The organism is Sphingomonas corticis, from assembly GCF_012035195.1.
In the GTDB taxonomy this organism is placed as follows: Bacteria; Pseudomonadota; Alphaproteobacteria; order Sphingomonadales; family Sphingomonadaceae; genus Sphingomonas; species Sphingomonas corticis.
In genome coordinates, this window is sequence record NZ_JAAVJH010000005.1 from 166,727 (window position 1) to 223,480 (window position 56,754).

Below are 56,754 nucleotides of genomic sequence, written 5' to 3' on the forward strand. Positions count from 1 at the left end.
CGCAGTGCGACCCCGCGCTGCCCGCCGGGCTCGCCGACAAGGCGCGCGCCTTCCGCTTGCGCTCGTTCCGCCGCATCGACGTCGGCGCGGCGCCCGGCTTTCCCCGCGCGCTGAACGTCGACGACATCAAGGGCGCGCTGTATCAGCAGAAGCCGGTCGTCTTCATCATGGCGGCGCCGCAGGACTTCATGGATCTGACCGGCGACGTCACCTACCGGCACCTCGAACCCAGCGCGGTGAACCGCCACGCCATGGCCATCGTCGGCTACGACGACCGGCGACAGGCGTTCCGCATCATCAACAGCTGGGACGAGCATTGGGGCGACCGGGGCTACGCCTGGGTCGGCTACGACACGTTCCGCACGCTCGCGACCGAGGCCTATGTGCTGGAGGGTCCGGGGAACGGCGGCCTGACCGCGACCGTGGCGCTGAGCCCCGCCGCCGCGCTCGACGGGCTGGTGGCCAATGCGGGCGCGAAGTGCGGCGCGATCCGCATGACGCGCGAGAAGGGCCGGCTGACGCTGCGCGGCTTCATCGGCGACGCGGCCGCGCTGGCGCAGGTGAGGGAGGCGGCGCTGGCGGTCGATCCGCAGGCGCTGGTCGCGGTGGAGCATCACCCGTTCCCCCAATGCGAGGCCGAATTGACGCTGGCCCGCGCGACCGAAGCGACGCCGCTGCGCCTGTCCGCCACCGACGCGCAAGGCCGGCCGCGCGCGGGCGCATCGGTGGAGATGCGGCGGGGCGAGCTGTTCGGCCTGACCGTGGCGGCCCCCGCGGACCTTCCCTACGTCAGCGTCGTCTACGTCCAGGCAGACGGCAGCGCGGTGGAATTGTACCGCGGCACGCCGCAGCTGCACGCCGGCGGCCGGCTGCGCAGCGTGACCATCGGCACCGGCGGGCCGAAGGAGACGCGCTTCCAGGTCGGCGCGCCGTTCGGCGACGAGCTGGTCGTCGCGCTCGCCAGCAGGCAGCCGCTGTTCGGCGCCGAGCTGGACGACTACCGCACCGAGCGGCAGTTCCTCACCGGGCTGCGCGCGCGCATGGTCCGCGTCGCGCCGGGGCAGGCCGCGGCCGCCGTGCTGCGGCTGCGCACCACCGGCTGATCGTGCCCGCGCTGCGCCGCGCCGCGCTGTCGCCGCGCGTGGCGATCGCCGCGCTCGCCGTGGCGCTGCTGTTCGGCATCATCGGTATCTGCGAAGTCGATGGCCGGTCGGTAGCCGCGACGCGCCCGATCCTGCGCGCGGCGCTGCCGGTGCTCGTGCTATGGGTGGTGGCGGCGCTCGCATGGCGGATCGGGCGCCGGCACGTCCGGCTGTGGCGCATCGCCACGCGGGGCGGGCATCTGATCGTCGCCGGCGACGCCGGCCTCGCCGTGCAGGTGGCCGCCGCGGAGCTGGCGCGCGGGGGGCGGGTGCTGCTCTACGACGGGGATCCGCGCGCGCGGTGGATGTTGCCGCTCGTCGATGGCGGGGCGACATCCACCGGCGCACCCGACCGGCTGGCTCTGGGCAAGGCCCGCGCCGTGCTCCTGCTCGGGACGGACGATGCCGCCAACGCCGCGCTGGCGCGCGCGCTGGTGGACGCCGCCCAGGGCACGCGCGAGGTCGGCGACCCGCTCGACGTCATCGTTCGCGTCGACGACCTGGACCGGCGCCGCGTCCTGGAGCGGCAGTTCGACGGCGATCGCGGCGACGCGCGGGTGCGCTTCGCCTGCCTGCCCGATCTCGCTGCGCGCGAGCTGTTCGTCGAGGCGCCGCTGGACCGCTTCCATCGCGACGGCCAGGCGGCACGCGTGGTCTTCCTGCTCGGCGTCACGCCCGCGATCGAGCGCTACGTTCGCCGCCTGCTGGCCGGAGGGCATTTTCGCGACGGTGTCCGCCCGCGCCTCGTCGCGGTGGCGCGCGACCCCGCGGCGGCGGCGGCGGGCTTTGCCGCGCGCAATCCCGGCGCCGACCTGCCCAACCCGATCACATGGGAAACGGGGACGATCGATCCGCCATCCGCCGTGCCGGCGCTGGTGGCGGATCTCGCCGCGCGGCACGGCGCCCCCGTGGCGATCGTGATCGACGGCGACGACGACGAGCGTACCGTGGCTGCGGGCAGCGCCATTGCGGACGATCTCGCCGCGCGGGACGAGGTCGCGCCGCCGATCCATTTGCGGCTGTCCGGCGGACACCACGCCCCCGCCGACCCCGGCCTCCGCGCGTTCGGCACGGCGAAGCGCTTCGCCGATCCCGAACAGCTGCTCCAGGAGGATCACGACGCGCTCGCCCGCTCCATCCACGACTTCTATCTCGAGGGCCGCTTCGACGACGGCGAGGCGCTGGGCGGGCGTGCCTCGCTGAACGAATGGGAGGACCTGCCCGAGAGCTTCCGCGACGACAATCGGCTGGTGGCCGACTGCTACGCGCTGAAGCTGCGCGACATCGGCGCGCGGGTGGTGACCGGCACCGGCGTGCCGATGCGGATCGACGCCGACGAGCTGGAGGAGCTGTCGCGCGCGGAGCACGACCGCTGGATGGGATCGAAGCTGGCCGACGGCTGGACGCACGGCGCGACGCGCGACGATGCTGCGCGCCGCCATCCCGACATCGTCCCCTATGACGCGCTGTCCGAGCGCATCAAGGATCTGGACCGCGAGCAGGTGCGCGCCATCACCCGCCTGCTCTCGCACGCGGGGCGTCGCGCGCTACGCACCCTGATCGTCGGCGTCGCCGCCGGCGTCGAGGCGCGCGACGCCGACCCGCTGATCGCTGCGCTGGCGGCCCATTATCCCGATCGCGTGCCGCTGTTCGCGGGCGATCCCGCGGGCGGGGCGGCCGGCCTCCTTGAGTCCGCGCAGCGCGCCGGTGCGCCGGTGCTGCTGACGCTCGCCGGCAATGCGGCGCGGCTGGGGGCGGACGCGTCGCTCGCGGCGCTGCTGCGCGATGCCGACACGATCGTCGCCACTGCCGATCCGGCAGGCTGGATCGCGCGCCATGCCGCGCTGACGGTGGGCGGCGACATCCGCCTCGACGCGCGCGGTGGGATCGTCGCGGCTCCGTGGCGATGATGGCGGTGCTGCGCGGGGCGGGCAGCGGCGCCTGGCTGGTGGCGCGCGCGGCGCGCGGCACCTGGACGCGCTGGAACACGGGCGACGCGCTGCTCGCCCCCGCGCTTGCGCGCGACCTCGCGCGGTTCCTGTGGACGCCGGTGCCGACGGTGGTGGCGCTGTCGCTGCTCACCGGCGTGATCGCCGGGCTGTCCGCCGCGCGCGTGCTGGCGCTCTACCATGCCGAGCTGCTCGTCCTGCGCGCGCTGGTCGACGCGCTGCTGCGCCAGGTGCTGCCGCTGGTCGTCGGCATCTTCGCCGCGTCGGGGGTGGCGGTGGCGGTGGCGAACCGATTGGGCGCGATGAGCCTCCAGCGCGAGATCGACGCGCTGGAGACGATGGGGCACGATCCCGTGCCGTTCGCGCTCGGCACCCCGGTGATCGCGGTGGCGGCAGCGGTGCCCGTGCACATGGTGCTGGCGAGCGTCGCCGCGCTGCTCGGCGCGGGGCTGCTGCTGGCGGCGGGCGCGAACGTGCCGTGGCGCATGATCGTGGGCATCGCCACCGCGCAGCCCGCCGTCGCCGCGCTGGCGACGGGCATGGCGAAGGTGGCGCTGTTCTCGCTGTTGGCGCTGATGGCCGGCGCCGCGACCGGTGCCCGCCGCGTCGCCACGCCGGCGGAACTCAGCGCGGCGGGGGCGCGCGCCTTCACGCGCGGGCTGCTGTGCGTCTTCGGCGCCGCGGCGATGTGGACGGCGCTCGCGTGAGCGTGCTGGCGCTGGAGGGGGTGTCGAGCGTGGCCGGGGGCGTGCGCGTGCTCGACCGGCTCGACCTCGCCGTCGCCGCCGCGGAGCGGGTCGCGATCGTGGCGGGAAGCGGGGAAGGCAAGTCGCTGCTGTCGGCGATTGCCATCGGCCTCGTGCCCCCGCTGGCGGGCATCGCGCGGCTGTTCGGCACCGACCTCGCCCGCGCCGATGCGGCCGCGGTGCGCCGGCTGCGCGCGCGCTGCGGCGTGACGGTGCAGGGCGGCTCGCTGCTGGGCGAGTGGAGCGTGGAGGACAATCTGCGGCTGGGTGCCGGGAGTGCCGCGCGAGTCGGGCGCCGCATCGACCGGCTGATGCTCGACTTCGCGGTGGAGCGCAGCGGCACCGCGGCGGTGCAGTCGCTGTCGCGCGGCGAGCGGCGGCGCGTCGAGCTGGTCCGCGCCTTCGCGCGCGATCCCGAGCTGGTGATCCTGGACGAGCCGCTCGACGGCGCGCACGCGGGCCGCGACGCGCTGGAACGCGCCATCCTGCGACAGATCGCCCCGCGCGGGCGCGCGCTGCTGCTGCTGACGCAGGACGAGGCGTTCGCGGCCCGAGCGTGCCAGCGGGTGCTGCGACTGGAGCGGGGGCGGCTGGTGTAGCGCGGACGCTCAGCAGCCCTTCGCGCGTTCCGCGACGAAGGCGGAGACTGCCGCGCCCAGCGCCGTCTCGAATGCGCGCGCGCGGGTCGTGCCGCTGGCGTCGGCGATCGGCGCAGTGGCGCACCAGCGGCCCGTCCGCTCGATCCGCCCGCCGCGCGTCACCACCGCGTCGAAGGCGACGACCGCGCGCGACGCGGCGCCCGCATCGGCCTCCTCGAACCGGATCAGCGTCGCGACGACGCGGCGGTCGGCGGGCAGCGGCGTGGCAGTGGCGTAGACCTGCGCGTAGCGGGTCGCCAGCGCTTCCGCGAGCGCGCGTTCCAGCAGGCGCGGCGGCGGCTCTTCCCAGAACAGTCGCGCCGCCTGGCGCAACTCGCCCGGGGCGGCGGCGGCCACGTAGGTGTAGCGCCGGTGCCCGGCCAACCCGCGAGCCAGCACCGGCGCCACCGCGATCGATCCCGCGGCCGGCGTCCCCGCGGCGAAGCCGGGATCCACGCGCATCGTCACCGGCGCGTCGCCGCCACGCACCGCGGCGCAGCCGGCGAGCAGCAGCGTCAGCAGCGGCGCGGCCCTCACTTCACCGCTCCCGGCGCGGGTGGATCGGCGAAGCGCGAGCCGCGGATCGCGAAGGTCGGGTCGCCCGACAGCCGCTCGGTCAGCGTGCCCAGGTCGTCGCTGACGGTGGCGAGGTTCGCGCTCGCCTGGACCATGGAGGCGCTCAGCCCTTCCAGCATCGTGCGTGTCTGCTGCGTCGCCCCGCGGGTGTCGGCCAACATGGCGGCGACCGTCTCCTGGTTGCGCGCGATCATCGCGTTGGTGTCGCGCAGGATGCCGTTGACCGCGGCGACGTCCAGCGTGGCGGCGGTGCCCGACAGGCGGCGGACGTTGGCAAGGGTCAGCGCGATATCGCCGCGCCCCGGCGCCAGGCTGCGGCCCAGTTCGGAGGAGACGCTGTTCAGCGCCGCCACCGTCCCCGTCGCGTCGCGCGCCAGCCGCGCCATGTCCACCGGCGAGGCGCCGCCACCGGCGGACCCGTTGAGCATCGTCGCGAGTCGAGTGGCCATTGCATTCGCGGTGCGCGCCACGCCCGCCGCCTGCGCCACCGCGGCGGCGGCGGACTGGATCAGATCGGGTGCGCGACGGCACGCCCTGATGGCCGCGCCGTCCGACGCCACGGGGGCGATCGTGCTGCAACCCGCCTGCGCCAGCGCGGCACCGCACGTTCGCGCCGGGCCGTCCAGCGTCACCAGTTCGATGCGCGGGGCGGTAAGCGGGTTGGCGGCGCCCACAATTACGTAGTCGCAGGCGGACGGACGCCACGATTTGACGATGCTGAGGTCGACGCCGAACCGCCGCGATGCGGGATCCAGCGCCACCTTCGTCACTTCGCCCACCGGCGCGCCGCGAAAGAACACCGGCGTTCCGGGCGTCACGCCGCCGACGTCGTCGAGCGCCGTCGCGTAGCAGCGATGGCGGAAGAACGGGTCGGGCACGAGCGCGAGCACCGCCACCACCACGATCGCCGCGGCGCTGACGCCCAGTCCCCACCTGATCTGGCTCTGCGGATTCGGCCCCACTCTTCCCCCCCGGGGCCGATTGTGCGGCAGCGCCGGGCGGGGGGGAAGGCACGGTTACGTACAATGCCGCGGAAAGGCGCGAGTCCGCGACGTGACTACCCGAACCGGTTCCGCGATCTTGTTTCGCATTCGAAATGGTCCCCGGCCAACGCGGCGTCGGGCGAGGGGTGGGAAGCGGTCGCCCCGCCGGAGTGGCAGGCCGGCGGCGGCCTCGCCGTGACGCTGTCGCGTCCGCTCAGCCTGACCCTCGACTATCGCCACTGCCAGCTGACCGGCGTGACCTTCGACCACGGGGGCGAGAGCATCCGGGTGGGCAAGGTGAAGACGAACCTGTTCACCGCCGGCCTGCGCTACCTGTTCTGAGCGGTCGCGGACCCGGCGGGCGCGACGTGCCGCCCGCCGGGTCCGCCGTCCTGCATCAGCGGAAGGCGGTGGCCTCGAAGCGAAACGGTTCGCCGACGGGCGCGTCGCCCAGCTGATCCTCGAACATCGCCACATGACCGCGGATAATCGTGGCGACGGGCTTCCCCGTCAGCGTCATGCCGGTGAACGGCGACCAGCCGGACCGGCTCTTCAGCCAGTCGTCGGTGACCGTCCACTTCTTCTTCAGGTCGACGATCGTGAAGTCGGCGTCGTAGCCCGCGCAGATCCGGCCCTTCCCCACAAGGCCGAAGATGCGCTGCGCCCCCGCGCTGGTCAGCTCGATCACGCGCTGCAGCGTCAGGCGGCCGTGCGCGGCATGGTCCAGCAGCAGCGGCAACAGCGTCTGCACGCCGGGCATCCCGCTCGGCGAGGCAGGATAGGGTTTCGCCTTCTCCTCCAGCGTGTGCGGCGCGTGGTCGGATCCGATCACGTCGGGCACGCCCTGGTTCAGCCAGTGCCACAGCCCGTCGCGGTGCGCGCCGGAACGGATCGGCGGATTCATCTGCGCCAGCGTGCCCAGCCGTGGATAAGCCTCCTCGCCCGCCAGCGTCAGGTGCTGCGGCGTCACCTCGCACGTCGCCACGTCCTTGTTGCGGCCCAGCAGCTCCAGTTCCGCCGGCGTCGTCACGTGCAGCACGTGGACGCGCCGCCGCGCCTCGCGCGCCAGCTTCAATATCCGGCGGGTGGCCAGAATCGCGCTCTCGTCGTCGCGCCAGACGGGGTGCGAGGCGGCATCGCCGTCGATCCGCTCCGCCACCCGCGCGTTCATCCGGTCCTCGTCCTCGGCGTGGATCGCGACGCGGCGGGTGCCGTGGCGCAGCACCTGCGCCAGGGTCTCGTCATCGCTGACGAGGAGGTCGCCGGTGGAAGCGCCCATGAAGATCTTCACCCCTGCGGTGCCCGGCATCCGCTCCAGCTCCGCCAGCGCCGCGGGATTGTGGTGCGTCGCGCCGACGTAGAAGGCGTGCTCGCACCACATGCGGCCCTTGGCGCGGTCCAGCTTGTCCTGGATCGCCTCCGCGCTGTCGGTGTTGGGCTTGGTGTTCGGCATTTCGAACACCCCCGTCACCCCGCCCATCACCGCGGCGATGCTGCCGGTGGCCAAGTCCTCCTTGTGCTCCAGCCCCGGTTCGCGGAAGTGGACCTGCGTGTCGATGACGCCGGGCAGGATGTCGAGGCCGGTGCAGTCGATCGTCCGCCCGGCATCGCCCGGCTCGCCGATGGCGACGATGCGGCCGTTGACGACGCCGACATCGGCCTTCGCCGGCCCGCCGGGCAGGTGGACGGTGCCGCCGGTGAGGGTGAGGTCGTAGGTGGGCATGGCGTCGGCTCTCCATCCAAATAGCCGTTCGTGCTGAGTAGAGGCTGAGCTTGTCGGAGCCTCGTCTCGAAACATAGGTCCTTCGAGACGCCGCTTCGACTTCGCTCAGCGGCTCCTCAGGACGAACGGAAGGTGTTCGTGCTGTAGAGTTTGGAGAGGCATCCCGACAAGCCGATGACGAGAGTGGACTGGCTCACTATCTCTCTTCCATGGCCACCACCCTCTCCGATCGCGCCGTCATCCGCCTGGCCGGGGAGGACGTGCGCGGCTTCCTGCAGGGCCTCGTCACCAATGACGTCGCGCAGCTGCCGTGCTGGGCCGCGCTGCTGTCGCCGCAGGGCAAGGCGCTGTTCGACTTCATCCTGTGGCCCGACGGGGAGGACGTGCTGATCGATTGCGAGGCGGCGCAGGCCGATGCCCTGGTGCGGCGCCTGTCGATGTACCGCCTGCGCCGCCCGATCGCGATCGCGCCCGATCCGTCGCTCGCGGTCCACTGGTCGTGCGGGGGCGGGGAGGGGGTGCCCGACCCGCGCCTTCCCGCGCTCGGCCGACGCTGGATCGCTCCCGCGGACGAGCCGGCGGAAGGCTGGCGCGCGCACCGCCTGTCGCTGGGCGTGGCGGAGGGGGTGGCCGAGCTCGGCAGCGGCGAGACGCTGTGGCTGGAGGCGAACGCGCGCGAGCTGAACGGCGTCAGCTTCGGCAAGGGCTGCTACGTCGGCCAGGAGAATACCGCGCGGATGCACCACCGCGACAGGGTGAACCGCCGGCTGGTCGTGGCGCCGCTCGCGGCGGGCGAGGCGAAGATGCGCGCGGGCCATGCCGATCTCGGGCTGATGGTCACGCTGCGCCGCGTCGACGCGCTGGGCGACGCGATCGTGCCCGCCTGGCTTGCCGAAGCGTTATAGCGAAACAACACAGATCGCGCTTGACGAGGCCGTGGCGGCCGATACGTTCGCTCCATCCAAAGGGTTGGGGGAGCGACAAGTGCTTCGACGTGATTTTCTGGCCGCCACCGGCAAGGTGGGCGCGGCCGGTCTGCTGCTATCCGCGTTTCCGGGCCGCGCCATCGCCGAACAGGAGCTTCAGTCCGCCGTGGACGCCTCGCTGAAGAAGCGGCTGGCCGATGCGGCGCTGGGCGCCGCGCGCTCCGCCGGGGCGACCTATACCGACGTGCGCGTCGGGCGGTACCTGCGCCAGTTCGTCATCACGCGCGAGGCGAACGTGCAGAATATCGTCAACACCGAGTCCACCGGGGTCGGCATCCGCGTGATCGCCGGCGGTGCCTGGGGCTTCGCCGCGACGAACGCGCTGACCGACGACGCCGTCGCCGCCGCCGCGCGACAGGCGGTGGCGATCGCCAAGGCCAATGCGAAGAACCAGTCCGCGCCGGTGCAGCTGGCGCCCACGCCGGGCGTCGGCGAGGTCAGCTGGAAGACGCCGATCGTCAAGAACAGCATGGCCGTGCCGATCAAGGACAAGGTCGACCTGCTGCTGGGCGTCAACGCCGCCGCGATCGGCGCGGGCGCGAACTTCGTCAACTCGATGCTGTTCCTCGTGAACGAGCAGAAGTATTTCGCCTCGACCGACGGGTCGTACATCGACCAGGACGTGCACCGCATCTGGGCGCCGATGACGGCGACGGTCATCGACAAGGCGACCGGCAAGTTCCGCAGCCGCGAGGGTCTGTCGGCCCCGATGGGCATGGGCTTCGAATATCTCGACGGCGCACCTGCGGAGAAGACCGTGACGCCCGCGGGCGTCACGACGTACAAGCGCTCGTACGACATGAAGGAGGACGCGATCGCCGCCGCGAAGAACGCGCGCGCAAAGCTGACCGCGCCCTCGGTGAAGCCGGGCAAGTACGACCTGGTGCTCGATCCCAACCACCTCGGCCTCACGATCCACGAGAGCGTCGGCCACCCGCTCGAGCTCGACCGCGTGCTCGGCTACGAGGCGAATTACGCCGGCACCAGCTTTGCCACGCTCGACAAGCAGAAGGCGGCGTACCAGTACGGCAGCGACAAGGTGACGATCGTCGCCGACAAGACGCAGCCCGGCTCGCTCGGCGCCGTCGCCTACGACGACGAGGGCGTGAAGACGAAGAAGTGGGACCTGATCAAGGACGGCACGCTGGTCGATTATCAGACGATCCGCGACCAGGCGCATATTCTCGGCAAGAAGGAGTCGGACGGCTGCTGCTACGCCGACAGCTGGTCCAGCGTGCAGTTCCAGCGCATGGCGAACGTCTCGCTCCAGCCCGGCAAGGCCAAGATGTCGCCCGCGCAGATGATCGCGGGGGTGGAGAACGGCATCTACATCATCGGCGACGGTTCGTTCTCGATCGACCAGCAGCGCTACAACGCGCAGTTCGGCGGGCAATTGTTCTACGAGATCAAGAACGGCAAGATCACGCAGCAGATCGAGGACGTCGCCTATCAGATGCGCACGCCGGAATTCTGGTCCGCCTGCGCGGGAAGCTGCGACGAGAGCGACTATCGCCTGTTCGGCAGCTTCTTTGACGGCAAGGGCCAGCCCTCGCAGGTCTCCGCGGTCAGCCACGGATCGTCGACCACGCGCTTCAACGGCATCAACGTCATCAACACCGCGCGCTCGCTCGGCTGAGCTCGAGCGCAGGGGAGAGTAGAGAATGGCTCTGTTTACCGAAGCTGAGGCCCGCGCGATCTGCGCCAAGGCCGTGAAGATGTCGAAGGCGGACGAATGCTCCGCGACGCTGACCGGCTCGATCAAGGGCAACGTCCGCTTCGCGCGCAACGACGTGTCTACCGCGGGCCTCGTCGAAGACACCGACCTTGCCGTGCAGGTCGCGTTCGGCAAGCGCACCGGCGTCGCGACGATCAACCAGTTCGACGACGCCTCGATCGAGCGCTGCGTGCGTCGCGCCGAGGATCTCGCGCGGCTGGCGCCGGAGAATGCCGAGTACATGCCCGTGCTCGACAAGCAGGCCTATCGCGCGACGCCCACCTTCTCCGCGGCGACCGCAGCGCTCACGCCGGAGGCCCGCGCGCAGGTGGCGGCGCAGTCGATCGCGCCATGCCGCGCGGCGAAGCTGGTCGCCGCCGGCTTCCTGGAGGACGGGCAGAGCTTCTATGCCTTCGCCAACTCCAAGGGGAATTCGGGCTACCAGCGTTCGACCGGCATGGATTACACCTGCACGGTGCGGACCGAGGACGGGCGCGGTTCCGGCTGGGTCGGCCGCAACCTGCAGGATTCCGCCGCTTTCAGCGCGGACACGGAGATCCGCACCGCGATGCGCAAGGCGAGCGCCTCCGTCGACGCCAAGGCGATCGAGCCGGGCAAGTACACCGTCATCCTGGAGCCGGCGGCGGCGGCCGGTCTCGTCAGCTTCATGCTGAACTTCTTCGACGCGCGCTCCGCCGACGAGGGGCGCAGCTTCCTGTCGAAGAAGGGCGGCGGCAACAAGCTGGGCGAGCAGGTGTTCGGTCCGCAGGTGAACATCACCAGCGATCCGTGGGATCCGCAGGCCGCGGTGCTGCCGTGGGACGACGATTACGTCCCGCGCGAGAAGATGCCGATCGTGCAGAACGGCAAGGTGATGAACCTCGACTATTCGCGCTTCTGGGCGGCGAAGCAGGGGAAGAAGGCGATCGGCACGCCGGGCAACATCATCATGGCGGGCGGCACGAAGTCGACCGCGGACCTGGTCCGCACGACGCAGCGCGGCATCCTCGTCAGCCGCACGTGGTACATCCGCATGGTCGATCCGCAGACCGTGCTGCTGACCGGATTGACCCGCGACGGCACCTTCTACATCGAGAACGGCGAGATCAAATATCCGATCAAGAACCTGCGTTTCAACGAATCGCCGGTCATCATGCTCAACAACATCGACGAGCTGGGCAAGCCGGTGCGCGTGGCCGGTGATGAGAGTTCGCTGACGATGGTCCTGCCCCCGATGCGGCTGCGCGACTTCACCTTCACCTCGCTGTCGGACGCGGTGTGAGGAACGCCGTGGGAGGCGAGCCGCAATCGGTTCGCCTCCCCGGCGACGGCCGGGGTCCAGTTGGGCGAACGGACATGACGACGCGCAACCTGTATCACTTCGGCCTTCCCAACCGGACCCCGGCTTTCGCCGAGGTGGTAGGATAGCCTGATGAATCGTCAGCAATTCCTCCGCACTGCCATCGGCGCGGCGGCGGCGACGGTTCTGCCGCGATCTGCCCACGCCGCGGGTGCCTACGATTTCTGGTTCACGCGCCTGCGCTACGACAGCGGCGACTGGGACGTGGACGCGCGGATGCCGTCCAACGTCATCACGTCGCTGATCGACTACACCACGCTGCGGGTCGATCCCAAGGAGCGGGTGGTCGCGCTCGCCGATCCGAAGATGCTGACCGCGCCCTTCTGCTACCTGGCGGGGCACAAGCTGGTAGAATTCTCGCCCGCGGAACGGCGCAATTTCGAGCACTACGTGAGGAACGGCGGCTTCGTGCTGGTGGACGATTGCAACCACGACATCGACGGCCTGTTCGCCAAATCCTTCGAACGGCAGATGGCGTCGATCTTCGGCGCTGCGGCGCTGAAGAAGCTGCCGAACACGCACCCGATCTACCGCCGCTTCTTCAAGTTCGACGGACCCCCGCCGACCGCGCTGGAGCTGAACGGCTGGGGCGACGACCTGGTCCACGACTACCTCAAGGGCATCGCGGTGAACGGCCGCCTCGGCCTCCTCTATTCGAACAAGGATTACGGGTGCGAATGGGACTACGATTGGCGCAACAAGCGCTTTCTGGCGGTCGACAACACGCGCTTCGCGGTGAACATCGTGCTGTACGCGCTGACGGCGTGAGGGCGTCGTTCCCCGGCGAAGGCGGGGGTCCAGTCGGGAAGACCGTCATGATGATGCGCAGCATCCGCCAACGATCGTCGCCCAACGGGACCCCGGCCTTCGCCGGGGAACGAGGTGCCGCATGACCGAGGCCGACATCCAGGCGCAGCTGGCGAAGCTCACCGACCTGCGCGCCGCCATCGCGCAGGCGATCGTCGGGCAGCAGGACGTGGTGGAGCAATTGCTGATCGGCCTCTTCGCCGGCGGGCACTGCCTGCTGGAAGGCGTGCCGGGGCTGGGCAAGACCTTGCTCGTCAAGTCGCTGGGCGAGGCGCTGGAGCTGCCGTTCCGCCGCGTGCAATTCACGCCGGACCTGATGCCCAGCGACATTTTGGGCACCGAGCTGCTGGAGGAGGACCACGGCACCGGCAAGCGCCATTTTCGCTTCCAGCAGGGGCCCGTCTTCACCAGCCTGCTGCTCGCCGACGAGCTGAACCGCACCCCGCCCAAGACGCAGGCCGCGCTGCTGGAGGCGATGCAGGAGCGCACGGTCAGCTACGCCGGGGTCACGCACGAACTGCCGCGCCCGTTCTTCGTGCTGGCGACGCAGAACCCGTTGGAACAGGCCGGCACCTATCCGCTGCCCGAGGCGCAGCTCGACCGCTTCCTGCTGCTGGTCCGCGTCGGCTATCCGACTGCGGCGGAGGAGGCGGCCATCCTGCGGCTGACGACGGGTGCGGCGCAGGCCGCGGTGCCCAAAGTGATGGACGCCGACGAGGTGGTGGCGGTCCAGCGGCTGGTGCGCGACGTCCACGTGTCCGAAGGGCTGGTCGACTGGATCACGCGGATCGTGCGCGCCACCCGGCCGGGCGACGCGGCGGCGGAGGTGGTCCCGCGCTACGTCCGCTGGGGCGCGGGGCCGCGTGCGGGGCAGTCGCTGGTGCTGGCGTCGAAGGCGCGCGCGCTGCTCCACGGGCGGCTGGCCGCCACGCGAGAGGACGTCGCCGCGCTCGCCGCGCCCGTGCTGCGCCACCGCCTGCTGCTGTCCTTCGCCGCGGAAGCGGACGGGAAGAGCGCGGACGACGTGGTCGCGGGCGTGTTGGCGCAGGTGCCGGCGCCGTGACACTGTGGGTTCCCGTCCCTTGCACCCTCCGTTCGGCCTGAGCGCAGTCGAAGGCCAAGCGATGGCGGCTGTGCTTCGACTTCGCTCGGCACGAACGGTGGCGGCGCGCCCGTGACGGCCGATCCGCTCCCCCCCGGCACGCGCGCGCGGCTCGCCGGGCTGCGCCTCGTCACCCGCCGCGCCAGCGGGGCGGGGGGCATTGGCCTGCATGCCAGCCGCAGCCGCGGCGCGGGGCTCGAATTCGCGCAATACCGCCCCTACGAGCCCGGCGACGAGCCGCGCCAGATCGACTGGAAGCTGTACGCGCGCGCCGACCGCTTCTTCGTGCGCGAGGCGGAGCGGGAAAGCCCGGTCGCGCTGTGGACGCTGGTGGACGCCACCGCGTCCATGGCACAGGCCGATGCGCGCGCGCCGGACTGGACGCGCTGGGCCGCGGCGCGCGCGATGGCGGCGGCGTTGGGCGAGCTGGCGCTGGCGGGCGGCGACCGCTTCGGCTGGGTGGTGCTGGCGCAGGAGGGGCTGGAGCTCGCGCAGCCCGCGGCCGGCGTGCGCCAGCGCGACCGGCTGCGGCGCGAGCTCGCCGCCCTGCGCGGGGCGGGGCGCTTCCCCGCGCCCGACCGGCTGGCGCCGGTGTTCGAGCGGATCGCCGCGCGTGACCTCGTCGTGATGCTCAGCGACTTCTTCGATCCCGCGGCGGTCGCCACCGCGACGCGGCTGGCCGATGCCGGACGCGAGGTGGTCGCGATCCAGCTGCTGACCGTCGCCGAGCGCGACTTCGACTTCGCCGGCGGCCACCGCTTCCGCGATCCGGAGACCGGCGAGGAACTGCTGGGCGACGCCGACGCGCTGCGCGCCGACTATCTCGCGCGCTTCGCCGACGCGCGCGCCGCGTTGACGGCGGAATGGGAGGCGCACGGCGTCCGCCACGCCACCTACGTGCTCGACGAGCCGCTCGACGCGCCGCTGCGGCGGCTGTTCGCGTGACGGCGGCGCTGCTCCTTCCCGCGGGGCTGGCGGTGCTGGCGGCGGTGGCGATCCCGCTGCTGGTCCACCTGGCGCGGCGCACCCAGGCGGTGCCGACGGACTTCGCCGCGCTCCGCTGGCTGCGGCAGCGGCCCCGGCCGCGGCAGCGTCCGCGCTTCGACGAGTGGCCGCTGCTCGTCGCGCGACTGCTGCTGGTGGCGCTGCTCGCGCTGTTCTTCGCGCGCCCGGTGCTGATCGGGGAGGCCCAGCCGCGCGCGATCGTGGCCGCGGTCCCCGGCGCCGACACGCGCGGCCTCGGCGAGCGGGCCGTGTGGCTCGCCCCCGGCTTCCCCCCGGTCACCGACCCCGCGCCCGCGGGATACGTGCCCGTCGCCAGCCTGCTGCGCGAGCTGGACGCGACCTTGCCCCCCGGCGCGCGGCTGACCGTGCGCGTGCCCGCGACCATCGAGGGCGCGGATGCCGAGCGGCCGGTGCTTTCGCGCGCGGTCGACTGGCAGGTGGTGACCGGCCGCATGGCGCCGCCGCGCGCGACCACGCCGGTCGCGGTGCGGCTGGCGGTGCGCGACGGCGGCGTGGCGGGGGCGGCGTACCTCCGCGCCGCCGCCGTCGCGCTCGGCCATCGCGACGCGGGGAGCGCCGCCGCGCCGCTGCCGCACGCCGGGGCGCTCGCCTGGTTCGTGCCCGGCGCGGTGCCGGACAAGGTGCGCGACTTCGCGGCGCGTGGCAACGTGGTGCTGCTGCCGGTCACCGCCTCGCTGCCCGGCGCGGAGACGGTCTGGCGCGACCGGCTGGGCGCATCGGTTGCCGAGGGCACGGCGGTAGGGCGCGGGCGCATGCTGCGCTTCGTGCGCCCGCTGGTCCCCGCCGCGCTGCCCGCGCTCGTGGAGCCGGATTTCCCCGATCGCCTCGCCGAGGCGATCGCGCCGCCTCGCGCTCGACCGTCGCGCGCGACGGCGCGCGACCTCGCGCCGGTCATCGGCGACCGCGCTGCGGGAGAGGGGCTCGCGACCACGGACCTGCGCCCGTGGCTGGCACTCGCCGTCGCGCTGCTGTTCCTCGCCGAGCGCTGGCTCGCGACGCGCCGCCGGCGCGCGGTGACGCCGTGAGCGCGCCCGATCGCGCCGCGCGCTGGACGCGCCCCGCGAAGCGTCGTGCGGGGGTGGCCACCCTCGTCATCGGCGCGCCGCTCGCGGCGGCGACGGCGCTGTGGTCGCTGCCGCTCGCGATCGTGCTGCTGGCCGCGACCGCCGTGGCGGCGTGGCGGCGCGCGCGTCGCTTCGATCGGCGCTGGCTGGTCCGCCGGCTCGACGCTCGCCACGCGGCGGCGCAGGACAGCGCCGACCTGCTCTTCGCCGATCCCGCCACGCTGGGTCCGCTCCAGCGCCTGCAGCTCGCGCGCGTGTCGCAGGGCATTGCCGAAGAGGCGACCGACCTCGCCGATCCCTGGCCGGTCGGCCGCATCGCCGCCGCCTGGCTGGCGGCGGGGGCGCTGGTCGCGGCGATCCTGCTGTGGCCTGCCGCGCGCGAGGAGCCGCTGGCGCCGAGCGACGAGGGCGTCGCGCGTGTGCCCGGCGTGCCGGCGCTGACCGGGCAGCGGCTGCGCGTCGTGCCGCCCGCCTACACCGGCCTTCCGGCCCGCGATCTCGCGACGCTGGACGCGCGCGTCCCCGCGGGGTCGCGCATCGAGTGGACGCTCGCCTTCGATCCCGCGCCTGCCGCCGCCGCGCTGGCGTTCCTCGACGGGCGACGCGTGGTGCTGGCCCCCGGTGCGCGCTGGCGCGGAGCGACGACGCTGGTGCGCTCGGGGCTGTACCGCGTCGCGCCGGCCGGGGCGCCGGCGGGGCGGCTGCACCGGATCGACGCGGTGGCGGACCAGCCGCCGCGCGTCGTCGTGCGCGCCCCGCGCGAGACGCTGACGCTCGCCACGCCCGGTCAGCGCGGCTGGACCGTCGCGTTCGAGGCACGCGACGATTACGGCGTCGCCGCCGCCGCCCGCCTGGTCGTCACCACCGCCAGCGGGGAGGGCGAGCAGGTGACCTTCCGCGAGCGCACGCTTGCCCTCTCCGGCAGCGGCGCGGCCACCGCGCGCCGCTTCGCCACGACACTGGACCTGCCCGCGATGGGGCTGACGGGGGCGGGGGACCTGATCGCGCAGCTGGTCGTCACCGACGGCGCGCGCCACGTCGTGCGAGGCCCCAGCCTGATCCTGCGCCGCAAGCCGCCGCAGAGCGATCTCGGGACCGGGCTGGACGTCGGTGTGCGCGTCGCGCTGCCTGCCTATCTGACGAGCCAGCGGCAGGTCATCATCGATGCGCAGGCGCTGCTGCGCGAGCGGCGGCGGCTGTCCCCCGCCGCCTTCCTGGCGCGCGCGCAGCGGATCGGCGACGACCAGGGGGCGCTCAGGATGCGCTACGGCAACTTCCTCGGCGGCGAGACCGAGGGCGCGAGCAACGCGATGCCGACCAGCGACGCGGAGGCGCCCGCCGCCGACGTCCACAGCCCGGACGACGGCCACGACCACGGTCCCGCCGGCACGCCCCTGGTCGGCCGCGCGGAGGACGTGCTGGGCGAGTTCGGCCACGCCCACGACGAGGGTGAGGCGGCGACGCTGTTCGATCCGGAAACGCACGCCCGCCTGACCGAGGCGGTGGACCAGATGTGGCAGTCCGAGGGCGCGCTGCGGGGGGGCGACCCGGCGCGGGCGCTGCCCTTCGCCAACCGCGCGCTAGTGCTCATCAAGCAGGTGCAGCAGGCGACCCGCGTATTCCTCGCCAAGGTCGGCAGCGAGCTGCCGCCGATCGACGCGGCCCGCCGCATGACGGGCAAGCGCGACGACATCGCGCCGACGATGCTGGCGCTTCCCGCGCGCGACGGCGACGAGGCCGCGGCCGCGCGCGCCTGGGCCGCGGTGGACGGCGTGGGCCGCGGCGACACCGCGGCGCTCGACCGCTTCCTCGCCGGTGCCGCGGTGCGCGACCCGCTCGCGCTCGCCGCGGCACGCGACGCGGTGCGGCGCGATCCCGCCTGCGCCGCCTGCCGGGCCAGGCTGCGCGGGCTGGTGTGGGAGGCGCTGTCGCGTCCCCCCGCGGGAGCCGCGCGTCGCGCCGGCGCGAGTGCGGCGGGGCGGCGCTACCTCGACGCGATCGGCGGCGCGCGATGACGGCGGAGCGGTGGACGGCAGCGCTGCTCGCGCTGGCGGTGGCGGTCGGCTGGATCCGGCTGATCGGGTGGCGCCGCGCCGCCCCGGCGCGCCCGCCCGCAGGCCGGCTGGCGCTGCTGCTGACGGCGCAGCCGGTGCTGGCCGTGCTGCTGTTCCTCACGCTCTATCCGCCGCCCACCGGCCCCGCGACCGATCCGGAGCTGGCCGTCGCCACCCGCGGCGCCTCCCCGGGCAGCGCCGACATCGCGCTGCCGGAGGCGCCGCGCGGCAGTGCGCCGGTGCGCGTGCCCGACCTCGCCACCGCCTTGCGCGCACATCCCGGCACCCGCCGCATCCGCGTCCTGGGCCAGGGGCTGGAGCCGCGCGACCGGGACGTGGCGCGCACCGTGGGCGTCGCGTTCGTGCCCGCCGCGCCGCGTCCCGGGCTCGTCGCGCTCGCCCCGCCAGCGCGGGTCGCGCCGGGCGCGCCGTTCCGCGTCGGCGGGCAGGTGGCGGGCGCCGCCGGCGCGCGCGTCGAACTGCTCGATCCCGCGGGCCGCGTCGTCGATGCGGCCGGCGCGGCGCAGGACGGCAGCTTCGTCCTGCAAGGCGCGGCGCGCGTGCCCGGCGTCGCGCTGTTCCGCGTCCGCCTGCGCGGCGGGGAGGCGGCGCCGGTGCCCGTCGTCGTAACGGCGAGTGCGCCGGTACGCGTGCTCTACCTCGCCGGGGCGCCCGGGCCCGAGGTGAAATACTGGCGCCGCTGGGCCGCCGATGCCGGGATCGCCGCCACGGTCAGCCAGACCGCGGGTGCCGGTATCGACCTGGGCGAGCATCCTTCGCCGCTGACCGCCGCCACGCTGGCGCGCTTCGATCTCGTCGTGCTGGACGATCGTCGCTGGGCGGGGCTCGGCGGTGGCGAGCGGGGCGCGCTGGCGGCGGCGGTGCGCGGCGGGTTGGGGCTGCTGCTGCGCGTCACCGCGCCGCTGCCTGCCGGCGTCCGCGCCGGCTGGGCCGCACTCGGCGCGCCGGTGGGCGGGGCGGGGCGGGGCGGGAAGCCGGCGCGGCTCGGCGGGGCGGACGTGCCGGTGCTGACGCGCTGGGACGCTCTGGCGCCCGGTGGCGTGACGCTCGGGCGCGACGCCGCCGGCGTCCCCTTCGCCGCCTGGCGCGCGCGCGGGCTCGGCCGGGTCGGCGTGTGGACGCTCGCCGACGCGGCCGCGCTGGTGCCGTCCGGTCACGGCGAGCGGTTCGACGCCTTGTCCGCCGACGCGGTCGCCACGCTGGCCCGCCCGGCGGCATCGCGGACGCCGAGCGTATCCGACTGGCCCGTCGTCGGCGAGCGCACGACCGTGTGCGGCGCGGGGCCGGGGGCGCAGGTGGTCGCGCCGGACGGGACGCGCGTGGCTCTGCTGCCGGACGGCGGATGCGCGGGCTACTGGCCGCGGACCGCGGGCTGGCACGTGCTGGCGGACGGATCGGCGCGCCTGCCCTTCCACGTGACGGAGGCGGCCGCGATCCCCGGCCTGCGCGCGGCGGACCGGCGTGCCGCGACGCTGCGACTGGCGGCGATGCCCGGCGACCCCACGCCGGCCGCGGCGGCGCCCGCGCCGATCCCCGGCGCGTCCTGGCCCTGGCTGCTCGCCTTCCTCGCCGTCGCCGCCGCTTTGTGGTGGTTCGAACGGCGGGGGCGTGGGGCGATAAGCGTCGAGAAACGTTGAAGTGCCGCCGGCGAGTGCTATGCTTCGGCCGGATCGCGCAGGACGAGCCATGAGCGGGATTGATCCATGAACTGGCCGACCGGATCGAGCGAGATGGCGCGGCGTGTGCGCGAGCACGATTGGGCCGCCACGTCGATGGGGCCGATCGATCGCTGGCCCGTCCCGCTGAAGGCGATGGTCGACGTCATGCTCGCCGCGCGCCAGCCGGTCTACATCGGCTGGGGCGACGAGGTGTTGTCGCTCTACAACGACAGCTACCTGCCGATCCTGGGCGACAAGCACCCCCACGCGCTGGGCCTCCCGTTCGCCGCGGTGTGGCCGGAAAAGGACCAGCGCGTGATGCTCGCCGCGGTCATGGCGGGCGAGTCGCACCTGCTCGTCGACCAGCCCTTTGCGCTGACCGGCCGGCCGGGGCGGCCGATGAGCTGGTTCACCTTCAGCTGGACGCCGGTGCGGCTGGAGGACGGCTCGATCGGCGGTTTCATCTCCTTCGCGACGGAGACCACGGAGGAGGTGCTGTCGCGCCGCTCGCTGGAGGAGAGCGAGGAGCGGCTTCGGCTGGCCACCGAAGTGACCGACCTCGGCATCTTCGACTGGAACCTGGCCAGCGGCGATGTGGAGGCGAACGACCGCTTCCGCGCGCTGTTCCAGCAGCCCGCCGAGGGCACCCTGCGCGCCGACAGGATCCTGGAGGGCATCGTCCATCCCGACGATCTCGCGCAGGTCCGGCAGCTGATCGCGGATGCCTGCGATCCCGCCGGGCCCGGCCGCTACGCGTTCGAGCATCGCATCCGGACGCCCGCGGGCGAGCGCTGGATCCTCACCTCCGCGCAGGTCCGCTTCGACACCGTGGACGGCGAGCGCCGGGCGGTGCGGATCGTCGGCAACGACCTCGACATCACCGAACGCAAGCATGCCGAGGACGCGGTGCGCGAGAGCGAGCATCGGCTGCAGACGCTGGTGGAAGGCATTCCGCAACTCGTCTGGCGTGCCGTGGACGGCGGCGAGTGGACGTGGTGCAGCCCGCAATGGTCCGAGTACACCGGGCAGACGCAGGCCGATTGCGTCGGCCACGGCTGGCTGGAGGCGCTGCATCCCGACGATCGGGAGGGCGCGCTGCGTTTCTGGTCGGAAGCGGTGCGCGCGGGCGAACTCGAGATGGACGGCCGGCTGCGCAATGCGTCGGACGGTACCTACCATTGGTTCCAGACCCGCGCGACGCCGGTGCGCGACCGGCGCGGCCGCATTGTCGAGTGGCTGGGCACCTCCACCGACATCGACGACCTCCGTCGGCTCCAGCAGCGGCAGGAATCGCTGCTGGCGGAATTGCAGCACCGTGTCCGCAACATCCTGACGGTGGTGCGGTCGGTGCTGAACCGCACGGCGGAGCGCAGCATCGACGTGGACGACCTGCTGGATCATTTCCGCGGGCGGCTGGACGCGCTGGCGCGCACGCAGGTGGTCGTCGCGCAGAGCGTGGCGGGCACCGTCGACCTGGAGAATCTGATCCGGGACGAGCTGCTCAGCGTGGGCGTCAGCGACGGGCCGGGCAGCGGCGTCACCCTGTCCGGACCGGACGTGGAGCTGCCGGTGGATGCGGTGGCGTCAATCGGACTCGCCATCCATGAGCTGACAACCAACGCGTTGAAATATGGCGCTTTGAAAACGCCGAGCGCGACGCTCGACATTCGCTGGTTCGTTAACATGGATGGTAGAGGTTCCCGTGTCCTGAACCTTACATGGACGGAAAAAGGGGTCCCGGTCGTGCCGGTCCCGCCGCGAGAAGGGTTTGGACGCGAATTGATCGAACACGCTCTGCCATACCGCCTCGGCGCCGTCACCGACTTTGCGTTCCGCGGCGGCGGGGTGTGCTGCGACATCCGCGTGCCGTTGCCGGCCGAAGGCCAGGTGCCGGACGCGCTGATGGGACGGCTGCTGTGAGCGCGCCGGGCGCGAGCGGCGGTGCCCCCATCACGGGGCAGCGCATCCTGATCGTCGAGGACGAATATTTCATCGCGGCCGACCTGCGCCGCGCGCTCGATCAGGCGGGTGCCACCGTCGTGGGGCCGGTCGGCGAGGTGGGTGCCGCACTGCGACTGGTGGAGATGGAGGCGCTCGACATGGCGCTGCTCGACGTCAACCTGGCGGGGGAGGCATCCTATTCGGTAGCGGAGGCGTTGGAACGTCGGGGCGTGCCGGTGCTCTTTCTGACCGGCTACGACGCATGGTCGATGCCCGAACGCTACCGCGCGGCACCGCGGATGGCCAAACCCTTCGTCGCCGACGCGCTGGTCGCTCTCGCCGGAGACCTGGTCAAGCGAGGACATCCGTCATGATCGCCGAAGATTATCGCCACATCGACGCGCCGGCGCTGCGCCGGCTGGAAGCGCTGGCACCGCTCGACCAGACCGCCAGGCAGGCGCTGCAGGCGGCGATCGCCCGATCGCGCAAGATCGCCCCGCGCCGCGAGCTGATGATCGAGGGGCGCGAGGTAAAGGAGACGCTGCTGGTCGTGCGCGGCTGGGCGGCGCGCATCCGTATCCTCGGCGACGGCCGTCGCCAGATCATGAATTTCACGCTGCCCGGCGATCTCGTCGGCCTGTGCGGGCAGGAGAACCCCGTCTCCTCCGCCACGATCATCGCGATGACCCCGGTGGCGGTCTGCACCGCGCCCGACATCGCGGCTGCCCCCGCGCTGGCGCAGGCCTATGCCGTCAGCCGCGCGCGCGAGGAGGCGTATCTGCTGGCGCAGATCGCACGGCTGGGCCGGTTGAACGCGCACGAGCGGATCGCCGACCTGTTCCTCGAACTGCTGGAGCGCCTGGAGTTTGCCGGGCTCGCCAGCCACGGCCGCTTCGTCCTTCCGCTGACGCAGGAGGTGCTGGCGGACGCGCTCGGACTCACCGCCGTCCACGTCAACCGGATGCTCCAACAGGCTCGCCGCGCGGGCGAGCTCAGCTGGCAGTCGAAGGAGCTGGTGATCCACGATCCCGCCGCGCTGGCCCGCCAGGTCGGCCGTGCGCCGGTGCGGGTGACCGCCGCCGGCTAGACGCGATCTCGACCCGTTCGTCCCGAGAGAAGTCTAAGGACGTGTCCGGGGCGGGGCGGGTTCCTCCGCTCACCGTTCCCGCGCGGAGGCCATCTGCGCGCGCGCCAGGACGCCCAGCGCGCGCCGGTCATACTCCTCCGCGAGCAGGTGGTGGATCCGCGCGACGCCGTGGTCGTGGCATCGCGCGGCGCGGGCCCGTTCCTGGCGTGCCCGCTGTTGCAGATAGTCCTGCTCGCCCTGTGACATGAGATCGCCCTCGTCCGGCAGAACTCCGGTGTGGTCCTTCGCGAGCGCGGCTTCCATCACATGGTTTAGCGGTCAGTCGCTGCCCGACCCCGGCTCCGCCATGCGCCGGTGCATCTCCGCCGTCACCTTCTCGGGCAGGACGTGCGCCGCCGCCGCCTGCAGCTTGTTCTTCAGCCCGTGGACCACGTCGCCGCGGCCGGACATCAGCGCGTCCCACCCGGTCTTCGCGACCGCCGCGGGATCGTCCTTCTCGCTGGTGCCGACGTTCGTGTCGTCCATGCCGGCGCGGCGGAAGAACTCGGTGTCCGTCGGCCCAGGCATCAGCGTGGTGATGGTGATGCCGTCGCGATCGGACAATTCGGCGCGGATCGCGTCGACGAAGCTGTCCACGAACGCCTTGGAGCCGTTGTACACGGCCTGGTACGTGCCGGGCATGAAGCCGGCGATGGAGCCCGTCACCAGCACCTTGCCGTCGTTGCGCGCCGCCATTTCCTTCAGCACGCGCTGGAGCAGGTAGACCGTGCCGGTGATGTTCGTCTCCACCACGTGGCGCCACTCGTCGACCGGCTGGTCCAGGAACGCGTGGCCCAGGCCCCGGCCCGCGTTGGCGCACAGCAGGTCCACCTGCCGCCCCGCTGCCGCCTCGACCAGGCGGTCGACCGCGTCGGTGGTGGAGAGGTCCAGTTCGATCGTCTGCGCCCCCGCGGGCACGTCGGTGAAGGGCGTGTCCGCCGCCAGCAGCAGGTCGTAGCCTTCCGCCGCCGCCAGCTTCGCCAGCTCGGCACCGATGCCGGTCGAGGCGCCGGTGATGATCGCGAATTTTCGTGCCATGTGCGTATCCTCTCAGGCAGTGCCGGGCTTCAGGACGACCTTGGTCACATTGTCCTGATCGTCGTGGAACATCTTGTAACCTTGCGGCCCTTCCTCCAGCGCCATGCGGTGCGAGATGAGGAAGGTGGTGTCGATCTTGCCCTCCATGATCGCGGCGAGCAGGCCGGGCATGTAGTGCTGGACGTGGGTCTGGCCCGTCTTCAGCGTCAGACCCTTCTCCATGAAGGCGCCGAGCGGCCACTTGTCGACGAAGCCGCCGTACACCGCGGGCATCGACACGCGCCCGCCCTTGCGGCACGCCAGGATGGCCTGCCGGTTGGCATGCGCGCGGTCGGTGCCCAGAAAGGTGGAGACCTTGATCTGGTCGATCACGTTGTCGCCGAAGAAGCCGTGCGCCTCCAGCCCGACGCTGTCGATGCAGGCGTCCGGTCCGATGCCGCCGGTCATCTGCATCAGCGCGTCGTAGACCGCGGTCTCCTCGTAGTTGATCGTCTCCGCGCCGAACCGCTTGGCGAGCGCCAGCCGGTTGGGAAAATGGTCGATCGCGATCACGCGCTCGGCACCCATCAGGAATGCGGACTGCACGGCGAACAGGCCGACCGGCCCGCATCCCCACACGGCGACGATATCGCCGGGCTCGATCTCCGCATTCTCCGCCGCCATCCAGCCGGTCGGCAGGATATCGCTGAGGAACAGCACCTTCTCGTCGTCCACGCCGTCCGGCACCACGATCGGGCCGACGTCGCTGAACGGCACGCGGACATATTCCGCCTGGCCGCCGGCGTATCCGCCGGTCATGTGGCTGTAGCCGAACAGGCCCGACATCGGCTGGCCGTACAGCGTCTGCGCGATGTCCTGGTTGTCGGCGGGCAGGCCGTTGTCGCAGGCCGAATATTGGTGCTTTCCGCAATGGTAGCAGCTGCCGCACGAAATGGTGAACGGCACCACCACGCGCTGACCCTTCTTCAGCGTCGACTTCGCGCCGGTCTCCACCACCTCGCCCATGAATTCGTGGCCCAGGATGTCGCCCGACTTCATCGTGGGGATGTAACCGTCGTACAGGTGCAGGTCGGAACCGCAGATCGCGGTCGAGGTGACGCGGATGATGGCGTCGCGCGGGTTCAGGATCTCGGGATCGTCGACGTTGTCGACGCGCACGTCGTGCTTCCCGTGCCAGGCGATCGCCTTCATGCGTCTCTCTCCTCGTGCTCGCGCCGGTTGCGCGCGCCGGTGGCGATCTCACCGGTTTCCATCAGCTGCTTGAAGCGGCGCAGGTCGCGCCGCGCCTGGATGGCGGGTTCGCGCTGGAACAGCTTGGCGATCACCTTGCCGACGATGCCCGCGGGGGGATCGTAGTCGATCGTCGCCGTCACCACGGTGCCGCGCTGCCCGGCATCGCGGAATTCCACCCGTCCGCTGTTGGGCACGTCGGCGCCGTCGCCGGAAACCCATGCGATCAGCGCGCCGGGATCGTCCTCGGTGACGATCGCGTCCCACTCGACGGTACTCCCCGCAGGCGCCTTCACGACCCAGTGCGAGCGCTTCTCGTCGATCACCTCGATCCGCTCGACATTCTCCATGAAAGTCGCGAGCTTCGCGAAGTCGCGCCAATATGCGTACAGCTCGGCGCGCGGGCGGTTGATGGTGACGGCGCGCGCGATCGGCGCGTCGCCGTCTCTCGATGCGCTCTTCGGCGCGTCGTCGCTCGCCATGGCTCAGGCGGGCTCGGCGGTTTTCGCGCGCGTGTTGGCCTTGGTCTCGGCCATCTGCGTCAGCTTGTCGTCCGTGGCCTTTTCCTCCGCCAGCGTCTCCTCCAGCACCGCGGCGCAATCGTCGCGGCCCAGTTCGCGCGCCCAGGCGATCAGCGTGCCGTAGCGGGTGATCTCGTAATGCTCGACCGCCTGGGCCGCCGCGATCAGCGCGGCGTCCAGCACCGCCTTGTCGCTGATCTCGCCCGCCACCTCGTTGGCTTCCTTGATGATGCCGTCGATCGCGGGGCAGGTGACGGCCTTGGGCGTCTGCCCGTGCATCTCGAACACGCGCTCGAGCCGCGCGATCTGCCCTTCCGTCTCACGCAGGTGAGTCTCGAATCCCTGCTTCAGCGAGGGGTCGGTCGCCTTGTCGATCATCTTCGGCAGCGCCTTCGTGATCTGATGCTCGGCGTAGTAGATGTCCTGCAGCGTGTGGACGAACAGGTCGTCCAGCGTCGCGATATCCTTGGTGAAGAGGCCCATCGCCTTGTCCTTTCCATGCGGGAGGAAGGCGCCGACCAACGGCCGGCAGCTGTCGCGAAGAACGTGCCCGCGCCGCGCCGGTTTCGGAAAAACAGGGTGATCTACGTCAGTTGGGGGTGGAACGAGGCACGATGTCAATGCCCGGTCCCAGCCCCGGCCCAGTCGCCAGCTCCAGCCTTTGCGGCACCGTGCCGATGTCGATCCCCTCCTCGCGGAAGCGGTGGAGCAGTGCCAGGAACACGTTGGAGCGCGCGCCATAGGCGTCGCGCGGGGATGCGACATGGGCGAAGCAGTTGAACAGGATGCGCCCGTCGGTGATCGCGTCGACGAACGCGGCGGGAGCCGGCTCCGCCAGCACCGCGGCCTCGGCCTCGAACGCGTCCAGCACGATCCGCCGCACCTTCTGCGCGTCCTCGTCCAGCGGAACGGAGAACTGGATCTGGATGCGGCCCAGCGGCATCGCCAGCGTCTTGTTCAGCACCGATTTCGTGATGAGCTCCGAATTGGGCACGATCAGCGTGGAATGGTCGGCGAGCGCGATCTCCGTAGAGCGCACGCTGATCCGCTTCACGTCGCCTTCGTCGGTCCCGACGCGGATCCAGTCGCCGATCTTGATCGGCCGTTCGGTCAGCAGGATCAGGCCGGAGACGAAGTTGGACGTGATCGCCTGCAGGCCGAAGCCAATGCCGACCGACAGCGCGGAGAGCAGCAGCGCGATCCGCTCCACTCCGATGCCGAGCGAGGCGAGCGACCAGATGACGGCCAGCGCGATTCCGACGTAACGCGCGATCAGGCCCACCGAATTGCGTCCCGACCCGTCGAGGTCGGTGGCGGGAAGGTAGCGCTTCTCCAGCCAGCCCATGAAGCCGCGCACCAGCGCGAGACCGATGACCAGCACCGCCACCGATCGCAGGATCGCGCCCGGCGAGATCGCGATCCCGCCCACCTCCACCCCCTGCGCGAAGCTGCCCAGACGGCCGAAGATGCCGCCGACCCCGCCCGCGCCGAACGGGCTGAGCAGCAGCCCCAGCGACAGCAGCACCAGCGCCAGGCGCAACGTGGCGGACAGCAGGAGGCCGAACTGGTCGACCAGGCTGGGGCGCAGGCCCAGGCCGCGGACCAGCGCCTGCCCGACGCGGCTGTCGCGCTGGAACAGGCTGGTCGCCACGTCGTCCGCCGCGTGCATCAGCAGGAACAGCGCCGAGGCCAGGATCACCGTCCACACGATCACCCGCGCGACGAAGATGCTGAGTCCGATGTACCCCGCCAGCAACGCAATCGCCGCCGCGCCGACCAGCAGCCACGCCACCAGCGTCACCGCGCCCAGCCCCGCGCTGGTGGTCAGGCTGCCGGCATCCTCCGCCGCGGCGCGCTCGACGCGCAGGCGGCCCAGCAGCAGCAGGAACCAGCCGATCAGCAGCAGGTGGAGCAGCGCCTCGATCGCCTGCGTCGCCACCATCGCCGCCTGGCTGGCGCCCACCGCGGCGTTGAACGCGTCGATCAGGATGCTGGCGAAGGCGAGCGCGGCCAGCATCCACGACAGCGGGCGCACGCGCGTCGCCGTCTCGTCGGCGATCGGCGCGATCCGCCACGACGGCTGGCTGCGCATCAGCACCGCGCCGAACACCGCGCCGACGAAGGCGGCGAAGCCGGTCGCGGTGACCAGTCCGTCCAGCAGCGCGCTCCACCGCTCCGGCAGCAGGCCGGCCCAGCGGAACCCCTGCACCAGCGCCAGCGCGGCGAGCAGCGGCGTGACGGTGCCCACCGTCACGCTGAAGATCGCGAAGGCCGACCGCCGCACCCGATGCCCCGGCGTGCTGCCGATCAGGTAGCGCTGGCCGATGCGCCGCCCCGCCGCCCGTACGGGAAAGAGCAGCGCCACCGCCAGCACGACGCCGAGCAGCGCCTGCCACGGCGGCGCGCCGCGCCACTGCAGCACCACCTGCGCGCTGCCGTCGCGCAGGAACACGTCGATGCGGCGCCAGTCTCGCGGCACCGCGCGCACCACCGCCTGCCAGAACGCAGGAGTGATCGGCGAGGCGACGCGGGTGGACAGCGTCTGGTTGAGTTGCTCGGCCTGTCCGCGGGCGATCTCGTCCAGCAGCTGCTGTGCCTCGACGTCGGCGAGGCGACCGCGCTTGGTCGCGGCGTCCAGCGCCGCACGCTCCGCGGCGAGCCGCTGGCGCTGGGCGCGGATCTCGGGCTCTTCCGTGGTGCCCGCGGTGACGGGCCCGAGCCCCGCGATCCGCGCCTCCACCAGCGCGAGTTGCTCGGCGATGTCGGCGGCGGCGCCGCGGGCGGCCTGCTGCGCGGCGGCGGCCTTCGTCCGCAGCGCGGTGCGGGCGTCGGCGTCGACCCGGCCGTCGAGCGCCCGGTCGACCGCGCGAAGATCGCCCTCCGCCTGCGCCAGCGAGCGCGTGGTCTCGGCCGGCGGCGTCTGCGCGGCGGCCGGCGGACCGGCCAGCAGCAACGCGAGGAACAGGCAGGCGAGGAAGGGCAGGCGGGGGAGCATCGCGTGACGTTAACGCGCGAGCCCCGATTGGGCTACGTTACCGGAACGGGGCGGGACGGACGCCGCGTGGCGTCCGCGATCGGATCAGCCGCGACGGTGCTTGCCGCCGTACTGCCGGCCGATATAGCCGCCGATCCGCGCCATCTCGCCCGCCGCGGCGTGCGCCGCTTCGGCACAGCAGGGGAGGGGGTCGCGCTCGGCCTGGGTCGCGCGCATCGATACGCGGTCGCACAATTCCTCGATATCGGCGCGGCTCAGCAGGTTCTTTTCGCGCATCAGGCACAGGAGGGTCTGCAGGATGACCATCGTCTCGTCCTGCCGGGGGGTCGCCAAGCCTTCGATGCCCATCGCGCGCTCTCCTATGTCTTATAGGAAAGGCACCATACCGCAGTTTCGATCCCGGTAAAAGCCGCTCACTCCAGCCCGCCGCCGAGCGAGCGATACAATTCGATCAGGTTGTTAGCCCGGTTCAGCCGCGTCGTGACGAGCTGCTGCTGCGCACCGTAGGACACCCGCTGCGCATCCAGCGAGACGAGGAACGAATCGACCCCCGCCCGATATCGCGCGTCGGACAGGCGCGCGGCGACCAGCGCTGCCTCCGCGCGGGCGGACTGGGCGGATACCTGTTCCTCGATCGTGCCGCGCTGCGCCAGCGCGTCGGCCACCTCGCGGAAGGCGGTCTGAATGGCGCGCTCGTAGGTCGCCACCGCCACCTTCTGCGAGGCGCGGGCGTAGTCGAGGTTGCCCCGGTTGCGCCCGCCGTCGAACAGCGGCAGCGATGCCTGCGGGGAGGCGGAGTAGGTGAAGGTGCCGCCGCCGAAGAGACCCGACAGTGCGGTCGAGATGGTGCCCAGCGTTGCGGTCAGCGAGATGCGCGGGAAGAACGCCGCGCGGGCCGCGCCGATGTTGGCGTTCTCGGCGATCAGCTGATGCTCGGCCTGCAGCACGTCGGGCCGCCGCAACAGCACCTCCGACGACAGCGACGGGGGAAGCGCGTCGCGCGTCACCGGCGCCGCGGCGAGGCCGGTGGGCAGCTGCTCCGCCGGCACGGTGGTGCCCACCAGCAGGTTCAGCGCATTCTGGTCCTGCGCCACCCGCGTCGTCGCCGTCGCGATGTCGTTGCGGGCCGCCTGGTAGTTCGTCTCCGCCTGCCGCGCCTCCAGCTCGCTGGCGACACCGATGCGGAACTGCGCGCGGGTGAGCCGCAGCGTCTCCTCGAACGTCTTCAGCGTCTCGCGCGCCAGCCGCAGCTGGTCCTGGTCGGACGCCATCGTCGTCCAGGCGGTCGCGACTTCGGCGATCAGGCTGATGCGTGCGCTGCGCTGCGCTTCCTCGCTGGCGAAATACTGTTCCAGCGCCGCCCGGTTCAGGTTGCGGACCCGGCCGAACAGGTCGAGCTCGAAGGCGGAGAAGCCCGCATTGGCGGTGTAGATCTCGATATTGGAGGAGGTGGCACCCGCCGCCGCCCCGCCGGCGCCCACGCCGCCCGCACCCGCACCGCCACCGGCGCCCGGCGTCCCGCCCGCGCCCGGCGTCGCGCCGCCCTGCGCGCCGAAGATGTTGTTCGTATAGGTCGCGCCGGCGGAGACGTTGGTGGTGGGCACCAGGTCGGCGCGCGTCACGCGATACTGCGCCCGCGCCTGAAGCACGTTGCCCGCCGCGATGGCGAGGTCGCGGTTGTTCTGCAACGCGGTGTCGATCACCTGCACCAGCCGGGGATCGACGAAGAACTGGCGCCAGCCGATCTTCGTGATGTCCGGCGCGTCCGTGGCGGCGCGCGGGTAGATGCCGCCCTCGGGCAGCGCGACCGGCACGGCGCCGGTGGGCCGCTCGTACTTGGGCGCCAGGTTGCAGGCGCTGAGCGCGGTGGCGGCCAGCAGCAGGGGCAGGAAGCGGGTCACGGGATCAGGCTCCTTCGCGCGCGGGCTCGTCGCCGTCGTGCGCGCGGTCGTGTTGGTCGTGGTGGCGGTGCTCCTGCGCCTCCGCCTGCGCCTTCTTGTCGCCGCCGAACAGGCGGACGACGACGACGAAGAACATCGGCACGAGGAAGATGGCGAGGATCGTGGCGGTCAGCATCCCGCCCACCACCGCGCGACCGATGGCGTTCTGCCCGCCGGCGCCCGCGCCGGTCGACAGCGCCAGCGGCAGCACGCCGAAAATGAAGGCGAGGCTGGTCATGATGATCGGCCGAAGGCGCAGTCGCGCCGCCTCCACCGCGGCGTCGAAGGCGCTCATGCCCTCGGCGATCCGCTCCTCGGCGAACTCGACGATCAGGATCGCGTTCTTCGCCGCCACGCCCATGGTCGTGATGAGTCCGACCTGAAGGTAGATGTCGTTGTTCAGCCCCGTGATCGCCGCGGCGAGCAGCGCGCCGACGACGCCCAGCGGCACCACCAGCAGCACGGAGATCGGCACCGACCAGCTCTCGTAAAGCGCAGCGAGGCACAGGAACACGATCAGCAGCGACAGGCCGTACAGCATCGGCGCCTGCCCGCCGGACAGCCGCTCCTCATAGGAGAGGCCGGTCCATTCCAGCGCCGTTCCCGGCGGCAGCTTCGCGTGGATCTCCTCCAGCGCTTCCATCGCCGCGCCGGTGGCTTCGCCGGGTCCCGGCGAGCCCTGGATCTGCATCGCCGGCTGGCCGTTGTACCGCGTCAGCTGCACGGGGGCGAGCGCCCATTCCAGCGTCGAGAAGGCGGTATAGGGGACCATTTGCCCGGCCGCCCCGCGCACGAAGAACTGCCCGACATCCTCCGGCCGCAGGCGGAAGGGCGCGTCCGCCTGAACGTACACGCGCTTCACCCGGCCGCGATCGATGAAATCGTTGACGTACGCGCCGCCCCAGGCGGTCGACAGCGTGGAGTTGACCGACGCGAGGTCCAGCCCCAGCGCCCCCGCCTTGTCCTGGTCGACGTCCACCTTCAGCTGCGGCGCGTCCTCCAGGCTGAGCGGGCGGACCTGCGCCAGTCGCTTGTCCTGCGCCGCCATGCCCAGCATCATGTTGCGCGTCTGCGTCAGCTTCTCGTGGCCGATCCCCGCGACGTCGACCAGCTGCACGTCGAAACCGGTGGCATTGCCCAGCTCCTGCACCGCGGGCGGCACCAGCGCGAAGATCATGCCGTCGGTATATTGGCTGAACGCGCCCATCGCGCGTCCGGCGATCGCCTGCGCCTTGTTCTCCGCGCCGGAACGGTCCGCCCAATCCTTCAGGCTGATGAAGGCCAGGCCCGCATTCTGCCCTTGTCCGGCGAAGCTGAAGCCGTTGATCGTGAAGACCGACGCGACGTTCGCGCCTTCCGCCTTCAGGAAATGGTCGCGGATCAGCGCCAGGCCCTTGTCGGTGCGCGCCGTGGTGGCGCCCGACGGCCCCTGGACCAGCGCGATCACCGTGCCCTGGTCCTCGTCCGGCAGGAAGCCGCTGGGCAGCCGCACGAACAGCAGCACCATTCCCGCGACCACGAGCAGGAAGACCACGCCCGACCGCACCCAGTTGCGCGCGCCATACTTCACGCCGGCGACGTAGCGGTCGCGCGTGCGGTCGAACCGGTCGTTGAACCAGCGGAAGAAGCGCGCGATCGGCCCCTTGCCCTCGTGCTTGTCCGGATCGTGCGGCTTCAGGATGGTGGCGCACAGCGCCGGCGTCAGGATCAGCGCGACCAGCACCGACAGCACCATGGCGCTGACGATGGTGATCGAGAACTGGCGATAGATGACGCCGGTCGATCCGCCGAAGAAGGCCATCGGCAGGAACACCGCGGACAGGACGAGACCGATGCCGACCAGCGCGGACGAGATCTCGTCCATCGACTTGCGTGCCGCCTGCTTGGGGCTGAGGCCCTCGTCCTGGATCAGCCGCTCGACGTTCTCCACCACCACGATCGCGTCGTCGACCAACAACCCGATCGCCAGCACCATGCCGAACAGCGTCAGCGTGTTGATGGTGAACCCCGCCACCGCCATCACGCCGAAGGTGCCCAGCAGCACGACCGGCACCGCGATCGTCGGGATGATCGTGGCGCGCCAGTTCTGGAGGAAGAGGAACATCACGAGGAAGACGAGGACGACCGCCTCGATCAGCGTCTCGATCACCTGCTCGACCGACAGGCGGACGAAAGGCGTGGTGTCGAAGGGGTAGACGACCTTCACGTCGGCGGGGAACTGCCGCGCAATCTCGTTCACGCGTGCCTTCACCAGCTCCACCGTGTCGAGCGCGTTCGCGCCCGCGGCCAGGCGGACGCCGAAGCCCGACGCCGGCTGCCCGTTGTAGCGGGTGTCGAAACCGTAATTCTCCGCGCCCAGCTCCAGCCGCGCGACGTCGCCCAGGCGCACGATCGCGCCGTCCGCGCCGGTCTTCAGCCGGATCTGCGCGAACTGCTCGGGCGTCTGCAACCGCGACTGGACGGAGACGGTCGCGTTCAGCATCTGCTCCTTGGGAGCGGGCTGCGCGCCGATCTGTCCGGCGGAGACCTGCGCGTTCTGCGCCTGCACCGCTGCGGTCACGTCCGCCACCGTCAGCTGGTAGTTGTTCAGCTTCAGCGGATCCAGCCAGATGCGCATCGCATATTGCGCGCCGAACACCTGCAACTCGCCCACGCCGGACACGCGGCTGACGGGATCCTGCAGGCGCGAGACGACCATGTCGGACAGGTCGGTCGCGGTGTGGCTGCCGTCGGTCGAATACAGGCCGACGATCACCAGGAAGCTCGCCGCCGATTTCTGCACCTGCAGGCCCTGCCGCTGCACCTCCTGCGGCAGCAGCGGCGTCGCCGCCTGCAGCTTGTTCTGCACCTGGACCTGCGCGATGTCGGGATCGGTCCCCTGCTCGAACGTCAGCGTGATCGTGACGTTGCCCGACGAGGACGAGGAGGAGGAGAAGTAGCGCAGATTGTCGATGCCGCGCAGCTGCTGCTCGACGATCTGCGTGGTGGTGCGCTCCAGCGTCTCGGCGTCGGCGCCGGGGTAGACGGCGTTCACCGTCACGGTGGGCGGCGCGATTTCCGGAAATTGCGCGACCGGCAGGCTGCGGATCGCGATGACGCCGGCCAGCATCAGCACGATGGCGATGACCCATGCGAAGATGGGCCGGTCGATGAAGAAGCGGGACATGGGAGGTTACTTCGCCTGAGCCTGCGACGGTGCGGCCTGCTGACCCCCCGCCTGCTGACCCCCCGCCTGCTGACCCCCCGCTTGCTGACCCTGGGGCTTGGCGTTCGGGTTCCACGGCACCGCGCGCACGGCCATGCCGGGCCGCAGCATCATCGCTCCCTCCATCACCACCTTGTCGCCCGCGTTCAGGCCCTTGGTGACGATCCAATTGTCGCCGATCGTGCGCGTCGTCGTCAGGATGCGCGGCTGGAGCTTGCCGTCCGCGCCGACGACCAGCGCGCTGGCCTGGCCGCGCTCGTCCCGCGTGACGGCGCGCTGCGGCACCAGCAGCGCGTCCGGCTCGGTGCCCTGGATCAGCTCGGCGCGCACGTACATGCCGGGCAGCAGCAGACCGCGGGGGTTGGCGAAGCGGGCGCGGATCACCTGCGATCCGGTCGCGGGGTCGACGCTGACGTCGGCGAACTGCAATTCGCCCTCGATCGGATAGACGCTGCCGTCCTCCAGCCGCAACCGGACCTTCGCCGCGCCGCCGCCGCGCGTCAGCTCTCCCGCCATCAGCTGCTGGCGCAGCTTCAGCAGGTCCGCGCTCGACTGCGGCACGTCGACGTAGATCGGGTCCAGCTTCTGGATGGTGGTCAGCGCATTGGTCTGCGCGGCGGACACCAGCGCGCCGGTCGTCGTCACCGATCGGCCGATCCGGCCGGAGATGGGCGCGCGGATGGTGGTGCGGGCAAGGTCGATCTGCGCGGATCGCAGCGCCGCCTGCTGTGCGGCGACGTCGGCGCGCGCCTGCTGCGACGAGGTGATCGAATTCTCATATTCCTGGCGGGCGATGGCGTTGATCTTCACCAGCTCGCCGTAGCGCCGCGTCAGCGCCTCGCTCGACGCGATGGCGGCGCGGGCGCGCGCCAGCGAAGCGCGCGCACTCGCCACCTGCGTCAGATAGGGCTGCGGGTCGATGCGATAGAGCGCCTGCCCCTTGGTGACGTTGTCGCCCTCCTCGAACAGCCGCGCCAGGACCAGGCCGTTGACCTGCGGGCGCACCTCCGACGTCTCGAACGCGGTGGTCCGGCCGGGCAGCGTCGTCGTCAGCGTCACTGCCTGGGGCTGCACCTGCACGACCTGCACCGTGGGCGGACCCTGCGGCGCTTGCCCCTGCTGTTGCGAGTCGCCGCCGCCGCCACACGCCGACAGCGTGAGGAGCACCGCAGGAAGGGTCAGGCGCACAAAGGTCATGACAAACTCGCCGAGGATGATAAATGTGAGTGATCGATCACTCACTTTGCTGCTACTGCGAAGTAAGTGTCAGGTCAATCATGGATTGTGGACGAGTGTCGGACGGCGCAACGACAAGGCATCAGCAAGGTTCCCAGCGCTCGCGCGCGGACGAGCGGCGCGAGCGGATCCTGACCGCGGCGAGCCGGCTGTTCGCCGAACAGGGATTCCACAACACCGGCATCGCGCAGATCGCGCGCGAGTCGGACGTGCTGGTGGGACAGCTGTATCGCGATTTCGCCAGCAAGCAGGACATCATCGTCGCGATCGTCGAGCGCGACATGCAGGACTTCCTGCCCGACGTGGAACTGACCACCGCGCTCGACGCGAACGACCATCCCGCGATCCGCCGCTGGATCACCCGCTTCATCTCCTGCCCCCCCGAGGAAGGCGAAACCAACCATCGCGTCATTTCCGAGATCATCGCGGAAGCGGCGCGAAGCGACCGCGTCGCCGGTGTCGTCACCCGCATCCACCAGAGCTTCCGCAGTCAGTTGAGCAGCGCGCTCGAGCGGCTGGCACCGGGCGACGCGCGGGCGCGCCGGCGCGAGATGCTGGTGGAGGTGATCCTGACGATCTCCAGCGGTGTCTTTCAGCGCCGCGTCACCTTCCGCGACGCGCTGCCGGACGAGGTGATCGCGGTACTGGCGGAGGGCGTGCAGCGGCGCATCGACATGCTCGCCGCATCGTGATGGCGGAACCATCGCCGGTGCGCGCCCTTCTCGCGGGATGACGCCAGCAATCCCCGGCCGCGCACCCTGGTGGCAGTGCGGCGTGATCTATCAGGTCTATCCCCGCTCGTTCCAGGACAGCGACGGCGATGGAGTCGGCGACCTGGCCGGGATCGAGGCGCGGCTCGACCATATCGCCGACCTCGGCGTCGATGCGATCTGGCTGTCGCCGATCTTCCCCTCGCCGATGGCGGATTTCGGCTACGACGTCGCCGACTATTGCGACGTGGAGCCGATGTTCGGCGATCTCGCCGCCTTCGACCGGCTTCTCGCCGCCGCGCACGCGCGCGGGCTGAAGCTGCTGCTCGATTTCGTGCCCAACCACACCTCGACGCGGCATCCCTGGTTCGTCGCCAGCCGATCCTCGCGCGACGACCCCAAGCGCGACTGGTACATCTGGCGCGATCCCGCACCCGATGGCGGCCCGCCGAACAACTGGGTCAGCGACATGGGCGGGCCGGCGTGGGAGCATGATCCGGCGACCGGCCAATATTACCTGCACACCTTCCTGAAGGAGCAGGCCGACCTCGACTGGCGCAACCCCGCGGTGGTGGCGGCGATGGGCGACGTGATGCGGTTCTGGCTGGGCCGCGGCGTCGACGGCTTCCGCATCGACGTGCTGTGGCACATCGTGAAGGCCGAGGGGCTGCCCGACAATCCACGCAATCCCGACTGGCGCGAAGGAATGGCGGAGAAGCTGACCCTGCTCCAGCACCATTCCACCGACCAGCCGGAGGCGCACGCGCTGGCGGCACAGATGCGCGCGATCGCCGACGGTTACGGCGACAAGCTGCTGGTAGGTGAGATCTTCCTGCCGCGCGAGCGGCTGATGCGCTGGTACGGCACGCCGGAGCGCCGCGGGGTCCACCTGCCGTTCAACTTCGAGCTGATCGAGAATCCGTGGGATGCCGCCGTGCTGGCGCGTCTGATCGCCGGCTACGACGCCGCCATTCCCGCGCACGGCTGGCCCAATTGGGTCATCGGCAGCCACGACGCCCCCCGCATCGCCGCGCGCGTGGGCGAGGCGCAGGCGCGCGTCGCGGCGATGCTGCTGCTGACGCTGCGCGGCACGCCCACCTTGTACCAGGGCGACGAGCTCGGCATCGGCCCGGTCGCGATCCCGCCCGATCGCATCCGCGACCCGCAGGACCTGCGCCAGCCCGGGCAGGGGCTGGGCCGCGACCGTTCGCGCACGCCGATGGCATGGGACGACGGCGCGAACGCGGGCTTCTCCGTCGCGGCGCCGTGGCTGCCGCTCCACGCCGACTGGCGCACGCGCAACGTGGCGGCGCAGGGGGCGGACCCGGCGTCGATGCTGTCGCTCTACCGCCGCCTGCTGGCGCTGCGCCGCGCCGAGCCCGCGCTGTCGCTCGGCACGATGACGGTGCTGGACGCACCCTCGGGCATCCTCGCCTATCGACGGGAACACGGCGCACGGCGCCTGACGATCCTCCTCAACCTGACCGCCGACGACGTCGCGGTCGACTGGAACGGGGAGGTGCTGCTGTCCACGCTGCCCGATCCGGTGCAGGCGGGAACGCTGCGCGGCAACGAGGGACTGATCGTCGCATGAGGATCGCGATGCTGGCACCGATCGCCTGGCGCACCCCGCCGCGCGCCTATGGCCCGTGGGAGCTGGTGACGTCGATGCTGACGGAGGCGCTGGTCGCGCGCGGCGTGGACGTGACGCTGTTCGCCACGCTGGACAGCGTCACCTCGGCCCGCCTCGACGGCGTGGTGCCCGCGCCGTACGAGGAGGATCCGGCCGTGGACGCGAAGGTGTGGGAGTATCGCCACCTGTCGCACCTGTTCGCGCAGGCCGACCGGTTCGACCTCATCCACAACCAGGCCGATTTCCCCGCCCACGCCTTCGCGCCGCTGGTCGCCACGCCGGTGGTGACGACGATACACGGCTTCGGCTCGGACCGCATCCTGCCGATGTACGCGGCGTATCAGGACCGCGTGCACTATGTCGCGATCAGCGACGCGGACCGGCATCGCGCGCTCCGCTACGCGGCGACGATCCACCACGGCATCCCCGTCGCCGACTTCACCTTCGATGCGGCGGGAAGCGACGACCTGCTGTTCTTCGGCCGCCTGCATCCGGACAAGGGCGCGGCGGAGGCGATCGCGGCGGCGCGCGCGAGCGGGCGCGCGCTCGACCTCTACGGCGTGGTGCAGGACCGCGGCTATCACGAGCGCGAGGTGCTGCCCGCGCTGTCCGATGCCATCCGCTATCACGGCCCGGTCGGCGGCGCGGCACGGGTGCGCGCGCTGGGCGCGGCGAGGGCGCTGCTCCACCTCATCAACTTCGACGAGCCGTTCGGCCTGTCCGTCATCGAGGCGATGGCCTGCGGCACGCCGGTGATCGCCAACCGCCGCGGCTCGATGCCCGAGCTGATCGAGGACGGCGTCACCGGCTTCCTCGTGGACTCGCCCGAACAGGCGCCGGCCGCGATCGAGCGCGCGGGCGAGATCGACCGGCGGGCCTGCCGCCGCGCGGTGGAGGAGCGCTTCTCCGTCGACCGGATGGCGGACGATTATGTGGCGCTGTACCGGCGGATTCTGGGCGGATAGGTGCTCCTGCGAATGCAGGAGCCCAGAGCTTCAGGCGCTGGTACCCGTCACCCTGTCCTCCTGCCTCCGCAGGAGCACGCCGCGCGTCGCCCCTGCCGCGCCGGCTGGTTTCCCCACCAACGGACGATCGCCTTCACCCCTGGCGGGAAAGCCACTCCTCCAGCCACTTGATCGTATACTCGCCCTGCTGGAACTCCGGATCGTCCAGCAGCGCCTGGTGCAGCGGGATGGTGGTCTTCATCCCCTCGATCACGAACTCCTCCAGCGCGCGGCGCAGGCGGCGCAGCGCGCCCGCGCGGGTCGCGCCATAGACGATCAGCTTCGCGATCATGCTGTCGTAATAGGGCGGCACCTTGTACCCGGTGTACAGCCCGCTATCGACGCGCACGTTCATGCCGCCGGGCGCATGGTACATCGCGACCTTGCCCGGCGACGGCGCGAAGGTCTTCCAGTCCTCGGCATTGATGCGGCACTCGATGGCGTGGCCGCGGAACTGCACCTCTTCCTGGCGGAACGTCAGCGGGTGCCCCTCGGCGATGCGGATCTGCTCGCGCACCAGGTCCAGCCCGGTGATCGCCTCCGTCACCGGATGCTCCACCTGCAGCCGGGTGTTCATCTCGATGAAGTAGAACTCGCCGTCTTCCCACAGGAACTCGATCGTTCCCGCGCCGCGATAGCCCATGTCGGCCATCGCCTTGGCGACGACGCCGCCCATTCGCGCCCGCTCTTCCGCGCTGATGACGGGGGAGGGCGCCTCCTCCAGCACCTTCTGGTGGCGGCGCTGGAGCGAGCAGTCGCGCTCGCCCAGGTGGATGGCGTTGCCGTTGCCGTCGCCGAACACCTGGAATTCGATGTGGCGCGGGTTGCCGAGATACTTCTCCATGTAGACGGTGGCGTCGCCGAACGCCGCCTTCGCCTCCGTCCCGGCCTGCTGCATCAGCGTTTCCAGATGCTCCGGCCCGGTGCACACCTTCATGCCGCGCCCGCCGCCGCCGCTCGCCGCCTTGATGATGACGGGATAGCCGATCTCGTCCGCCAGCGCCTTCGCCTCGGCGACATCGCTGATCGCCCCGTCGGAGCCGGGCACCAGCGGCAGCCCCAGCGCGCCGGCGGTCCGCTTGGCCTCCACCTTGTCGCCCATCGTGCGGATGTGCTCGGGCTTGGGCCCGACGAAGATGATGTTGTGCAGCTCGACGATCTCGGCGAACTTTGCGTTCTCGCTGAGGAAGCCGTAGCCCGGATGGATCGCGTCCGCGCCGCTGATCTCCGCCGCGGAGATGATGTTGGGGATGTTCAGGTAGCTGTCCACCGCCGCCGGCGGGCCGATGCAGATCGCCTCGTCGGCGAGCCGCACGTGCATGGCGTCCGCATCCGCGGTGGAATGCACCGCGACCGTCTTGATGCCCATCTCGTGGCAGGCGCGGTGGATGCGCAGCGCGATCTCGCCGCGGTTGGCGATCAGGAGCTTCTTTATCTGGGGCATAGGCTTCTCGTCCTACCGCCGTTCGCCCTGAGCGAAGTCGAAGGACACGCGTGTCGCATGGGCTTCGACTGCGCTCAGCCCGAACGGAGCGGGGGTAAGGATCACTCGACGACGACCAGCGGCTGATCGAACTCGACCGGCTGGCCATTGTCGACCAGCACCGCCTTCACGGTGCCCGCCGACGGCGCGGTGATCGGGTTCATCACCTTCATCGCCTCGACGATCAGCAGCGTGTCGCCCGCGGCGACGCTCTGCCCCACGCTGACGAACGGCTTCGCGCCGGGATCGGCGGCGAGGTAGACGGTGCCGACCATCGGCGAGCGCACCGCATTGGCGCTGACCGCCGCGGACGGTCCGCCCACGTCGACCACCGGCGGGGTGGTCGCCGGGGCGGCGGCGGGGGCGGGCGCGTAGGCGACGGGAGCGGCGGTCACGGCCGCGGCCTTGCGCGCCACGCGGATCTTGCGGTCGCCGTCCTCCACCTCGATCTCGGTCAGGTGGGTGGCGTCCAGCAGCTCCGCGAGCTGGCGCACCAGCTCCACGTCCACCTTCATGTGCGTTTCATCGGCCATATGGCTCAATTCCCCTGAATAGGGCCCCAGAACAGGGCGGCGTCCCTGTCAGATACGCGCCGCGGCTTCAAGCGCGAGCATATAGGACATCGCACCGAAACCGGCGATGCTGCCCTTCGCCGCCCGGCCGACGAAGCTGACGTGACGAAATTCCTCACGCGCGTGCGGGTTGGACAGGTGCACCTCAATCACCGGGGTCGTCACCGCCTTGATCGCGTCGTGGATCGCCACCGACGTGTGGGTGAAGCCGCCCGCGTTCAGCAGCACCGCCTTGGCGCCGCGCGCCTGCGCCTCGTGGAGCCAGTCGACCAGATGCCCCTCATGGTTGGACTGGCGCATGTCGATCGACAGGCCCAGCTCCTTCGCGCGGTCGTCCAGCCGGCCGGCGATGTCGTCCAGCGTGTCGTGGCCGTAGATGTCGGGTTCGCGCAGGCCCAGCAGGTTCAGGTTGGGGCCGTTCAGGACGAAGATGGTCGCTTGTGGGATGTCGGTCATGCGCCGGCTTTCGGTTGCGGGCCGGGACGACGGCGCCTAGATCGCCTCCATCCTACCCGTTCGTGTCGAGCGAAGTCGAGACACGTGCCCCACGGGTTCCCTCGCGTCCCACGCTTCTCGACTTCGCTCGAAGCGAACGGGTGGAAAGATCATGCCCCACTCCGACGGAACCGTCACCATCACCGTCAACGGCGAGCACAGGCGCGTCGCCGCCGGCCTCTCCATCGCCGCCCTGGCCGAGCAGCTGGGCCTCGTGCCGGAAAAGGTGGCGGTGGAGCGCAACCTGGAAGTCGTGCCGCGCTCCACGCTGGCCCAGGTGACGGTGGAGGACGGCGACGAGCTGGAGATCGTCCACTTCGTGGGCGGCGGCGACCACGCCGGCACGGTCGATGCGGACACCTGGACCGTCGCCGGCCGCACCTTCCGCTCCCGCCTGATCGTCGGCACCGGCAAGTACAAGGACTTCGCGCAGAACGCCGCCGCGCTGGAGGCGTCGGGCGCGGAGATCGTGACCGTCGCGGTGCGCCGCGTGAACGTGAGCGATCCCAACGCGCCGATGCTGACCGACTTCATCGATCCGACGCGGGTGACGTACCTGCCCAACACCGCCGGCTGCTTCACCGCGGACGAGGCGGTGCGCACGCTGCGGCTGGCGCGGGAGGCAGGGGGGTGGAACCTCGTCAAGCTGGAGGTGCTGGGCGAGGCGCGCACGCTGTACCCCGACATGCGCGAGACGCTGAAGGCGACGGAGACGCTGGTGCGCGAGGGGTTCGAGCCGATGGTCTATTGCGTCGACGATCCCATCGCCGCCAAGCAGCTGGAGGAGGCGGGCGCGGTCGCCATCATGCCGCTGGGCGCGCCGATCGGCTCGGGACTGGGTATCCAGAACCGGGTGACGATCCGGCTGATCGTCGAGGGCGCCGGCGTGCCGGTGCTGGTCGACGCCGGCGTCGGCCAGGCGAGCGACGCGGCGGTGGCGATGGAACTGGGCTGCGACGGCGTGCTGATGAACACCGCCATCGCCGAGGCGAAGAATCCGGTGATGATGGCCGCGGCGATGAAGGCGGCGGTGGAGGCGGGCCGCCTCAGCTACCGCGCGGGCCGCATGGGCAAGCGCCGCTACGCCGATCCGTCGAGCCCTCTTTCCGGCTTGATCTAGATTTACTGCGGCGCGGAACCGGCGGACGCGATGTCCGTTGTTCCTTCATCGAGATCAAGCAACGGTGAAGGAGAAATCCGATGGGTGAGATGGTCGACAAGATCAAGGGCAACATCAACGAAGCGGTTGGCAAGGCGAAGGAAGCGCTGGGCGACCACAACCGCGACGACAGCCTGAAGGCCGAAGGCCAGGCGCAGCAGGCGCAGGGCAAGGGCGAGCAGTTCAAGGGCAAGGTCAAGGGCGCGCTCGGCGACGACATCTGATCGCTGCGTGACCATGATCGATGGGCCGTCCGGTGCGAACCGGGCGGCCCTTCCGCGTTGAGCGGTGCTTGATGGCGCCTCAGCTCCGCCCCGCCATGGCGCTCAGCGTCGTCCCCGCGGTGATCTGCTCCACGTCCGTCACCACGTGCAGCAGCCGCACGCCGCGCTGCGCCATCGCGCGGTCGAGCGCGGGTGCGAATTCCTCCGTCCGCTCCACGCGCTCCGCCCAGCAGCCATAGGCGCGGGCGAGCGCGGCGAAATCCGGATTGTGGAGGCGCGTCGCGCTCTGCCGGCCGGGGAACTCGCGCTCCTGGTGCATCCGGATCGTGCCGTAGGTGGAATTGTCCACGACGACGACCAGCATCGCGGCGCCGTGCTGCACCGCGGTTGCCAGCTCCTGCCCGTTCATCAGGAAGCAGCCGTCGCCCGCCAGCGCCACCACCTGCCGCCCCGGCTGGCGCAGCGCCGCCGCGACCGCCGCCGGCACGCCATAGCCCATCGCGCCCGCGGTCGGCGCCAGCTGCGTGCCCGGCGCGGCATAGCGCCAGTAGCGATGCCACCAGCCGGAATAATTTCCCGCGCCGTTGCAGATGATCGTGTCCGCGGGCAGCGCCGCGCGCATCGCCGCCACGCACGGGCCGATGTCCATCGCCACCCCCTCGCGCGGCCTGGGCGTCGACCAGTCGACCCACGCCGCGTGCGCTTCCGCGCCGTGCGGGTGCGCCGGCCCGTCGAGCGCCGCCAGCGCCTCGGCGAACGCCGCCATCGTGGCGCAGATGGCCAGGTCCGTGCGGTACGTCATGCCCAGCTCGTTTGCGTCGGGATGGACGTGGACCAGCCGCTGGCCGGGATGCTCGAGCGGGATCAGCGCGTAGCCGTCCGTCGTCGCCTCTCCCAGCCGCGGCCCGGCGACCAGCAGCAGGTCCGCCTCGCGTACGCGCGCCACCAGTGCCGGATTGGGCCCGTAGCCCAGGTTCCCCGCCCAGGCCGGGCAGTCGTTCGGGATCGCGTCCTGTCGCCGGAACGCCGCCGCCACGGGCACGCCGGTGCGATCGGCCCAGGCGGCGAAATCCTGTCCCGCCACCGCGTCCCATCCCGCGCCGCCGACGATCGCCAGCGGGCGTTCGGCGGTGGCGAGCAGATCGGCCAGCCGCTCCATCGCGTCGGCGTCGGGCGCCTGCACGACCGGCTCCACGCGGGGCCGGTCGCTCGCCTCCACCTCGTCCAGCAGCATGTCCTCCGGCAGCGCCAGCACGACCGGGCCGGGCCGTCCGTTCATCGCCGTCGCATAGGCGCGGGCGACATACTCCGGTATCCGCCGCGCGTCGTCGATCCGCGCCGTCCATTTGGCCAGCGGGGCGAACATCGCCTGAAAGTCGACCTCCTGAAACGCCTCGCGGTCGCGCGTGCCGCGGTCGACGTCGCCGATGAACAGGATCATCGGCTGGCTGTCCTGCAGCGCCACGTGAACGCCGATCGAGGCGTTGGTCGCGCCGGGACCGCGCGTGACGAAGGCGATGCCCGGTCGGTGCGTCAGCGTCCCGTCCGCGCACGCCATGAAGGCGACGCCGCCTTCCTGGCGGCAGGTGACCACGTCGATCGAGGGCGTGTCGTGCAGCGCATCCAGCACGGCGAGGAAGCTCTCCCCCGGCACGGTGAAGATGCGGTCGCACCCCTGCGCCACCAGCTGGTCGACGAGGATGCGGCCCCCGGTGCGCTTCGACATGTGCTCTCCCGTATTTGCCCTCTTCGCCGCTCTCGCTAACCTTCCCCGGCACAAGAAGAAAGGTAGGAGAATATGCCGGAACTGGAGCTGGTGGCGGAGGGCCTGCGCTTTCCCGAGGGCCCGGTGGTGATGCCAGACGGCACGATCGTGCTGGTCGAGATCGCCGCGGGGCGGATCACGCGGGTCCACGCCGACGGCCGCAAGGAGACGGTGGCGGAGCCGGGTGGCGGCCCCAACGGCCTCGCGCTGGGGCCGGACGGGATGCTCTACTGCTGCAATAACGGCGGGTTCGAATATGTCGAGAACAACGGCATGCTCGCGCCCCACGGGATCGCGAAGGATTACTCCGGCGGGCGGATCGAGCGCATCGACCCGGCGACGGGGCGGGTGGAGGTGCTCTATCGCTCCGGCGACCAGGGCGTCACGCTGCGCGGGCCCAACGACATCGTCTTCGATGGCCATGGCGGGTTCTGGTTCACCGACCACGGCAAGGTCGACTATGCCAAGCGCTGCCACGACATCGTCGGCATCTTCTACGCGAAGGCGGACGGCAGCTTCATCGAGGAGGTGGTCTTCCCGTCGAACAACCCCAACGGCGTCGGCCTGTCGCCGGACGGGGCCACGCTCTACGCGGCGGAGACGTACACCTGCCGCCTGATGGCATTCCGCGTCACCGCCCCGGGCCGGGTCGCGGCCGATGCCGGGCCGGGGGGCCCCGGCATCCCGCTCTACCGCCCCGCCGGCTACAAGTTCTTCGATTCGCTGGCGGTGGAGGACGGCGGAAACGTGTGCGTCGCGACGATAGGCGAGAGCGGGATCAGCGTGGTCTCGCCCGCCGGCGAGCTGGTGGAGTTCGTCGCCACACCCGACATCTTCACGACGAACATCGCCTTCGGCGGCGCCGACCGGCGCGATGCGTACATCACGCTGTCGGGCACGGGCAAACTGGTGAGGACCCGCTGGGCGCGACCGGGACTGGCGCTGCGATACTAGGCGCGGACGGTAACCCGGGCCGTTCGCCTCAAGGAGCCGTCGAGCCTGTCGAAACGGCGTCCCAAAGGGTCGCCAGCGGTACTTCGAGACGGCATTTCGACTGCGCTCAATGCCTCCTCAGCACGAACGGGGAGGGGAGCGTCATCCCTCCCCGCCGATCAACGCCGCCCGGTGCCGCGTCACCAGCTCCACCAGCCAGGCGCGGAACGCGCGGACGCGGCGGAGCTGGCGGGTGTCGCGGTGGGTGACGAGGAAGAAGGCGCGCGCGATCGTCACCTCCGGCACCACGCGCACCAGCGCCGGGTCGCGCCCGGCGATGAAGTGCGGCAGCACGCCGACGCCCGCGCCGCCCGCGATCAGCCGCGCCTGCGCGGCGATGCTGGACGATCGCAGCTGCGGCGCCAGCGCGGGATCGACCTCGCGCAGGTAGCGCAGCTCGGGCGCGTAGAGCAGGTCGGGAATGTAGCCGACCAGCTTGTGCCGGGTCGCCAGCGTCTCGCGCGTCGGCGCCCCGGTCCGCGCCACATAGTCGGCGCTGGCGTAGAGGTGGAGCGCGTAGTCGGCCAGCTTGCTCGCCACCACCGGTCCCTGCGCCGGGCGGGCCAGCAGCACTGCCACGTCCGCCTCGCGCTTTGACGGGCTGAGGAAGCCGGACGAGGCGACCAGGTCGATCGTCAGGCCGGGGTGGGCCGCGGCAAAGGCGGGCAAATGCTCGGCCACCAGCCAGGTGCCGAACCCTTCGGACACGCTGACGCGCAGCAGGCCGGACAGCGCACCCGAGTCGGGGCGCGCCTCGATCCGGTCGGCGGCGCGCTGCATCGCCTCCACCTGCGCCAGCAGCGTCTCGCCCGCCTCGGTCAGCACCTGTCCCTCGCGCGTCTGCTCGAACAGGGTACGACCCAGCCGCGCCTCCAGCCGGCGCAGGCGGCGCCCGACGGTGGTCGCGTCCACGCCCAGCTGCGCGGCGGCGCGCGCGATCTGCCCGGCGCGCGCGACGGTGAGGAAATCGTGCAGGTCGTTCCAGTCGAGGTGCTGCATTTATGCAGGCCAATGTTGCGACATTGCCGCTTGCCTGCAACCCCGCCGACGCGCAGAGCCGCCGGCATAGGAGAGTGCGATGCGGCAGATCGATCACTTCATCGTCGGCGGGGCAGGCGGCGGAGCAACCGGCGGGGGGCGCAGGTCGGATGTCTTCGACCCCAACACGGGAAAGGTGCAGGCCAGCGTCACGCTCGGCACGCAGGCCGATCTCGATCGCGCCGTCGCCGCGGCGCAGGCCGCGCAGCCCGGCTGGGCCGCCACCAATCCGCAGCGCCGCGCCCGCGTCATGTTCCGGTTCAAGGAACTGGTCGAGGCGAACATGGACGCGCTGGCGCACACGCTGTCGAGCGAGCACGGCAAGGTCATCGCCGATGCGAAGGGGGACATCCAGCGCGGGCTGGAAGTGATCGAGTTCTGCTGCGGCATCCCCCACGTGCTGAAGGGCGAATATACGCAGGGAGCCGGCCCCGGCATCGATGTCTATTCCCTGCGCCAGCCGCTCGGCATCGGTGCGGGCATCACGCCGTTCAACTTCCCGGCGATGATCCCGATGTGGATGTTCGGCGTCGCCATCGCCTGCGGCAACGCCTTCATCCTCAAGCCGTCGGAGCGCGACCCCAGCGTGCCCGTGCGCCTCGCCGAGCTGATGATCGAGGCGGGCCTGCCCGAGGGTGTGCTCCAGGTCGTCCATGGCGACAAGGAGATGGTGGACGCGATCCTGGACCATCCCGCCATCTCGGCGGTCAGCTTCGTCGGCAGCAGCGACATCGCGCACTACGTCTATCGTCGCGGCGTCGACGCGGGGAAGCGCGTGCAGGCGATGGGCGGCGCGAAGAACCACGGCATCGTCATGCCCGACGCGGACCTGGACCAGGTGGTCGCCGACCTGTCCGGCGCCGCCTTCGGCTCGGCGGGCGAGCGCTGCATGGCGCTGCCCGTGGTGGTGCCGGTGGGCGAGAAGACCGCGGATGCGCTCCGCGCGAAGCTGATCCCCGCGATCGAGGCGCTGCGCGTCGGCGTCTCCACCGACGCGGAGGCGCATTACGGACCGGTCGTCAACGCCGCGCACAAGCAGCGCGTGGAAAACTGGATCCAGACCGGCGTGGACGAGGGCGCGGAGCTGGTCGTGGACGGCCGCGGCTTCACCTTGCAGGGGCATGAGGACGGCTTCTTCGTCGGCCCGACCCTGTTCGACCGCGTCACGCCCGGGATGCAGGCCTACAGGGAGGAGATCTTCGGTCCCGTGCTGCAGATCGTCCGCGCGGCAAGCTTCGACGAGGCGGTGCGCCTGCCCAGCGAGCATCAATACGGCAACGGCGTCGCCATCTTCACCCGCAACGGCCACGCCGCGCGCGAGTTCGCGGCGCGCGTCAACGTCGGCATGGTCGGCATCAACGTGCCGATCCCCGTGCCGGTCGCCTACCACACCTTCGGCGGATGGAAGCGTAGCGCCTTCGGCGACACCAACCAGCACGGCATGGAAGGCGTGAGGTTCTGGACGAAGGTGAAGACGGTGACGCAGCGCTGGCCCGACGGATCGGGCGACCTGCCGCGCGGCAGCGAGGACGGCGGACCTTCCCGCATCCAGGATGCGTTCGTCATCCCGACGATGGGTTGATACCGGGGGTTGATCCGACATGCGCCGTGCCGCCTTCCTCCTGCTCCTGCCTCTCGCCGCCTGCGGCGGTGCGAGCGACGCCGACTACAATCGCGTCGACGTGCCGGAAAAGGAGGCCGAGGCGCAGAACGCGATCGACGCCGCGGTGGCGCAGAACGGCGCGGCCTCCACCGCACGCGCCGGCGTGCCGGTCGCCGCGACGCCGCGCAACGCGGCGCGCGACCGCGCCCTGCCCAAGGACTTCCAGGGCTATTGGGGCGTCACGCCGAACGATTGCGAGCTGGCGAACACCAACGCCACCGGGCGGATCAACGTGGATGCGGACCGCATCCGTTTCTTCGAATCGCGCGCGCGGGTAGTGGACGTGGTGAGCCGCTCCACCTACGCGGTGACGGTCGACCTGCGCTTCGAAGGGGAGGGGCAGACGTGGCAGCGCCGCACCGCCCTCTCGCTGGAGAATGGCGGCACCGCGCTCGTCCGCACCGAAACCCCCGTCGGCTCGGGCGCGGCGCCCGCCACCACGCGCTACCAGCGCTGCTAGGGACCAGGAATGACCGACCAGTTCCAGTTGACGGACGACCAGCGCGAGATCCAGGAACTCGCCCGCCGCTTCACCGCCGACCGCATCACGCCCTTCGCTGCGGAGTGGGACGAGACGGCGCACTACCCCGTGGACGTGTGGAAGGCCGCGGGGGAGCTCGGCTTCGGCGCGATCTACGTCAGTGAGGAGAATGGCGGTATCGGCCTGGGCCGGCTGGAGGCCGCGCTCATCATGGAGGCGATGGCCTATGGCTGCCCGGCCACCAGCGCCTTCATCTCGATCCACAACATGGCGACGTGGATGATCGAGCGCTTCGGCGGACAGGAGATCAAGGACCGCTTCCTGCCCGGCCTCGTCGGCATGGACAGGATCGCCAGCTACTGCCTGACCGAGCCCGGCTCCGGCTCCGACGCCGCCGCGCTGAAGGCGAGCGCGCGGCGGGACGGCGATCATTACGTACTGAACGGCACGAAGCAGTTCATCTCCGGCGCGGGCTACAACGACATCTACGTCTGCATGGTCCGGACCGGCGAGGAGAAGAGCAAGGGCATCACCTGCCTGGTCGTGGAGAAGGACACACCCGGTCTCTCCTTCGGCGCGCCGGAGCGGAAACTGGGCTGGAACGCCTCGCCGACCGCGCAGGTGATCTTCGAGGATTGCCGCGTGCCGGTCGCGAACCGCGTCGGCGCGGAAGGCGACGGCTTCCGCTTCGCCATGGCGGGGCTCGACGGCGGGCGGCTCAACATCGGCGCCTGCTCGCTCGGCGGGGCGCAGCGCTGCCTGGACGAGGCGATCCGCTACACCAAGGAACGCCAGCAGTTCGGGCAGCCGGTGGCGGAGTTCCAGAACACCCAATTCACGCTCGCCGACATGGCCACCGATCTCGAGGCGTCGCGCGCGCTGCTGTACCTCGCCGCGGCGAAGGTGACCGCGAACGCGCCCGACAAGTCGCGCTTCTCCGCGATGGCGAAGCGGCTGGCGACCGACAACGGCTCCGCGATCGTCGACCGTGCGCTGCAACTGCACGGCGGCTACGGCTATCTGCGCGACTATCCGATCGAGCGCTTCTGGCGCGACCTGCGCGTCCACTCGATCCTCGAAGGGACGAACCAGGTGATGCGCATGATCGTCGGCAGGGATCTGCTGCGGCAGTAAGCCATGTGCTCCCGCGAAGGCGGGAGTCCAGCCCGGGCTCCCGCCTTCGCGGGGCCGCATCGCGAGGGGCCATGACTGAAGAGATCATCACGACCGTCGAAGGCCCCGTCGGCCGCATCCGCCTGAACCGGCCGAAGGCGATCCATGCCCTTACCACCGCGATGTGCGAGGGCGTGCTCGACGCGCTGGAGGCGTGGCGCGGCGACGATGCGGTGCGCGTGATCGCGATCGATCACGCGCAAGGCCGCGGCTTCTGCGCCGGCGGCGACATCCGCATGCTGGCCGACAGCGGCGCGAGGGACGGAGCGGAGGCGCGCGCCTTTTTCCACACCGAATATCGCATGAACCATCGGCTGTTCACCTACGCCAAGGACACGGTCGCCTTCATGGACGGCATCACGATGGGCGGCGGAGTCGGCCTGTCGCAGCCGTGCCGCTACCGCGTGGCGACGCAGAACACGCGACTGGCGATGCCGGAGACCGGGATCGGCCTGTTTCCCGACGTCGGCGGCGGCTGGTACCTCTCGCGGCTGCCCGGGCGGATCGGCCAGTATCTCGCGCTCACCGGCGCGCGGATCGACGGCGCCGAATGCCTCGCCCTGGGGCTCGCGACGCACTACCTTCCGAGCGACGCGCTGGACGAGGCGAAGGCCGGCCTCGCCGACGGCGTGGCGGTGCTCGACCGGCTGGCGGTCGCGCCGCCCCCCGCCGCAATCCTCGACCGGCGCGAGGCGATCGACCGGCTGTTCGCCTCCGACGTGCTGGAGGAGGTGTTCGCCGCGCTGGAGGCCGACGGGGGCGACTTCGCGCGCGAGACGCTGGCGACGCTGAAGACCAAGTCGCCGCAGACGATGAAGGTGTCGCTTCGCCTGCTGAAGGACGGCGCGGGCATGGCGAGCTTCGCCGACGAGATGCGGCAGGAATATGCGGTGGGATCGCGGGTGGTGCAGCGGCACGACTTCCTGGAAGGCGTGCGCGCGGTGATCGTCGACAAGGACCATGCGCCGCGCTGGGACCCGGCCTCGCCGGAAGGGGTGAGCGACCACGTCATCGACCAGATCTTCGCGCCGCTGCCCGAGGCGGAGGCGTGGACGCCGGCGTGACCAACGACGTCATGCCGGGGTGACGAACCGAGAAGGAGAGCCGATGACTTACGAAACCATCCTCGTCGAGCAGCGCGGCGCCGTCACGCTCGTCACGCTCAACCGGCCGCAGGCGCTGAACGCGCTCAACAGCCAGGTCCTCGCCGACCTGCTCGCCGCCTTCGCCGCGTTCGACGCCGACGCGTCGCAGGGATGCGCGGTCCTGACCGGCAGCGAGAAGGCGTTCGCCGCCGGCGCCGACATCAAGGAGATGTCGAGCCAAGGCTTCGCCGACATGTACGGCGGCAATTTCTTCGGCGGCTACGAGCGGCTGACGCAGACGCGCAAGCCGATCGTCGCCGCGGTCGCGGGCTATGCGCTGGGCGGCGGGTGCGAACTCGCCATGATGTGCGACTTCATCCTCGCCGCCGACAACGCGAAGTTCGGCCAGCCGGAGATCAAGCTGGCGGTCAGCCCCGGCATGGGCGGCTCGCAGCGCCTCACCCGCGCGGTCGGCAAGGCGAAGGCGATGGAGATGTGCCTGACCGGCCGCATGATGGACGCGGCGGAGGCGGAGCGCGCCGGCCTCGTCAGCCGCATCGTCCCCGCCGCCGACCTGGTGGAGGAGGCGGTGAAGACCGCCGCCACCATCGCCGGCATGGCCCCGCTCGCCGTCATCGCGAACAAGGAGATGGTCAACGCCGCGTTCGAGACCGGCCTGGCGCAGGGCGTGCAGTTCGAACGCCGCCTGTTCCACGGCCTGTTCGGCACCGCCGACCAGAAAGAAGGCATGGCCGCCTTCGTCGAGAAGCGCACGGGGCAGTGGACGGGGAAATAGTGTCGTCGCCCCTGCGCTGGCAGGGGCCCATGTCTGCCACATGATCGACGACGGTGGACACACGGGCGTCGGGTCATGGGTCCGACGGCGAGATGGACGATACAGCGATAGGCTCCTGCCTGCGCAGGAGTGACGGAGAAGATCATGGCACGGGTCGCGTTCATCGGATTGGGCAACATGGGCGGCGGCATGGCCGCGAATCTCGCGAAGGCGGGGCATGACGTGCGCGCCTTCGACGTCAGCGAGGAGGCGCTGGTCCGCGCCGAGGCGGCGGGCTGCCTGCGCAGCTCCAGCGCCGCCGCGGCGGCGGAAGGGGCGGAGGCGGTCGTCACCATGCTGCCCGCCGGCGCCCACGTGGCGCAGGTCTATGCCGAGGCGCTCGGCGGTGTCGCCCCCGGCGCGATCCTGATCGACTGTTCCACCATCGACGTCGCCACTGCGCGCCAGGTGGCCGAACAGGCGACAGCGCGCGGATTGCTGGCGGTCGACGCGCCCGTGTCCGGCGGAATAGCCGCCGCCACCGCCGGCACGCTCACCTTCATGGTGGGCGGCACGGACGCCGGCTTCGCGCGTGCCGAGCCGTTCCTCGCCAGCATGGGCAAGGCGGTGATCCGCGCCGGTGCCAGCGGCGCGGGTCAGGCGGCGAAGATGTGCAACAACATGATCCTGGGCGCCACCATGGCGGCGACGTGCGAGGCGTTCGCCCTGGCGGAGAAGCTGGGGCTGGACGCGCAGGCCTTCTACGACATCGCCAGCGTGTCGTCGGGTCAGAGCTGGTCGATGACCAGCTACTGCCCCGTCCCCGGCGTCGGGCCGACCACGCCCGCGGACAACGACTATCGGGGCGGGTTCGCGGCCGGGCTGATGCTGAAGGACCTGCGCCTCGCCACCGAGGGAGCGGCCGGCGTCGGTGCGGCGGTGCCGATGGGCCAGCGCGCGCGCGAGCTGTACGAGGCGTTCGTTGCCGATGGCGATGCGGCCACCGACTTCTCCGGCATCATCCGTACGATGCGGGCTTAATCGCGCGCGTAAACACGGTTGCGCCCTCGTCCCGCCGCGCGCTAGCCTGGCCGCAGGACGAGGGAGACCGGCAATGCCAGGGGGCAAGGCGGCAAAGGGGGCCGTGCGGCCGGCGAGGACGTCCCGGCCGTCACGCGACCCGGCGCGCAATTCCGCCGACGCGCTAATGGATGCGGCGGGCGCGCTGATGGCGGAGCGCAACTCCGTCGACATCACCTTCGCCGACATCGCCGAGCGGTCGGGCCTGAATTCCGCGCTGATCCAGTATCGCTTCGGCGGGAAGACCGGGCTGTTCCGCGCGCTGCTGGAGCGCGATGCGGGCGCGATGCTGCCGGCTCTCGCCGCGCTGGTCGCGGCGGATCTGCCGGCGGAGGAGAAGCTGCGCCGCCATATCCGCGGCGTCATCCGCACCTATCATCGCCACCCCTATATGAACCGGCTGATCGGCGCGCTGGCGTCGGAGACGGACGGCGATGCCGCGCGCTACATCTCAGAGCGGTTCACCCGCCCCATCGCCGCCGGGCATCGTGCGATCCTGCGCCAGGGAGTGGCGGAGGGCACGTTCCGCCCCGTCGATCCCATGTTGTTCTACTTCTCGCTGATCGGCGCGTGCGACCACCTGTTTCACGCGCGCTACTCGCTGAAATGGGCGTTCGGCATCGGAGAGATCGACGAGCCTCTCAGCCTCGCTTACGCGGCACACGTCGAGGCGACCGTGCTCGCCTCCGTCCTCGTCGCTCTACCGACAGCCACCGTGGACAGGACTTAATCGCTCAATTAAACAGGCGGCCGAAAACAGGAAGGCAGAGGGGGAGGGGACGATGACGATCCTGCACGCATCGGCGATGGCGATCGCAGTCAGCCTGGCGGCACCGGCCTTGGCGCAGGACGCGGCCAACGCCACGCGCGGCGACGATGCGGTGCCGCAGACGCCCGTCAGCCCGTCCTCCCCCGGCGCCCCCGCCAACGCGCCCGATGCGACCGAGAGCCGCGGCGGTGTGGACGACATCGTCGTCACCGCGCAGAAGCGCGAGCAGTCGCTGCAGGACGTCCCCGTCGTGGTCTCCGTGCTCAGCCAGGAACAGCTGACCAACGCGGGCGTGCGCGACATCAAGGATCTGCAGACGATCACGCCGGGCCTCAACGTCACCTCGTCGACCAGCACCGCGCAGACGTCGATCCGCATCCGCGGCGTCGGTACGGTCGGCGACAATCCCGGGCTGGAGAGTTCGGTCGGCACCGTCATCGACGGCGTCTATCGCGCGCGCTCCTCGGTGGCGTTCGGCGACCTGGGCGAATTGCAGCGGGTGGAGGTGCTGAAGGGGCCGCAATCGACGCTGTTCGGCAAGAACATGTCCGCCGGCGTCATCAACGTCGTGACCGCGGCGCCCAGCTTCACCCCCGCGGCGGAATTCGTCGGCAGCTACGGCAACTACAACCAATATTCGATCAGCGGCAGCGCCACCTTCGGCCTGGTGGACGAGGTGCTGGCCGCGCGCATCTTCGCGCTGAAGCGGGAGCGGGACGGCTTCCTGCGCGTGAACACCGGGGCCGGGCCGCGCACGCAGACGCGCGACGGCGACGAGGATTACTACACCGTGCGCGCGCAACTGCTCTTCCGCCCGCTCGACGGGCTGGAGATCCGCGCCATCGGCGACTACACCAACCGCGACGAGAATTGCTGCATCAACACCGTCAGCATTCCCGGCCCCACCGCCGCCTTCGTCGACCTGCTCGCGCCGGACGCGGGGCTGCTGCGCAACCGCCAGCCCTTCTCGCGGATCGCCTACGCCAATCGTCCGTCGCCGACGCGGGTGGAGGATTACGGCGGATCGGTGCAGGCCGACTACGACATCGGCGGCGGGCTGTCCGCCACGTCGATCACCGCGTGGCGCGTCAACGACGCCGCCAACGGCACCGACCTCGATTTCTCCAGCGCGGACATCTGGTACCGCCCGGTGGACAACCGCAACGTCTTTCGCGTCTTCTCGCAGGAGGCGCGGCTCGCGTTCACCAGCGACCGGCTCAATTCCATCCTCGGCGTCTTCTACGCCAACGAACGCCTGCAATCGGACCCGGTCACGCTGTTCGGCACCGGGTACGAGAGCTATTTCGGGTATCTCCTCTCCGCGTCCAGCGGCGCGCCCAACCCCAATTTCGTCGCCGCGCTGACCGGGCTTCCGGCCGGCTCGAACTATCTCGCCGGGCAGGGCGCGCGGGATTTCCACAACCACCGCAGCTCGTCGCTCGCCATCTTCACCGACAACACGATCACGCTGGCGGAGGGATTGGAGCTGACGCTGGGCCTGCGCTACACCGACGAGGTGAAGCGGGTGGCGTCGCGCTACACGAACACCGCGCCGGGCAACGCCTGCGCCGCGGCGCTGGGGCGGGCGGCCTTCTATCCCGCCGCGGCGCGCACCGCGATCGTCGGCGCGCTGTGTGCGCCGACCGCCGACCCGGCCTTCAACGACGTCAGCGCGAACCAGCGCCGGCCGGAGAACCGCTGGGCCGGATCGGCGAAGCTGCAATATCGCTTCTCGCCGCAGGTGATGGCCTATGGCTCCTACGCCAACGGCTTCAAGTCGGGCGGCTTCAACCTGGACCGTGCGCGCTTCGCCCCCGGCAGTTTCAACCCCGACACCAGCTTCGCGACGGAGAAGGTGGAGGCGTACGAGGTCGGCACGAAGACGACCCTGTTCGATCGCCGCGTCCTCGCCAATCTCGCGGCCTTCTATCAAAAATACACTGATTTTCAGTTGAACACCTACACCGGCATCAGCTTCCTCGTCGCCTCCATTCCCGAAGTGGTGTCGAAGGGCGTCGACTTCGACGTGCTGTGGAACACCGGCATCCAGGGCCTGTCGCTCAACGGCGGCGTCACCTACGCGGACACGCGGTTCGGCGACTTCGTGCCCCCCGCGGGCATCAGCGCACGGCTGCCCGGCGCGACATTGCCCTATGCGGCGAAGTGGAACGTGACCGGCGGCTTCTCCTCGCGTCAGCCGATCGGCGCCGGGCTGGACCTGTTGTCCAGCGCGTCGGTGAAGTGGACGTCCGCATACAACACCGGCTCCAACCTCGACCCGCTGAAGGAGCAGCGTCCCTTCGCCCTGCTGAACGCGCGGCTCGGCATCGCGCCGGAATCGGACGCGTGGACGGTGGAGGTGTGGGCGCAGAACCTCACCAGTTCCGACTACTACCAGGTGGTGGTGGACCAGCCGCTGCAATCGGGCACCTATGGCGCGTTCCTGGGCGCGCCGCGGACCTACGGCGGCACGGTGCGCGTCCGCTTCTGATCGACGGGGAGGGCAGGGCGATGGACCTCGGCTGGAGCGCGCAGGAAGAGGCCTTCCGCGAGGAGGTCCGCACCTTTCTCGCCGAGCGGCTGACGCCGGAACTGGCGCGGGCGGGGCGACTGGCCACCAGCGTCTATCCCGACCACGACGCCTCGATGCGCTGGCAGGCGATCCTGGCCGAACGCGGCTGGGCCGCGCCGCACTGGGCGGTGGAGCACGGCGGCACCGGCTGGACCATCGCGCAGCATTACATCTTCGCGACCGAGCGCCTGGTGGCCGGCGCGCCCGCGCTGTCGCCGATGGGCATCTCGATGGTGGCCTATGTCATCCAGCGGTTCGGCACGCCAGAGCAGCAGGCCTTCTTCCTGCCGCGCATCCTGTCGGGCGAGATCTTCTTCTGCCAGGGCTATTCCGAACCGGGCGCCGGCTCCGACCTCGCCTCGCTGACGACCGCGGCAGTGGTGGAGGGCGACCGGCTGGTCGTCAACGGGCAGAAGGTGTGGACGACCCACGCGACCGAGGCGAACTGGATCTTCGCGCTGGTCCGCACGTCGAAGGAAGGGCGACCGCAGGCGGGGATCACCTTCGTGCTGATCGACATGGCGTCGCCCGGCGTGGAGGTGCGGCCCTTCACCATGCTGTCGGGAGAGCAGGTGCAGAACGCGGTCTTCTTCACCGACGTGCGCGTGCCGCTGGCCAACGTGATGGGCGAGGTCGATCGGGGCTGGTCGGTCGCCAAATACCTGCTGGAATTCGAGCGCGGCGGCGCGGCCTATGCGCCGGGGCTGAAGGCGCGCTGCGACGGGATCGCGGCACTGGCGCGCGACACGACCGGCGACGACGGCCGCCCGCTCGCCGAGGACCCGCTGTTCCGCGCCCGCCTGGCGCGGTTGCAGGCGCGCGCCGACGTGCTGGAGATCACCGAGCTTCGCCTCCTCTCCGCCAGCGAGGGCGCCAGCGTCGGCGCGCTGTCGTCGATGATGAAGGTGATGGGCACCGAACTCGCCGGCGAAGTGACCGAGCTGGCGCTGGAGGTGGCGGGCCCGCGCGGCCTCGTGTTCCAGCCGCACGCGACCATGCCCGGCGGCCCCGCGCCGGCGCATCAGGCGCCCGCGGACGGCTACGTCAGCGGCGACGAGCGCCACGCCCTCGCCGCGCTGCGCTACATGAACGAGCGCGCCGGGCCGATCTATGCCGGGTCGAACGAGATCCAGCGCAACATCCTGGCGAAGATGGTGCTGGGGCTGGGCTGAGGCTCCCGCGCGCGGCGCGGAAGCCTCCCGTGCATCAACGCAGCGCCGCCTCCATCTGCGCGCCCCGCGCGGTTTTCAGCGCGGCGCAGATGCGGATCGTCTCCACGCTCTGGTTCAGCTCCAGCTC

The 56,754-nt window shown here is 71.1% G+C and carries 51 protein-coding genes (2 of these 51 only partly in view); 32 read left to right on the top strand and 19 right to left on the bottom strand.

Annotation, left to right across the window (positions count from 1 at the left end; all coding sequences use genetic code 11):
- The 4 genes in view from HBH26_RS20685 to HBH26_RS09840 are tightly spaced (at most 2 nt apart) and all read left to right on the top strand, a layout consistent with a single transcriptional unit that may run on beyond the window.
- Positions 1-1,103, top strand: partial view of a C1 family peptidase gene (locus tag HBH26_RS20685; protein ID WP_168134420.1) — the 3' portion only. 463 nt of this gene lie to the left of the window's left edge; only the last 1,103 of its 1,566 coding nucleotides appear in the window; its start codon lies beyond the left edge, outside the window; the stop codon is at positions 1,101-1,103.
- A gap of 2 nt (positions 1,104-1,105) precedes the next feature.
- Positions 1,106-3,052: a RyR domain-containing protein gene (locus HBH26_RS09830; protein ID WP_338057316.1), complete on the top strand. Its 1,947-nt coding sequence runs from the start codon at positions 1,106-1,108 to the stop codon at positions 3,050-3,052.
- Positions 3,049-3,798, top strand: coding sequence for an ABC transporter permease (locus HBH26_RS09835; RefSeq protein WP_239024717.1), 750 nt, complete (start codon positions 3,049-3,051; stop codon positions 3,796-3,798). Before HBH26_RS09830 ends, HBH26_RS09835 begins: the two co-directional genes overlap by 4 nt.
- Positions 3,795-4,436 (top strand): ATP-binding cassette domain-containing protein, encoded by a 642-nt coding sequence (locus HBH26_RS09840; RefSeq protein WP_168134422.1) that lies wholly within the window; start codon positions 3,795-3,797, stop codon positions 4,434-4,436. Before HBH26_RS09835 ends, HBH26_RS09840 begins: the two co-directional genes overlap by 4 nt.
- Before the next feature lie 9 nt (positions 4,437-4,445).
- Here the strand turns inward: HBH26_RS09840 and HBH26_RS09845 are convergent, their stop codons facing one another.
- Both HBH26_RS09845 and HBH26_RS09850 read right to left on the bottom strand, forming a co-directional pair.
- Positions 4,446-5,012, bottom strand: a complete 567-nt coding sequence (locus HBH26_RS09845) for an ABC-type transport auxiliary lipoprotein family protein (protein WP_338057318.1) — start codon at positions 5,010-5,012, stop codon at positions 4,446-4,448.
- On the bottom strand, positions 5,009-6,013 hold the full coding sequence (locus HBH26_RS09850) for an MlaD family protein (RefSeq protein ID WP_168134423.1): 1,005 nt from the start codon (positions 6,011-6,013) through the stop codon (positions 5,009-5,011). The genes HBH26_RS09845 and HBH26_RS09850 overlap by 4 nt, the downstream gene beginning before the upstream one ends.
- 63 nt (positions 6,014-6,076) lie before the next feature.
- On the opposite strand from HBH26_RS09850, the gene HBH26_RS09855 reads away from it, so the two are divergent.
- Complete coding sequence (locus HBH26_RS09855) at positions 6,077-6,376, top strand: outer membrane protein (RefSeq protein ID WP_168134424.1); 300 nt, start codon at positions 6,077-6,079, stop codon at positions 6,374-6,376.
- 55 nt (positions 6,377-6,431) lie between these two features.
- Here the strand turns inward: HBH26_RS09855 and HBH26_RS09860 are convergent, their stop codons facing one another.
- Positions 6,432-7,757, bottom strand: a complete 1,326-nt coding sequence (locus HBH26_RS09860) for a dihydroorotase (RefSeq protein WP_168134425.1) — start codon at positions 7,755-7,757, stop codon at positions 6,432-6,434.
- Positions 7,758-7,966: 209 nt separating this feature from the next.
- Here HBH26_RS09860 and ygfZ point away from each other — a divergent pair, with 209 nt between their 5' ends.
- The 12 genes from ygfZ to HBH26_RS09920 all read left to right on the top strand — a co-directional run bounded on the left by ygfZ (position 7,967) and on the right by HBH26_RS09920 (position 22,577).
- A complete protein-coding gene (gene ygfZ / locus HBH26_RS09865) occupies positions 7,967-8,662 on the top strand; it encodes a CAF17-like 4Fe-4S cluster assembly/insertion protein YgfZ (RefSeq protein WP_168134426.1) in 696 nt (231 codons plus the stop codon).
- Positions 8,663-8,741: 79 nt separating this feature from the next.
- Positions 8,742-10,379: a metallopeptidase TldD-related protein gene (locus HBH26_RS09870; protein ID WP_168134427.1), complete on the top strand. Its 1,638-nt coding sequence runs from the start codon at positions 8,742-8,744 to the stop codon at positions 10,377-10,379.
- A gap of 25 nt (positions 10,380-10,404) precedes the next feature.
- Positions 10,405-11,739: a TldD/PmbA family protein gene (locus tag HBH26_RS09875; protein ID WP_168134428.1), complete on the top strand. Its 1,335-nt coding sequence runs from the start codon at positions 10,405-10,407 to the stop codon at positions 11,737-11,739.
- Between the two features lie 150 nt (positions 11,740-11,889).
- Positions 11,890-12,585, top strand: a complete 696-nt coding sequence (locus HBH26_RS09880; protein ID WP_168134429.1) for a DUF4159 domain-containing protein — start codon at positions 11,890-11,892, stop codon at positions 12,583-12,585.
- A 121-nt stretch (positions 12,586-12,706) separates the two neighbouring features.
- Entirely contained in the window at positions 12,707-13,687 is a 981-nt protein-coding gene (locus tag HBH26_RS09885) for an AAA family ATPase (RefSeq protein WP_168134430.1), read from the top strand.
- A gap of 111 nt (positions 13,688-13,798) precedes the next feature.
- Positions 13,799-14,671 carry a DUF58 domain-containing protein gene (locus HBH26_RS09890; protein WP_168134431.1) on the top strand — a complete coding sequence of 291 codons (873 nt, stop codon included), beginning with the start codon at positions 13,799-13,801 and terminating at the stop codon, positions 14,669-14,671.
- Positions 14,668-15,777: a BatA domain-containing protein gene (locus HBH26_RS09895; RefSeq protein WP_168134432.1), complete on the top strand. Its 1,110-nt coding sequence runs from the start codon at positions 14,668-14,670 to the stop codon at positions 15,775-15,777. Before HBH26_RS09890 ends, HBH26_RS09895 begins: the two co-directional genes overlap by 4 nt.
- Positions 15,774-17,831, top strand: a complete 2,058-nt coding sequence (locus tag HBH26_RS09900; RefSeq protein ID WP_168134433.1) for a DUF4175 domain-containing protein — start codon at positions 15,774-15,776, stop codon at positions 17,829-17,831. The genes HBH26_RS09895 and HBH26_RS09900 overlap by 4 nt, the downstream gene beginning before the upstream one ends.
- Positions 17,828-19,528: a carboxypeptidase regulatory-like domain-containing protein gene (locus tag HBH26_RS09905; protein WP_168134434.1), complete on the top strand. Its 1,701-nt coding sequence runs from the start codon at positions 17,828-17,830 to the stop codon at positions 19,526-19,528. The genes HBH26_RS09900 and HBH26_RS09905 overlap by 4 nt, the downstream gene beginning before the upstream one ends.
- Positions 19,529-19,594: 66 nt before the next feature.
- Positions 19,595-21,469 carry a PAS domain-containing sensor histidine kinase gene (locus tag HBH26_RS09910; protein WP_168134435.1) on the top strand — a complete coding sequence of 625 codons (1,875 nt, stop codon included), beginning with the start codon at positions 19,595-19,597 and terminating at the stop codon, positions 21,467-21,469.
- Complete coding sequence (locus tag HBH26_RS09915; RefSeq protein ID WP_168134280.1) at positions 21,466-21,864, top strand: response regulator; 399 nt, start codon at positions 21,466-21,468, stop codon at positions 21,862-21,864. The genes HBH26_RS09910 and HBH26_RS09915 overlap by 4 nt, the downstream gene beginning before the upstream one ends.
- Positions 21,861-22,577, top strand: coding sequence for a Crp/Fnr family transcriptional regulator (locus tag HBH26_RS09920; RefSeq protein WP_168134436.1), 717 nt, complete (start codon positions 21,861-21,863; stop codon positions 22,575-22,577). The genes HBH26_RS09915 and HBH26_RS09920 overlap by 4 nt, the downstream gene beginning before the upstream one ends.
- Positions 22,578-22,646: 69 nt before the next feature.
- On the opposite strand, the gene HBH26_RS09925 is transcribed toward HBH26_RS09920, so the two are convergent.
- The 10 genes from HBH26_RS09925 to HBH26_RS09970 form a co-directional block, all read right to left on the bottom strand.
- Positions 22,647-22,880, bottom strand: a complete 234-nt coding sequence (locus HBH26_RS09925; RefSeq protein WP_168134437.1) for a hypothetical protein — start codon at positions 22,878-22,880, stop codon at positions 22,647-22,649.
- A 15-nt stretch (positions 22,881-22,895) separates the two neighbouring features.
- Positions 22,896-23,654: an SDR family NAD(P)-dependent oxidoreductase gene (locus HBH26_RS09930; RefSeq protein WP_168134438.1), complete on the bottom strand. Its 759-nt coding sequence runs from the start codon at positions 23,652-23,654 to the stop codon at positions 22,896-22,898.
- A gap of 12 nt (positions 23,655-23,666) precedes the next feature.
- Positions 23,667-24,845, bottom strand: coding sequence for a zinc-dependent alcohol dehydrogenase (locus tag HBH26_RS09935; RefSeq protein ID WP_168134439.1), 1,179 nt, complete (start codon positions 24,843-24,845; stop codon positions 23,667-23,669).
- The gene (locus tag HBH26_RS09940) at positions 24,842-25,366 is read right to left on the bottom strand and encodes an SRPBCC family protein (protein ID WP_168134440.1); all 525 of its coding nucleotides are present in this window, start codon (positions 25,364-25,366) and stop codon (positions 24,842-24,844) included. The genes HBH26_RS09935 and HBH26_RS09940 overlap by 4 nt, the downstream gene beginning before the upstream one ends.
- A gap of 3 nt (positions 25,367-25,369) precedes the next feature.
- Positions 25,370-25,888, bottom strand: a complete 519-nt coding sequence (locus HBH26_RS09945; RefSeq protein WP_168134441.1) for a YciE/YciF ferroxidase family protein — start codon at positions 25,886-25,888, stop codon at positions 25,370-25,372.
- Between the two features lie 106 nt (positions 25,889-25,994).
- Positions 25,995-28,400: a DUF3772 domain-containing protein gene (locus tag HBH26_RS09950; protein ID WP_168134442.1), complete on the bottom strand. Its 2,406-nt coding sequence runs from the start codon at positions 28,398-28,400 to the stop codon at positions 25,995-25,997.
- An 84-nt stretch (positions 28,401-28,484) separates the two neighbouring features.
- The gene (locus HBH26_RS09955; RefSeq protein ID WP_168134443.1) at positions 28,485-28,748 is read right to left on the bottom strand and encodes a hypothetical protein; all 264 of its coding nucleotides are present in this window, start codon (positions 28,746-28,748) and stop codon (positions 28,485-28,487) included.
- 65 nt (positions 28,749-28,813) lie between these two features.
- Positions 28,814-30,301, bottom strand: a complete 1,488-nt coding sequence (locus HBH26_RS09960) for an efflux transporter outer membrane subunit (RefSeq protein WP_168134444.1) — start codon at positions 30,299-30,301, stop codon at positions 28,814-28,816.
- A 4-nt stretch (positions 30,302-30,305) separates the two neighbouring features.
- The gene (locus HBH26_RS09965; RefSeq protein ID WP_168134445.1) at positions 30,306-33,506 is read right to left on the bottom strand and encodes an efflux RND transporter permease subunit; all 3,201 of its coding nucleotides are present in this window, start codon (positions 33,504-33,506) and stop codon (positions 30,306-30,308) included.
- A gap of 6 nt (positions 33,507-33,512) precedes the next feature.
- On the bottom strand, positions 33,513-34,742 hold the full coding sequence (locus tag HBH26_RS09970) for an efflux RND transporter periplasmic adaptor subunit (RefSeq protein WP_209308460.1): 1,230 nt from the start codon (positions 34,740-34,742) through the stop codon (positions 33,513-33,515).
- Between the two features lie 95 nt (positions 34,743-34,837).
- On the opposite strand from HBH26_RS09970, the gene HBH26_RS09975 reads away from it, so the two are divergent.
- Genes HBH26_RS09975 through HBH26_RS09985 form a run of 3 tightly spaced genes read left to right on the top strand, consistent with a single transcriptional unit; the run spans position 34,838 to position 38,089 of the window.
- Positions 34,838-35,473, top strand: coding sequence for a TetR family transcriptional regulator (locus HBH26_RS09975; RefSeq protein WP_168134446.1), 636 nt, complete (start codon positions 34,838-34,840; stop codon positions 35,471-35,473).
- A 37-nt stretch (positions 35,474-35,510) separates the two neighbouring features.
- Positions 35,511-37,085 carry an alpha-amylase family glycosyl hydrolase gene (locus HBH26_RS09980; RefSeq protein ID WP_168134447.1) on the top strand — a complete coding sequence of 525 codons (1,575 nt, stop codon included), beginning with the start codon at positions 35,511-35,513 and terminating at the stop codon, positions 37,083-37,085.
- Positions 37,082-38,089, top strand: a complete 1,008-nt coding sequence (locus HBH26_RS09985; protein ID WP_168134448.1) for a glycosyltransferase family 4 protein — start codon at positions 37,082-37,084, stop codon at positions 38,087-38,089. The genes HBH26_RS09980 and HBH26_RS09985 overlap by 4 nt, the downstream gene beginning before the upstream one ends.
- Positions 38,090-38,222: 133 nt before the next feature.
- Here HBH26_RS09985 and accC read toward each other — a convergent pair whose 3' ends face one another.
- From accC to aroQ, 3 genes are all read right to left on the bottom strand, one after another.
- Complete coding sequence (gene accC / locus HBH26_RS09990) at positions 38,223-39,572, bottom strand: acetyl-CoA carboxylase biotin carboxylase subunit (RefSeq protein WP_168134449.1); 1,350 nt, start codon at positions 39,570-39,572, stop codon at positions 38,223-38,225.
- A 101-nt stretch (positions 39,573-39,673) separates the two neighbouring features.
- Entirely contained in the window at positions 39,674-40,144 is a 471-nt protein-coding gene (gene accB / locus HBH26_RS09995; protein ID WP_168134450.1) for an acetyl-CoA carboxylase biotin carboxyl carrier protein, read from the bottom strand.
- A 48-nt stretch (positions 40,145-40,192) separates the two neighbouring features.
- Positions 40,193-40,639, bottom strand: coding sequence for a type II 3-dehydroquinate dehydratase (gene aroQ, locus HBH26_RS10000; RefSeq protein ID WP_168134451.1), 447 nt, complete (start codon positions 40,637-40,639; stop codon positions 40,193-40,195).
- Positions 40,640-40,790: 151 nt separating this feature from the next.
- Between aroQ and thiS the strand changes: the two genes are divergently transcribed.
- Both thiS and HBH26_RS10010 read left to right on the top strand, forming a co-directional pair.
- Positions 40,791-41,798 (top strand): sulfur carrier protein ThiS, encoded by a 1,008-nt coding sequence (gene thiS / locus HBH26_RS10005; RefSeq protein ID WP_168134452.1) that lies wholly within the window; start codon positions 40,791-40,793, stop codon positions 41,796-41,798.
- A gap of 80 nt (positions 41,799-41,878) precedes the next feature.
- Positions 41,879-42,061, top strand: a complete 183-nt coding sequence (locus HBH26_RS10010) for a CsbD family protein (RefSeq protein ID WP_168134453.1) — start codon at positions 41,879-41,881, stop codon at positions 42,059-42,061.
- Between the two features lie 79 nt (positions 42,062-42,140).
- Here HBH26_RS10010 and HBH26_RS10015 read toward each other — a convergent pair whose 3' ends face one another.
- Positions 42,141-43,787, bottom strand: coding sequence for a thiamine pyrophosphate-binding protein (locus HBH26_RS10015; protein WP_168134454.1), 1,647 nt, complete (start codon positions 43,785-43,787; stop codon positions 42,141-42,143).
- Positions 43,788-43,859: 72 nt separating this feature from the next.
- Between HBH26_RS10015 and HBH26_RS10020 the strand changes: the two genes are divergently transcribed.
- Entirely contained in the window at positions 43,860-44,780 is a 921-nt protein-coding gene (locus HBH26_RS10020; protein WP_209308461.1) for an SMP-30/gluconolactonase/LRE family protein, read from the top strand.
- Between the two features lie 141 nt (positions 44,781-44,921).
- Here HBH26_RS10020 and HBH26_RS10025 read toward each other — a convergent pair whose 3' ends face one another.
- Positions 44,922-45,818, bottom strand: a complete 897-nt coding sequence (locus HBH26_RS10025; RefSeq protein ID WP_168134455.1) for a LysR family transcriptional regulator — start codon at positions 45,816-45,818, stop codon at positions 44,922-44,924.
- A 79-nt stretch (positions 45,819-45,897) separates the two neighbouring features.
- Between HBH26_RS10025 and HBH26_RS10030 the strand changes: the two genes are divergently transcribed.
- The 9 genes from HBH26_RS10030 (at position 45,898) to HBH26_RS10070 (ending at position 56,627) form a co-directional block, all read left to right on the top strand.
- Positions 45,898-47,439 carry a CoA-acylating methylmalonate-semialdehyde dehydrogenase gene (locus tag HBH26_RS10030; RefSeq protein WP_168134456.1) on the top strand — a complete coding sequence of 514 codons (1,542 nt, stop codon included), beginning with the start codon at positions 45,898-45,900 and terminating at the stop codon, positions 47,437-47,439.
- 19 nt (positions 47,440-47,458) lie between these two features.
- Positions 47,459-47,980: a hypothetical protein gene (locus HBH26_RS10035; protein ID WP_168134457.1), complete on the top strand. Its 522-nt coding sequence runs from the start codon at positions 47,459-47,461 to the stop codon at positions 47,978-47,980.
- Between the two features lie 9 nt (positions 47,981-47,989).
- Positions 47,990-49,135, top strand: coding sequence for an acyl-CoA dehydrogenase family protein (locus tag HBH26_RS10040; protein WP_168134458.1), 1,146 nt, complete (start codon positions 47,990-47,992; stop codon positions 49,133-49,135).
- 71 nt (positions 49,136-49,206) lie between these two features.
- Complete coding sequence (locus tag HBH26_RS10045; protein ID WP_168134459.1) at positions 49,207-50,238, top strand: enoyl-CoA hydratase/isomerase family protein; 1,032 nt, start codon at positions 49,207-49,209, stop codon at positions 50,236-50,238.
- A gap of 43 nt (positions 50,239-50,281) precedes the next feature.
- Complete coding sequence (locus tag HBH26_RS10050) at positions 50,282-51,055, top strand: enoyl-CoA hydratase (RefSeq protein ID WP_168134460.1); 774 nt, start codon at positions 50,282-50,284, stop codon at positions 51,053-51,055.
- Positions 51,056-51,199: 144 nt separating this feature from the next.
- Entirely contained in the window at positions 51,200-52,075 is an 876-nt protein-coding gene (gene mmsB / locus HBH26_RS10055) for a 3-hydroxyisobutyrate dehydrogenase (protein WP_168134461.1), read from the top strand.
- A gap of 73 nt (positions 52,076-52,148) precedes the next feature.
- Complete coding sequence (locus tag HBH26_RS10060; protein WP_168134462.1) at positions 52,149-52,844, top strand: TetR family transcriptional regulator; 696 nt, start codon at positions 52,149-52,151, stop codon at positions 52,842-52,844.
- A 52-nt stretch (positions 52,845-52,896) separates the two neighbouring features.
- Positions 52,897-55,374, top strand: a complete 2,478-nt coding sequence (locus HBH26_RS10065; RefSeq protein WP_168134463.1) for a TonB-dependent receptor — start codon at positions 52,897-52,899, stop codon at positions 55,372-55,374.
- Between the two features lie 20 nt (positions 55,375-55,394).
- Positions 55,395-56,627, top strand: a complete 1,233-nt coding sequence (locus HBH26_RS10070; protein ID WP_168134464.1) for an acyl-CoA dehydrogenase family protein — start codon at positions 55,395-55,397, stop codon at positions 56,625-56,627.
- Between the two features lie 34 nt (positions 56,628-56,661).
- Here the strand turns inward: HBH26_RS10070 and HBH26_RS10075 are convergent, their stop codons facing one another.
- Positions 56,662-56,754, bottom strand: the final stretch of a protein-coding gene (locus HBH26_RS10075; RefSeq protein ID WP_168134465.1) for a M1 family metallopeptidase. The gene runs 2,556 nt beyond the window's last position; only the last 93 of its 2,649 coding nucleotides appear in the window; the start codon falls outside the window, past its right edge; its stop codon occupies positions 56,662-56,664.

What these genes read in the sequence shown, in the direction of transcription:
- HBH26_RS09835 (WP_239024717.1), top strand. Translation starts at nt 3,049, where the DNA reads ATGATGGCGGTGCTGCGCGGGGCGGGCAGCGGCGCCTGGCTGGTGGCG.
- HBH26_RS09855 (WP_168134424.1), top strand. Translation starts at nt 6,077, where the DNA reads ATGCCGCGGAAAGGCGCGAGTCCGCGACGTGACTACCCGAACCGGTTC.
- HBH26_RS09860 (WP_168134425.1), bottom strand. Translation starts at nt 7,757, where the DNA reads ATGCCCACCTACGACCTCACCCTCACCGGCGGCACCGTCCACCTGCCC.
- ygfZ (WP_168134426.1), top strand. Translation starts at nt 7,967, where the DNA reads ATGGCCACCACCCTCTCCGATCGCGCCGTCATCCGCCTGGCCGGGGAG.
- HBH26_RS09875 (WP_168134428.1), top strand. Translation starts at nt 10,405, where the DNA reads ATGGCTCTGTTTACCGAAGCTGAGGCCCGCGCGATCTGCGCCAAGGCC.
- HBH26_RS09880 (WP_168134429.1), top strand. Translation starts at nt 11,890, where the DNA reads ATGAATCGTCAGCAATTCCTCCGCACTGCCATCGGCGCGGCGGCGGCG.
- HBH26_RS09885 (WP_168134430.1), top strand. Translation starts at nt 12,707, where the DNA reads ATGACCGAGGCCGACATCCAGGCGCAGCTGGCGAAGCTCACCGACCTG.
- HBH26_RS09905 (WP_168134434.1), top strand. Translation starts at nt 17,828, where the DNA reads ATGACGGCGGAGCGGTGGACGGCAGCGCTGCTCGCGCTGGCGGTGGCG.
- HBH26_RS09910 (WP_168134435.1), top strand. Translation starts at nt 19,595, where the DNA reads ATGAACTGGCCGACCGGATCGAGCGAGATGGCGCGGCGTGTGCGCGAG.
- HBH26_RS09920 (WP_168134436.1), top strand. Translation starts at nt 21,861, where the DNA reads ATGATCGCCGAAGATTATCGCCACATCGACGCGCCGGCGCTGCGCCGG.
- HBH26_RS09925 (WP_168134437.1), bottom strand. Translation starts at nt 22,880, where the DNA reads ATGGAAGCCGCGCTCGCGAAGGACCACACCGGAGTTCTGCCGGACGAG.
- HBH26_RS09930 (WP_168134438.1), bottom strand. Translation starts at nt 23,654, where the DNA reads ATGGCACGAAAATTCGCGATCATCACCGGCGCCTCGACCGGCATCGGT.
- HBH26_RS09935 (WP_168134439.1), bottom strand. Translation starts at nt 24,845, where the DNA reads ATGAAGGCGATCGCCTGGCACGGGAAGCACGACGTGCGCGTCGACAAC.
- HBH26_RS09940 (WP_168134440.1), bottom strand. Translation starts at nt 25,366, where the DNA reads ATGGCGAGCGACGACGCGCCGAAGAGCGCATCGAGAGACGGCGACGCG.
- HBH26_RS09945 (WP_168134441.1), bottom strand. Translation starts at nt 25,888, where the DNA reads ATGGGCCTCTTCACCAAGGATATCGCGACGCTGGACGACCTGTTCGTC.
- HBH26_RS09950 (WP_168134442.1), bottom strand. Translation starts at nt 28,400, where the DNA reads ATGCTCCCCCGCCTGCCCTTCCTCGCCTGCCTGTTCCTCGCGTTGCTG.
- HBH26_RS09955 (WP_168134443.1), bottom strand. Translation starts at nt 28,748, where the DNA reads ATGGGCATCGAAGGCTTGGCGACCCCCCGGCAGGACGAGACGATGGTC.
- HBH26_RS09965 (WP_168134445.1), bottom strand. Translation starts at nt 33,506, where the DNA reads ATGTCCCGCTTCTTCATCGACCGGCCCATCTTCGCATGGGTCATCGCC.
- HBH26_RS09970 (WP_209308460.1), bottom strand. Translation starts at nt 34,742, where the DNA reads ATGACCTTTGTGCGCCTGACCCTTCCTGCGGTGCTCCTCACGCTGTCG.
- HBH26_RS09980 (WP_168134447.1), top strand. Translation starts at nt 35,511, where the DNA reads ATGACGCCAGCAATCCCCGGCCGCGCACCCTGGTGGCAGTGCGGCGTG.
- HBH26_RS09985 (WP_168134448.1), top strand. Translation starts at nt 37,082, where the DNA reads ATGAGGATCGCGATGCTGGCACCGATCGCCTGGCGCACCCCGCCGCGC.
- accC (WP_168134449.1), bottom strand. Translation starts at nt 39,572, where the DNA reads ATGCCCCAGATAAAGAAGCTCCTGATCGCCAACCGCGGCGAGATCGCG.
- accB (WP_168134450.1), bottom strand. Translation starts at nt 40,144, where the DNA reads ATGGCCGATGAAACGCACATGAAGGTGGACGTGGAGCTGGTGCGCCAG.
- aroQ (WP_168134451.1), bottom strand. Translation starts at nt 40,639, where the DNA reads ATGACCGACATCCCACAAGCGACCATCTTCGTCCTGAACGGCCCCAAC.
- thiS (WP_168134452.1), top strand. Translation starts at nt 40,791, where the DNA reads ATGCCCCACTCCGACGGAACCGTCACCATCACCGTCAACGGCGAGCAC.
- HBH26_RS10010 (WP_168134453.1), top strand. Translation starts at nt 41,879, where the DNA reads ATGGGTGAGATGGTCGACAAGATCAAGGGCAACATCAACGAAGCGGTT.
- HBH26_RS10015 (WP_168134454.1), bottom strand. Translation starts at nt 43,787, where the DNA reads ATGTCGAAGCGCACCGGGGGCCGCATCCTCGTCGACCAGCTGGTGGCG.
- HBH26_RS10020 (WP_209308461.1), top strand. Translation starts at nt 43,860, where the DNA reads ATGCCGGAACTGGAGCTGGTGGCGGAGGGCCTGCGCTTTCCCGAGGGC.
- HBH26_RS10025 (WP_168134455.1), bottom strand. Translation starts at nt 45,818, where the DNA reads ATGCAGCACCTCGACTGGAACGACCTGCACGATTTCCTCACCGTCGCG.
- HBH26_RS10030 (WP_168134456.1), top strand. Translation starts at nt 45,898, where the DNA reads ATGCGGCAGATCGATCACTTCATCGTCGGCGGGGCAGGCGGCGGAGCA.
- HBH26_RS10035 (WP_168134457.1), top strand. Translation starts at nt 47,459, where the DNA reads ATGCGCCGTGCCGCCTTCCTCCTGCTCCTGCCTCTCGCCGCCTGCGGC.
- HBH26_RS10040 (WP_168134458.1), top strand. Translation starts at nt 47,990, where the DNA reads ATGACCGACCAGTTCCAGTTGACGGACGACCAGCGCGAGATCCAGGAA.
- HBH26_RS10045 (WP_168134459.1), top strand. Translation starts at nt 49,207, where the DNA reads ATGACTGAAGAGATCATCACGACCGTCGAAGGCCCCGTCGGCCGCATC.
- HBH26_RS10050 (WP_168134460.1), top strand. Translation starts at nt 50,282, where the DNA reads ATGACTTACGAAACCATCCTCGTCGAGCAGCGCGGCGCCGTCACGCTC.
- mmsB (WP_168134461.1), top strand. Translation starts at nt 51,200, where the DNA reads ATGGCACGGGTCGCGTTCATCGGATTGGGCAACATGGGCGGCGGCATG.
- HBH26_RS10060 (WP_168134462.1), top strand. Translation starts at nt 52,149, where the DNA reads ATGCCAGGGGGCAAGGCGGCAAAGGGGGCCGTGCGGCCGGCGAGGACG.
- HBH26_RS10065 (WP_168134463.1), top strand. Translation starts at nt 52,897, where the DNA reads ATGACGATCCTGCACGCATCGGCGATGGCGATCGCAGTCAGCCTGGCG.
- HBH26_RS10070 (WP_168134464.1), top strand. Translation starts at nt 55,395, where the DNA reads ATGGACCTCGGCTGGAGCGCGCAGGAAGAGGCCTTCCGCGAGGAGGTC.